The sequence below is a fragment of the Acinetobacter sp. P1(2025) genome, assembly GCF_051390655.1.
Taxonomy (GTDB): Bacteria; Pseudomonadota; Gammaproteobacteria; order Pseudomonadales; family Moraxellaceae; genus Acinetobacter; species Acinetobacter junii.
This window is the reverse complement of record NZ_JBPKBJ010000027.1, coordinates 1-46,283: the sequence shown is the minus strand read 5'-3', so window position 1 is coordinate 46,283 and position 46,283 is coordinate 1. Positions and strand designations below refer to the sequence as shown.

Genomic DNA, 46,283 nt, shown 5'->3' with positions numbered 1-46,283 from the left:
AAGCAAATAAATCGGGAAATTAGTAAACGTCGTATTCGAATTGAACACGTCAATGGAAAATTAAAGACCTTTAGAATTCTGGCTACACGTTATCGAAATAGGCGTAAACGCATGGGTTTACGTCTGAATTTAATTGCTGCAATTTACAACATGGAGTTGGTTGAAAAATGATTTTTGCAAGAGGTCTATTATTTACGGTTGCTTGAATAAAGTGTTTAACACCAAATTGATCTTTTACGCTGATACTTTGCTTTAACATCTATTCACCTTTATAAAATTTTTAGAAATAATCAAAAAACAATGTTTTAATTTTATTCAAATAACCTTTTGATTAAATTTAAATAATTGATTTAAAGAAGTATAAAAGGTACGACCATCTAAGTTTAAATCAACTTCAATACCTGATTGTAAAAGGACTTTTTTCCCAACTTCAATTTTTTTTAAACCTTGACGCGTACTTTGCATTTTATTTATAGGAATTAATGAAACTATAATTTCAGTACCATTTGGAGATTTTGCAATCAAATCATGTGTTTCTAACAATTGATATCCTTTTTTTAATTTTGATCTAAAAAAACAAGTTTTAAATTATAAAAAGTACGAGTTGGTACTTTTTATAATTTTTTATTCATTAGAGGGCTGTAATATTTACAGCATTTGGTCCTTTTTGACCTTGAGCTATACTGAATTCAACCATTTGACCTTCAAATAAGGTTTTAAATCCTGAATTCGATATCTCGCTGAAATGAGCAAAAACATCTGGACCTGATTCTTGTTGAATAAAACCAAAGCCTTTAGTTTCATTGAACCACTTTACAGTACCTTTAACCGTATTTGAGTTTGACATAATATATCCTATTGATTTTTAATGGTTTATTTAAAATATTGTAACTTTGAAAATAATAAATAATGAAACTTAAAATCTAAAAAACGAAGGATTATTACTAAAACTACGATACTGCAAGAAGATTTACCGAGACAAAACTTTTTTCTAGTTAAGCTGAGTATACACTAAAAAATAAGATTAACTTATATATATATTTATTATTCTTATTAATATGTATAAATAATTGAATTTATTATAATAATGATGATCTGTGAATGGGTTATTTAGATCCATAATCATAGAATTGTATTTTAATTTATTGAGTGCTGTTTTTAAATATATAAAAACCATAGGGTTATACAAAGTTGGTCTTAAAGTAATGATAGAGTTTGGCTGTGATTAATTCTGATTAAGAAAAATATTTGTTGTAAAGCTTAATGTGGTTCATATCTCGACATTTAACGTAGTCGGCGTTACACAAATCTCAGTTCATCACACTTCTTACATTCCAACATCACCCCTAACTTTTCCTTACGCCCTTGCTCCGTCAACACCCAAGGGCGATTTTGCCACGGTGGATCATGGCGCACATGCTGCGTATGACCACAAGCGAGATCAGCTACAAAATATCCTTCGTCATCGAGATGAAAACCAACAATGGCTTGTTGCATTTATTCACTCAAACTTTCGAGTTTAGAATCCTCTAAACCCTTTAAAAAACGATGGCATAGATTATGAATTGCCACCAAATCATTCGGATCAACACCTAAAGAGCAGGCGAGTTTAAAAGGAATTAAGGTAATTTCATCTTTTGCAGCAATTGCTTTTTCCAGCAAGATTACCTTCTTCATACGCTCATCTTCTTTTACCGCAATGCGCTTTAAAAATTGCTTTTCTTCAAGTTTTTTAATAATTGGCGTCAGCGTGCCTGAATCAAAAAAGGTCTTTTGTCCAATTTCAGACAACGTCACATTGTCCTTTTCATACAAAGCCAACAGTACGATAAATTGAGGATAGGTTAGGTCGTATTCCTGAAGTAAGGGACGATATTGACGAATCATTGCATTGGTCGCGGAATACATTGCAAAACACACTTGATTATCCAAGTAAGAAAATTCAGTCATGCTTTACTCCTCAAGGTCACCTTTGCGAGCTCACAGTATAGTTTGGTTAACAGGAAAAGTATATTGTGCGTAATTAACTTGCATGCAAGATAATTGTATGCAATATTAATTCACATGGCTGAACAAATAGACAAAGCTATTAAGCAAATAAGATTGATTGAATCAGAGCGAGATGTTGTATGACCACAATTTATGATTTTCAGGCTGAACTTTTAGAAGGCGAGCAAAAGAACCTTGCAGACTATCAAGGCAAAGTTTTATTGGTAGTGAACACTGCAAGTCAATGTGGCTTAACCCCACAATTTGAAGGACTTGAGAAGCTATATCAAGACTATCAACAACAAGGTTTGGTGATTTTAGGCTTTCCATGTAATCAGTTTGCTAACCAAGACCCATCAAGCAATGAAGAAATTGGCAGCTTCTGTCAACGCAACTATGGTGTGTCATTTCCTATGTTTGCCAAAGTCGATGTGAATGGTTCAAATGCACATCCGATTTATAAATACCTCACCTCAGAAGCCAAAGGTATTTTAGGTAGTGAAAGCATCAAATGGAATTTCACCAAGTTTTTGATTAATCAAAATGGCGAAGTGATTAAACGTTATTCTCCAACGACCAAACCTGAAAAAATTGGCAAAGATATTCAAAAACTTTTGGCTTAATTCGACGCTGAAAGCGAATGTTGCACGAATTACTGGCGATGAAATCATTTGCCAGTAATTTTATAATTTTTATCACTCAGAAAACCGTCTATTAAAATAAATAGAATCTAGTGATCTGAATAAATTAGAATTTTTTAGATTTAAGAATTACATAACTTGTTTAAACATCATCACTAAACTTCGCTATACTTTTTGCCAAGATTAAAAATACGAGCGTCAAATTATGCGTGTACTTGTAGTGATGGACCCAATCGAAACGGTAAATCTTAAGAAAGATTCCACGATGGCAATGTTATGGGCGGCAAGTCGTCGCGGGCATGAATTGGGTTATGCATTACAACACGATTTATATATTGATCAAGGTAAAGCATTTGGTCTGATTGCACCGCTTAAAGTCTTTGAAGATTATGATCATTATTATGAGTTGGGTGACAAGCGCAAAGAGTCATTGGCTGACTACGATGTGGTGTTGATGCGCAAAGACCCGCCATTTGACATGAATTTTGTCTATACCACTTATATTTTGGAACAAGCAGAACGTGAAGGCGCGTGGATTATTAACAAACCCCAATCCCTACGCGACTGCAATGAAAAATTATTTGCAACTCAATTCTCAGAACTTCAAGTGCCCACTTTAGTGACTTCACAACAAAGCCTGATTCGTGAATTTATTAAAGAACATGGCGATGTGATCGTAAAACCACTCGATGGAATGGGTGGAATGGGGATTTTCCGTTTATATCAAGATGGCGTAAATATCGGTTCAACTCTAGAAATGCTCACCGAAATGGGCACACGTCCAATCATGGCGCAACGTTATATTCCTGAAATCGTCGAAGGAGATAAGCGTATTTTGATGGTGAACGGTGAACCTGTACCGTATTGTTTGGCGCGTATTCCGCAAAATGGCGAAGTGCGTGGTAACTTGGCTGCGGGTGGTCTAGGTCAGGCGCGTCCACTCACTGAAAATGATAAAATGATCGCAGCAAAAGTGGGTCCTTTCCTGCGTGAAAAAGGCTTAGTTTTTGTCGGTCTTGATGTGATTGGTAATTATGTGACAGAGATTAATGTCACGAGCCCAACCTGTATCCGTGAGATTGATGCACAATTTGGGACGTCGATTGCAGACGATCTATTCAATGTCTTAGAAGCAGGTCGTTCAAATTAATCGAGCTGTTATATTTTGACCCAAATGCCCATTTGTTTTTTGCGAAAATTAACATGCGAATGGGCATTTAGATGTCGACAGAACCATGTTTTTGGCAAACAATTGAAAAAAGCTACGCTTTCTGTTGTAAACAGGTGAAATTCGCTTTTCGTGAATGAAGCTTTAGGATTAAAATAACTCCCGAAAACAATAGACGATAACCTTCTTTTTTGAGTTGAAGAATTAGACCGTGACCAATTCGCCACAGAACAAACCCAAACATGTCATGATGATGGCCGCTGGTACAGGTGGACATGTCTTTCCAGCACTTGCAGTTGCGAAACAACTTCAACAAGAAGGTTGCCAAGTCTCATGGTTAGCGACACCATCGGGTATGGAAAATCGCTTACTCAAAGATCAAAACATTCCAATCTATCAAATTGATATTCAAGGTGTACGCGGTAATGGTTTAGTCCGTAAACTCAGCGCACCTTTTAAAATATTAAAAGCGACCTTAAGCGCTATGCGCTACATGAAACAGTTGAAAGTTGATGCAGTTGCAGGCTTTGGTGGTTATGTCGCAGGGCCAGGTGGTTTAGCTGCACGTTTACTAGGTATTCCTGTATTAATTCATGAGCAAAATGCGATTGCAGGATTTACCAACACCCAATTGGCTCGTATTGCCAAAACCGTGTGTCAGGCATTTCCAAATACTTTCCCAAACAGTGATAAAGTCGTCACCACAGGTAATCCTGTACGTGCGGAAATTAGTTCGATTTTGAATCCTTCTTGGCGTTATCAGACCCGAGAGCAGGAGCATCAACCGATTAGCATCTTGATTGTGGGAGGGTCATTGGGGGCACAAGCGTTGAATGAACGCCTACCCGCAGCATTGAAAAAAATAAATGCGCCTCTCAATGTATTCCATCAATGTGGTCAGAACCAACAGGATGTCACGCTTGAGCGTTATCAAGATGCGCCAGCGACACTAAAAGTTGATGTTCAGCCATTCATTCATGATATGGCAAAGGCGTATAGTGAAGCAGATTTGATTATCTGTCGTGCGGGTGCGTTAACCGTCACAGAGGTTGCGACAGCAGGGGTTGCTGCTGTTTTTGTTCCACTACCGATCGCTGTAGATGATCACCAAACTGCAAATGCGAAGTTTTTAGCAAATGTTGGTGCGGCTAAGATTTGTCAGCAAGCAGAAATGACACCTGATGTGTTAGATAAACTGCTAAGTAGCTTGATCAATCGTCAGTTACTTTCTGAAATGGCAGTTAAAGCACGTCAACAAGCACAACCAAATGCTACACAGCATGTGGTTGATCTGATTAAAAAATTGTAATTCGAGTCCATCTATGTCACCTACAAATCCAAACCAAGCCAAAAAGCTAATCAAAGTGCCTGAAATGCGCCGTATTAAAAACATCCACTTTGTTGGTATTGGTGGTGCGGGGATGTGCGGTATCGCTGAGGTATTAGCCAACCAAGGTTATAAAATTTCAGGTTCAGACATTAAAGCCTCAAAAACCACAGCGCAACTCGAAGCGAATGGCGTTAAAGTCTTTATTGGACATAGCGCTGACAATATTAAAAATGCCAACGTTCTTGTTGTTTCAACAGCGATTGATCCTGAAAATCCAGAGATTAAGGCCGCTATTGAACAACGTACACCGATTGTACGTCGTGCTGAAATGCTTGGTGAGTTGATGCGTTATCGTCATGGTATTGCAGTCGCAGGTACACATGGTAAAACCACAACGACTAGCTTATTAACAACGATGTTGGCGGAAGAAAATCTTGACCCGACATACGTGATTGGTGGATTGCTGAATAGTACAGGGGTAAATGCGGCACTGGGTGAAAGCCGTTTTATCGTGGCAGAAGCGGATGAGTCAGATGCTTCATTCTTATATTTGCAGCCAATGGCCGCGATTGTGACCAACATCGATGCCGATCATATGGACACTTATGAAGGTAGTTTCGATAAATTAAAAGATACCTTTATTCAATTCCTACATAACTTGCCGTTCTATGGCTTGGCTGTGGTATGTGGTGATGATGCCAATATTCGCGAAATTTTACCGCGTGTTGGGCGTCCAGTACTGACCTATGGTTTTAATGAAGATAATGATGTACGTGCCGTTGACGTTGAACAAGATGGTATGCGCTCACATTTCACTGTATTGCGTAAAGATCGTGAGCCATTACGTGTCACGATTAACCAACCAGGTTTACACAATGTCCTAAATGCACTTGCGGCGATTGGTGTTGCGACAGATGAAGGTGTTTCTGATGGTGCGATTTGTCGTGCTTTAGAAGGCTTTAGCGGTGTTGGTCGTCGTTTCCAAGTTCAAGGTGAATTTGAGGTTGGTGAAGGCACTGTTAAACTCGTTGATGATTATGGGCATCATCCAAAAGAAGTTGAAGCAACGATTAAAGCAGCGCGTGCCAGTCATCCAGATCGCCGTTTAGTCATGATGTTCCAACCACATCGTTTTAGTCGTACTCGTGATTGCTTTGATGACTTCGTGGATGTTCTTTCGCAAGTTGATCAACTTTTATTGTTAGAAGTTTATCCAGCGGGTGAAAAGCCGATTGTGGGTGCAGACAGCCGTGCTCTTGCGCGTAGTATTCGTTTGCGCGGTCAGGTTGAGCCGATTTTAGTTGATCCTGTTGAAGGAAATTTACCAAACGTTTTGCAAAAAGTGTTACAAGCGAATGACCTGTTATTAACACAAGGTGCGGGTAACGTCGGTGCAATTTCGGTAGAATTGGCTCAGCATCGCTTGTATGCCCAATAGTTTTAGAAAATTCCTCCCAACCTTCTTTTAATAAAGGGCGGAGTTTCCCTCTTTCATAAAGATGGGGCGGGAAGATTTAGAGAATTTAGAAAAGTTTTAAGGATATAAACGTGTCAAATGCTGCAAAATTCGGCAAAGTTGCTGTGTTATTTGGTGGGAAGTCGGCTGAGCGTGCTGTGTCATTAGACAGTGGTCAAGCTGTATTAGAGGCTTTATTGCGTTCAGGTGTACAAGCAGAAGCATTTGATCCACAAGAAAAAAGCGTAACTGAGCTTGTTGCCTATGATCGTGCATTTATTGTATTGCACGGTCGTGGTGGTGAAGACGGACAAATTCAAGGTGTGCTTGAGTGGTTAAATATTCCATATACAGGAACGGGCGTTCAAGGCTCTGCGATTGGTATGGATAAAGTAAAAACTAAGCAAATTTGGCAAGGAAGTGATTTGCCAACAGCTCCATACCGCATTATTACAAAAGATTCTGATTTGAACTCAGTTATAGCAGATCTAGGTTTGCCTGTGATCATCAAGCCTGTACATGAAGGTTCGAGTGTCGGGATGAGTAAAGTTGAAAAAGCTGAAGATTTTGCTGCGGCAATCGAGAAAGCGACTCAACACGATGCAGTGGTCATGGCTGAAAAATGGATTACGGGTCGTGAATTTACGATTTCTTTCCTGAATGGTCAACCGTTGCCAGTTATTCGTTTGCAACCTCCAGCTGATGTCGCATTTTATGACTATGAAGCGAAATACCAACGCGATGATGTGCAATATGGTATTCCATGTGGTTTGAGTGAAACTGAAGAAAAGTCTTTGCAAGCGCTATGCTTACGTGCATTTCAAGCAGTAGGTGCAGAAGGTTGGGGACGTATTGATGCGATGCAAGATCAGCAAGGCAATTTCTGGTTGTTAGAGGTAAATACTGTACCTGGTATGACCAGCCACTCGCTTGTACCTAAAGCTGCACAAGCGGTCGGTTATAGTTTTGATGAGCTTTGCCTAGCAATTTTAGAGCAAACTTTAGCAAAGTCGGCTTAATTATTCATGGCTCAACTTCCTGCATCAATGCGTCGTAAAACACGACCTGCCATCAGCTCTATTCATGAGAAACCGCCTTCGCCTAAACAAAAAATGGTGAACGCGGGTGGTTGGCTGCTTCTTGTTGTTGCATTTGCCGTGCTTGCAGTTGGTCTTTATGGCTTATATAAAGTCATGACAGATGCAACTGTTGCACAATTGCAGGTGGTGGGTACTCAATCAGAAGTTGAGAACCAACAGTTGGTTCAACATCTCAATCCTATAATTAAAGATAATTATTTCACTTCAGATTTAGAATTAATTCGTGATCAGGCGTTACAAGTCTCATGGGTTGATCGGGTGGTAGTTTCACGAGCTTGGCCAAATGCAATTCGTGTGCGGGTGATGCCGCGACATGCGATTGCACGTTGGGGAACAGGGCGCTTGCTTAGTGATAATGGCGATGTCTTTAGCGAAGCTGTGCCAAAGGTACATCCAAACTTGCCGCTTTTGCATGGTCCAGTCAGCCAATCCAAAATGATGATGCGTCGCTATAATGAAATTAATCAGTTGTTTTATCCTGCAAATTTGCGGTTAAAAGAGCTTTATTTAACAGAGCGTATGACATGGTTCATGCAGTTTGATTCAGGTTTACGTATTATTGTTGACCAAGATCAAACCATGAATAAGTTACAACGCTTGAGCCAATTGGCACAAACGGATTTAAAACCTGTATGGTCAAAAATCTCGGCGATTGATTTACGTTACCGAAATGGCTTGGCCATTCAGTGGAAAAATGCAATGCCGCCAAAGATTGTCAATGGTCAATTAGTTGTAACGATTGATGACACAAACCTTGCGGGTGCAATTCAGGCAAAGCCATAATACGTGGCTTGAAAATAACAGGCAGTTTTGCCCGTATAAACAACAAAAGATATGGTATTGAAGTAATGAGTGAAGCTGTTCCCTCAGTTGTTGCGATTGATATTGGGACTCATAAAGTCTCAGTTTTGATTGGTAAGATCCATGCACCGGATAAAATCCAAGTGATTGGCATGGCAACTGCTCGCAACCGAGGTATGGTTAAAGGCAAGATTGTCAGCTTAGACAAGGTGATTGCTGCCATTAAAAATGCAGTATCCGAAGCAGAAGATATGGCGGAATGTCGTATTCATAGCGCGTGGGTGTCGATACCAAGTACTGAATTACAAAGTTTTTATGCTTCAGGTCGTACTCCTGTCGCAAATCATGATCATATTATTACGACAAATGAAGTAGTTAGAGCGTTAGAGTTGGCTAAAGCGAGCCATGTGACCCCTGATTATTATTTGGCAAGTGCTGTGCCTTTAGGCTTTGAGTTAGGTGACTCTGCTGAATGGGTACAAAATCCTGTGAATATGTCAGCACATAGCATGACAGGACACTATCAGCTGATGATGATGCCGATCAGCACTATGCAAAACCTTGATCGCGCGATGAAAGGTGCGAACATTGGTGTTGAGAAAATGGTGGTATCTTGTCTTGCAACAGCCGAGTCGAGCTTGCTGAAAGATGAAAAAGAATATGGTGTTTGTTTAGTTGATATTGGTGCAGGTATTACCAATATTGCGGTTTATTTGGATGGACGTTTGGCATTAGCACGTACTTTACCGCGTGGTGGTGAAAATGTGACACGTGATATTGCAGCAGTTTTACAGACTACAACTGAAGAAGCCGAACGCATCAAAATTTTACATGGTTGTGTCGATATCAGTGTGGTCAAACCAGACCATATGATTCAAGTTCAAGGTATTGATGGTACGCAAACCATCAGTCGTATTGAGCTTGCAGAAATTGTAATTGCACGTTATGAAGAAATCTTTACATCTATCCGTGAAGAGTTAGAACATAGTGGTGCAATACATGGTTTATATCATGGTGTTGTACTCACAGGTGATGCTTGTCAAATTGAAGGAATGGTGAATTTGGCACGTCGTATGCTTGGTGTATCTGCACACTTGGGTAATCCGCCTTTGCAAGTTTATGCTGAAGATCAGCACTTACCTGCATTGCGTCGTTCAATGTATGCGACAGCGGCAGGGTTGTTGATGTTTAGCCAAAGTGACTTACAAGATGCTGTTGAAGAACCTGAAGAAGCGAATGATCGGAGTTTTATGGATCGTGTCGCAAATGGTTGGAATGCACTCAATAGCAAGCTTAAGGCGATTTTCTAACTTGTAGGTATTTTGGGGAAAAATTGTTAGGAAGTTGTAATAGTAAGTCACTGGACTTGACAAGCTGAGTAATATTGAACAGCATCCTAGGCATCAGTAGTTTTAAAAATCAAGGCAGTAACGGGCTGAAGTAACTGCCATTTATATATTAGGAAATCTAAAGGTCATGGCCTCATTTGAATTTATAGAAGATGAACTAGACGATGGCAACGGTCAAGCCCGTTTCACAGTATTTGGCGTGGGTGGTGGTGGCGGTAACGCTGTTCAACACATGGTGCAGTCAGACATCAAAGGCGTAAAGTTTGTTTGTGCAAACACAGATAAGCAAGCCCTAGATAGCATGAATGCTCCATTCAAGATCCAGCTGGGTGAGCAAAGTACTCGTGGTTTAGGTGCAGGTGCAAATCCAGAGGTTGGTCAGATTGCTGCTGAAGAAAGCCGTGAAGTGATTCGTCAACATCTCGAAGGCACGGACATGGTTTTTGTCACCGCAGGTATGGGTGGTGGTACAGGTACAGGTGCAGCACCTGTAGTTGCCGAAGTAGCTAAGGAAATGGGTATTTTGACCGTTGGTGTTGTGACAACCCCTTTTAATTTTGAAGGTCGTCGTCGTCAAAAATCAGCTGAAAAAGGTATCGATGCACTTGAAGCACATGTAGATTCGTTGATTATTATCCCAAATCAACGCTTACTCAGCGTGTATGGTGACATCTCAATGAAAGATGCCTATAAAAAGGCAGATGATGTATTGTTAAATGCTGTTCGCAGTATTTTTGACTTAGTGGTAAATCGTGGTCACATTAACCTAGACTTTGCTGACTTAAAAACTGCGATGAGCACACGTGGTTATGCAATGATGGGTGCAGGTTTGGGACGTGGTGAAGACCGTGCTCGCCAAGCAGCTGAACAAGCAATCCGTAGCCCATTACTCGATAACGTGAATATTATTAACGCCAAAGGTGTATTGATCAATATTACTGGTGGTGATGATATTACGTTACGTGAAACAGAAATTATTACCGATGTGGTCAATCAAATTGTTGATTTGGACGAAGGTGAAATCTTCTACGGTACGGTATTTGATCCTGATGCACGTGATGAACTTCGTGTGACTGTAATTGCAACTGGTCTGACTCGTAATGCGAGTGAAGTTGAGGCGAAGAAGCGCGTTACGACAACACATCATGCCACTGCACATACAGCCCAACAATCAGTTGATGAAGATGATGTACCTGCAATTAGCAAGCGTACTAATGCTGAATCACCAGTAGCGAACGCACCAAGTTCAACCCCGCGTTCTTCGCCGATGAGCATTCAGGACTACCTGAAAAATCAACAGCGTAAATAACAAAATCATATGTTTAGCTAAAAGGGGACAGTAATTGTCCCCTTTTTTATTTTTTTAAAATGGCAAAATATGCTAAGTTATATCGGTTTTTGCAAATGAAGTTGGCGTGGCATGGTGAAACAACGTACTTTGAAACGTGTGGTGAAAGCGAGCGGTATTGGTCTGCACAGTGGTCAAAAGGTGCTGATTAATTTTGTTCCACACCATATTGATGGAGGTATTGTCTTTCGCCGTATTGATTTAAATCCGCCAGTTGATATTCCAGCAAATGCTTTACTTATCCAAGAAGCCTTTATGTGCTCCAATCTCGTTCGAGAAGACATTAAAGTCGGAACGATTGAGCATGTGATGAGTGCGATTGCAGGATTGGGGATTGATAACCTCATCGTTGAAGTGTCTGCATCCGAAGTGCCAATCATGGATGGTAGTGCTGGTCCATTTATCTATCTTCTTATGCAAGGTGAGCTCGCAGAGCAAAATGCACCGAAGAAATTTATCCGAATTTTAAAACCTGTAGAAGCGCTGCTTGAGGATAAGCGTGCTATTTTTACCCCTCATTCAGGTTTTCAACTTAATTTTACGATCGATTTTGATCATCCCGCCTTCGCAAAAGAATATCAATCTGTCAGTATCGACTTCTCTACAGAAACCTTTGTCTATGAAGTTAGCGAAGCCCGAACTTTTGGTTTCATGAAAGATTTGGATTATTTAAAAGCCAACAATCTTGCATTAGGTGCAAGTTTGGACAATGCGATTGGTGTTGATGATACAGGCGTAGTCAATGAAGAAGGGCTGCGCTTCGCCGATGAGTTTGTTCGCCATAAGATTTTAGACGCAGTAGGTGATTTATATCTATTAGGGCATCAAATTATTGCGAAATTTGATGGCTATAAGTCAGGACACGCTCTGAATAATCAGCTTCTTCGCAATGTTCAAAACGATCCAAGCAGCTATGAAATTGTAACATTTATTAACGAGAATGAATGTCCGATTCCTTATGTAAGTGTGACATAAGTCATTGTCTTATATTGTGTATGTTATATTATAACAATTAAAATTGTGATGTGGTTCTCATTATTTGATTGAGTGTTTCGATCGTCAATATCGGTACTTTACTTTTTATTGCTTGCCAAACGTAGTAAAGCTTGGCTAAGCTTAGGGTCGCTCACATATTCAGCGGCACTGCGTAATAGCTCCTTTGTCTCTGAAGAAAGTGCTTGAGGCGGGGGAGAGACTTGTTGAGAAACCACGGTCTTATTTCTTAAACGGACTTGGATTTTTCTTAAATCTCTGAGACCTTCAAGCTGAGCTAACTGCGCAACATAGTGACTTTGTAAATAACTGAGCTGACTAATCATTGCTTGATTTTCACCTGTTATGGTCAAAACGCCATGTTGATAACAAACAACCTGCCATTGTTCTGGTTGGGGCAATAATGGTTGAATAATTTTCGTAAGTTGTTTCCATTGTGTGACTTGCGTAGTCAGAAACGTTAAGTTTCCTGTTTTTATGTGTTGTCCTTTCTGTTGAAAGACGTTTGTAGGTTCAGACATTTTAACTTTCCACGAGGTTAGATGTTCATCTTAAGCGTTCACTTCAGCTGATTTCAAGGAAGAGATGATAAAGGAACTTTAGTAAGGACGGTTTCAAGAGGTTTTTTATGCATCATACGCGTCGTATTTTACTCGCATTTTCATTAGCTGCTTCTGCAGCATCGGTTGCCTTTGCAGATTATCAAAATATCACTCAAACTACGGGTGATGACCGTTTAGAAGAATTATCAAAAACACTTGCTCAAGGTTCTTATAATCATCCAGATGATATAGATCTACCAGCAGTTTCAAATGTATCTGTTCAGTTGCGTGAAAAGACGATTGAACTAAACAATGCAATGATTGAAAAGAAATATGGCCGTTCGGCAATTTCTACTCCAAAAGAAAAATCTACATCATCATTTTCATCAAATACGGGTTATTCTTGGTTAGTGAGCCATCCTTTGGAAGAAGGGCGTGTAAGTTCATCTTGGGGAACTCGTACTTTACTCGGTTCTACTCGTCACCATTCAGGTATTGATCTTTCAGCACCATCTGGAACTCCGATTTATGCAACCGGTCCTGGCGTTGTAACAAAATCTGGTTGGGGTTCAGGTTATGGTCAATACGTTGAAATTGATCATGGCAATGGATATATCACACGCTACGCTCATGCTTCGCGTTTAATCGTAAATGCTGGTGATCGAGTGAGTGCAGGTGAACACATTGCAAATGTAGGTTGTACTGGTCGTTGTACTGGTCCACATTTACATTTTGAAGTTGTGAAAGATGGTCAGCGTAAAAACCCATCAACATACTTAGCGATGTTGCCTTAAGTCATTTGTATAACATTTGTATATTAATTCTGAGAAAATCGCCATTATTGGCGATTTTTTATGTCTTTTGTTTTATTTAGGTCAATGACTATTTAGTGAGAAAATATTAAGGCATTTTGTATTCATTTGGGGCGATACCTTTATGAAGCCAAAACATGATAAAAATAGAACGTCAAAATAACTTAAGGGAAAAGGTGAATTGTATGGCGTTTTATGGCGACTCTGACGCGCAAGAAACCCAGGAATGGCAAGAAGCATTTGATTCAGTATTACAACACATGGGCACAGAACGTGCTGCTTTCTTACTAGAAAAACTATATCAACGTGCGATTGCAAAACATGTGCCGATCCAACGCTTAAATACACCTTATCTCAACACGATCTCAGTTGAAGAACAACCAGCAATGCCAGGCGATCAAGACATGGAGCGACGTATTCGTGCCTTGATTCGTTGGAATGCACTTGCAATGGTTTTACGTGCAAACAAAACAGGTGATGACTTAGGTGGTCACCTTGCAAGTTTCGCATCTTCTGCGACGTTATATGATGTTGGTTTTAACCATTTCTTCCGCGCTGCCTCTGATAATTTTGGTGGCGACATGATTTACTACCAAGGTCACTGTGCACCTGGTATTTATGCGCGTTCTTTCTTGGAAGGACGTTTGAATGAAGAGCAACTTAATAATTTCCGTCGTGAAGTGGGTGGTAATGGTCTCCCAAGTTACCCTCATCCATATTTGATGCCTGACTATTGGCAATTCCCTACCGTATCGATGGGTCTTGGTCCAATCATGTCAATTTATCAAGCTCATATTCAAAAGTACTTGATGAATCGTGGTTTGATCAAAGAAGAAAATCGTAAAGTCTGGGCATATCTTGGCGATGGTGAGATGGATGAGCCAGAAAGTACTGGTGCAATTTCACTTGCGGGGCGTGAAAAGCTTGATAACCTGATTTGGGTCGTGAATTGTAATTTACAGCGCCTCGATGGTCCTGTGCGTGGTAACGGTAAAATTATTCAAGAATTAGAATCTTTATTCCGTGGTGCAGGCTGGCGTGTCATTAAAGTAGTTTGGGGTCGTCATTGGGATCCACTACTTGCTCAAGATACTTCAGGCGCTTTAAAAGCGGTCATGGAAGAAACAGTTGATGGTGAGTACCAACGCTATCAAGTGAAAGGTGGTGCGTATACGCGTGAGAAATTCTTTGGCAAGTACCCAGAAGCTGCGGAATTGGTAAAAGATTTAAGCGATGAAGATATCGATAATCTGAACCGTGGTGGTCATGACCCGTACAAGGTTTTTGCTGCTTATGCAGAAGCAATGAAAGCCAAAGGTCAACCGACCGTTATTCTTGCGAAAACAGTTAAAGGTTACGGATTGTCTGAAGAAATTGAAGCGGTGAACAAAACGCACCAAATCAAAAAAATGCAGATCGACTCTTTGAAATATGTACGTGACCGTTTTAATCTGCCATTTACAGATGACAAGTTAGAAGAGCTTCCGTTCTATCGCCCAAGTGAAAACTCTCCAGAAATGAAGTACATGAAAGCACGTCGTGAAGCGTTAGGTGGTTACCTACCTGCACGTCGTAAGGAAAGTACTTCTTTGCCAATACCTGAACTGTCAGTTTTTGATGCCGTATTAAAAGGCAGCGGTGGAAAAGAGCAATCAACGACGATGTTGATGGTACGTTTGATCTCAGCTTTGTTAAAAGAAAAAGCTATCAAAGATCATGTTGTCCCAATCGTTCCAGATGAAGCTCGTACATTCGGCTTGGAAGGTATGTTCCGCCAACTCGGGATTTATGCCGCACACGGACAAAAATATACCCCTGAAGACAATGAACAGCTCATGAATTATCGTGAAGCGAAAGATGGTCATATGTTGCAAGAAGGGATTAACGAAGCTGGTGCGATGAGTGCTTGGGCTGCGTTAGGGACTAGTTATTCAACCAATAACTTACCAATGATTCCGATGTACATGTATTACTCAATGTTTGGTTTCCAACGTATTGGGGATATCGCATGGGCGGCAGGTGATGCACAAGCGCAAGGCTTCTTGTTAGGTGCAACTGCTGGACGTACCACCTTAAATGGTGAAGGTCTACAACACCAAGATGGTCATTCTCATATCTTGGCAGGTACGATTCCAAACTGTGTTTCTTATGATCCTTGTTTTGGTTATGAACTTGCGGTGATTGTGCATGATGGCTTGAAACGCATGTATCAAGATCAAGAGCGTGTGTTCTATTATTTAACAGTGATGAACGAAAACTACGAACATCCTGAAATGCCTGAAGGTGCAGAAGAAGGCATTAAGCGTGGTATGTATTTGTTGCAGAAAGATGAGCAAGCAACGGTTCAACTATTAGGCTCGGGTGTCATTTTACGTGAAGTGATCAAAGCAGCAAAAATACTTCGTGATGAATATCAGATTCATTCAAATGTCTGGAGTGTGACGAGTTTCAACGAGCTAGCACGTGATGGTATGGCATGTGACGAATATAATCGTTTACATCCTTTGACTGAGACAGCAAAAGAATCTTGGGTATCTCAACAATTACGTGACACTGACGGTATTGTAGTTTCAGCTACGGATCACATGCGCGTTTATAGTGAGCAAATCCGAGCATATTTACCAGACAATCGTCCATATGTCACTTTGGGGACAGATGGTTATGGTCGCTCAGATACTCGTGCTAATTTGCGTAGCTATTTCGGAGTTGATGCGGCACATATCGTGGTTGCGACTTTGAAAAAATTAGCCGACGAAGGTGAAGTGGAAAACCGTTTAGTAAAAGACGCAATCTCATCATTTGAGTTAGATACAGATCGTCCAGTTGCATGGGCACCACAGGCGCACCCACAAGTGCAAGCTGTGGCTGAATATCACGAAAACCAAACAGGTGAGGGGAACTAATCATGCAAATCCAAGCACCTGATATTGGCGTTGATAAAGCGTTAGTCGCCGAAATTTTGGTAAAAGTAGGTGATCGAGTCGCTGTAGAAGATAGCCTTCTAGTTCTAGAGTCTGATAAAGCGACAGTAGAAGTTCCAAGTACTGCTGCAGGGATCGTGAAAAGTATTTTGGTTAAACAAGGCGATGAAGTTACTGAAGGTGTTGCTTTAGTTGAACTGGAAGCAGAATCTCAAGCAACGGAAAGTCGTGTTGTCGAAACAGCTCAAGTTGAAACTCCGAAGGTAGAAACTCAATCTGAACAGATTGAAACCCCATCTGCACTTGTCGTTAACCAATCTGCGACTTCGACGCAAGTTGTGGATGTAAAAGTTCCAGATATTGGTGTTGAAAAAGCTTTGGTTGCCGAAGTTCTTGTAAAAGTTGGCGATGAAATTGAAGCTGAACAAAGTATTGTCGTTGTTGAGTCAGATAAGGCAACGGTCGAAGTTCCGAGTTCAGTTGCAGGCGTAGTTGAAGCGATTCAAATCAAAGAGGGCGACAGCATTAAGGAAGGAGTGGTATTGATTCAGGTCAAGACCGCAAGTGCTGTAGTACCATCTGAACCGCAAGCAGCTCCAGCTCAAACAGTAGCAACTACAGAAGCCTCAGCTGCAACTAATAGCTCAACAGGTAATGTTGAAATTGAAGTACCTGATCTAGGTGTAGAAAAAGCATTGGTTTCAGAAATTTTGGTCAATGTTGGTGATCGCGTTGAAGCTCAACAAAGCTTATGCGTGGTTGAGTCAGATAAGGCATCTGTTGAAGTTCCAAGCTCGGTTGCAGGGATTGTGAGAGCAATCCATGTTTCAGCCAATCAAGAAGTTCGTCAAGGCATGGCTTTGGCAACGATAGAGGTGAGTGGTCAGGCTGCTGCTCAAGTAGCACCAAAAACTCAACCAGCTGCAAAGCAACCAACAGCTACTGAAGCTGCACCAACAAAACCACAGGCGGTAGCGACAGCAGCAACGAGTGCGCCAGCGCAAGCTGAGAAGCTGACCAAAGAGCAAGAAGCTGACAATGCCAAAGTTTATGCGGGTCCAGCGGTACGTAAATTGGCGCGTGAACTCGGAGTAGTCCTTGGTCAAGTGAAAGCCTCTGGCGAACACGGTCGTGTGATGAAAGACGATGTTTTTGCTTATGTAAAAACGCGTTTAACTGCACCACAAGCTGCTCCTAGTACACAGGCTGCACCTGTCGCTTCAGGCTTGCCATCATTACCTGATTTCACTGCCTTCGGTGGTGGCGAAGTAAAAGCAATGACACGTTTGCAACAGGTCTCTGTTCCGCAATTGTCATTGAATAACTTCATACCACAAGTAACGCAGTTTGACTTGGCTGATATTACAGAGCTTGAAGCATGGCGTGGCGAACTGAAAGATGGGTTCAAAAAACAAGGAATTAGCTTAACTATTTTAGCGTTTATCGCGAAAGCGGTTGCTCACTTGTTAAAAGAAGAACCTTATTTCGCGGGTCATTTGGCAGATGATCAAAAGTCAGTGTTGTTGCGTAACGAAATTCATATGGGTATCGCAGTCGCTACACCTGATGGCTTAACAGTTCCTGTACTGCGTAATCCTGACCAAAAATCCATTAAGCAAATCGCGATGGAACTGGCTGAACTCAGTCAAAAAGCGCGTGATCGTAAGTTATCACCGAAAGATTTGCAAGGTGCCAACTTTACCATTACGAGCTTAGGAAGTATCGGAGGAACTGCATTTACGCCTTTAGTGAACTGGCCTCAAGTCGCAATTTTGGGTATCTCTCCAGCAACCATGCAACCTGTATGGAATGGTAAAGATTTTGATCCACGTTTAATGTTGCCATTATCGTTGTCATATGATCATCGAGTTATTAATGGGGCTGATGCGGCACGCTTTACCAATAAATTGACCAAGCTATTAAAAGATATTCGTAGTTTATTGCTCTAACGAATAATTGATTTAAGAATACCTCGCTCAGGCGGGGTTTTCTTTTTATTGAATATAGAAAAAAGCTACTTTATTTGCTATCAATTTGAAAATGAGCAATGAGGGAATCAAGCACTGAATTTGAGGTGGAGAAATGTTTGCGATTTATAGAGTCATGTTGCCATTATTGCTGGTAGTTTCTGTGCTTATGGGATTATGGGTGAGCTTTCTGCATTTTCCATCAGAGTGGGTGCTTTATATTGTGATGGGGATTGAATTATTAGTCGCAACCATTGTGATGGCGATGGAATATCAGGCACAAAATTTAAATACGAGCAGTGGCTGGGGTGGATTTAGTTTTGTTGGTATAAGTGTTTATTTAGCTCTGCTATTAGGTCTGGTTCGATTGTTAATGTGGAGTTACCAAAAATTTTGGACTTAAAGATTCAAAACAATAAAGTTCTTTGATAGAATTAAAACACTTCATTGGGGAGTAGCCGCTCTTTACGCAAAGTAAAGAGGTGATGATCAACATAATTGTTCAACAGAACATGGTCATCATAGCAAAGAACCAAGAACAGCTATTTAGCTGTGCTTTTGTTGGCAAGACCTTTGATTTATCACTCTGCATCAATCTAATTGATTTTGGCTAGCAGGAGGGGTAGATCATCGGTATATATTGCTAGCCAGAGCATTCAATTATGTATGAATTTCTCATCTCTACTTCGATCGTTGCCCTTGCTGAAATGGGTGATAAGACACAATTACTCGCTTTATTGTTAGCAGCACGTTTCCGAAAACCTGTTCCAATCCTCATCGCAATTTTATTAGCAACCACGATTAACCACGGTATTTCTGCTGTTTTTGGTCAATGGATTACGACTGTTCTCAGTCCTGAAATTTTGATTTGGATACTTGCACTTGGTTTTATCGGGATGGCGATCTGGATGTTGATCCCTGATGAACTTGGTGATGAAACAGAAAGCATCAATAAATGGCAGAGATTTGGAGTATTTGGTGCGACCTTTATTCTATTTTTCTTGGCCGAAATCGGTGATAAAACCCAAATTGCAACTGTTGCCTTAGCTGCACGATTTGACAGTGTATTTTGGGTCATGTGTGGTACTACTGTTGGAATGATGCTTGCAAATGCCCCAGCAGTATTTATTGGTAATAAGTTGGCTGATAAATTACCAATCTCTTTGATCCATAAAATTGGTGCAGCGATTTTCTTGGTGGTAGGTATTTCAACTTTAGTTCAACATTATTATTTTGCTTAATCTTATTCAAACATGCACCTGTTGTTGAGCAGGTGCATTTTTTATGTCGAGAGAAAATTAATAATTAAACTTCACTGTAAAATTAATTTGGCGTGGATTGCCTAAAGTAACCAAGTTCTCGTTGAGCGCACCAGCATAATAATCTTTATCAAACATATTGCGGATTGCCAGTTGAGCACCCCAGTGTTCGGCATCATAACCTGCCTCAGTATCAAACAAGGTATAGCTTGGAAGATAGACCGTTAAACCATTAACACTTTTTTTGCTTTCACCGCGAACGCCAGCGCCTACATACCAACCTAAATTTGAATTGGGTTCAAAACGATAGCGTGTAGATAAGCTATAACTGTGCTCTGGAACATTATCTATCGTCAATCCGATATTTTCAGCTTGAGTATCTTTACTTATTTCTGCATCAGGCGTGTAGGTATAAGCAGCAGTAATTTTGAGTTGATCAAATAAACGAGCTGCAAGCTCTGTTTCGATTCCACGTGTCAGCTGTTCGCCACGTTGTACTTTAAAACCTGTGTTGATTGGATCAGTCACGGAAACATTTTGGCGACGTAAATCAAACCAAGCGATACTGCCTTGAATGCGTTGATCTGGTCTTTGTAGTTTTAGACCTACTTCAATTTGTTTGCCTTTCTCGGGTTTAAAGGCATTGTCATGGAAATCTGTACCAATTACAGGTAAGAATGAAGTTGCATAACTCACATAAGGTGCAGCGATTTCATTGATGCTGTAAAGCAAAGAGGCATTACCTGTAAATGCATTCTCAGATTGGGTTGTTTCGGTATTTTTAACTAGATTTTGAGTGGTTGTTTCAGTCCAGTCATGTCGCCCTGCGAGATTCAAAACCAGCTGATCATTCAATTCGATTCGATCTCGAAGATATAAACCTGTATATCTGAGACGATTGATATTATGAACATTTTCAGTAAGTATTGTTTCTTGTCCATAAATAGGATCGTAAATATTTATTCCACCAATATCATATTTATTGTTTGTGTAGTCACTTTTTTCTTGCAAGGCATCTAAACCAACTGTTAGATAGTGTTTTACGCCATAAAGCATAAACTCTTTTTTTAATTGGTTGTCAATCGAGTAGCTAAGATTATCAGCAATTTGGTGTCGACTGTTTTTTGATCTGTTTATTGTTGTAAAGGTTTCGTCAACCCAAAATTTCTTCGTTTGTGCAAAAACAGCTTTACCATCCATTTCAGTTTTTTGCACTGCAAAATTCTGATTAAAGTTCCAGCCATTACCAAATTCATGTTTAAACGTATAACCTGTTCGATAAACATCAGCTTTATATTGTCCGAAATTAGGATCTCCGATATATAAACTTCGGTCTATAGCTCCGTTAGGATTATCTATTAAAGTACCTAAGACTGGTAAACCTTGTTGTCGTAGATATTCGCGATGTTGATAGCTGGCAATCACTGATAAATCGGTTTTTTCGCCTAAATCAAAATTATAAGAAGGTGAGATATAGTAGTTTTTAAAATAAACAAAGTCAGTCGGATCATTTTGATCAGAGATGCGACCATTTAAGCGAAAAGCACCTTTCTCACTTTCATTCGGACTGTAGTTGATATCGAATGTTGCTTGCTTGAGTTGATGAGAGCCGTAGGTGAGAGCGCTGCGGTAAAAGCTCTCGGCTTGTGGGCGTTTGGTGACCATGTTCACCATGCCACCAGGTTGAACTAAACCAAAGTTAACTGATGCAGGTCCTTTTAAAATATGAACTTGATCCATACCTGAAATTTCAGTAGCCACAAAGGTACTTTGACCTTGACGTAACCCATCAATAAAGACCTGATCAGACGAAGTTTGCCCACGAATAATAAAATCATCCCAACCCCGTCTTCCGAGTTGCCCTGAGACGACCCCTGCAACACCATTTAGGGCTTCAGCCAAAGTTTGAGCTTGTTTTTGTTGTAATTGTTCTTGGGTAATCACCGTAACAGACTGTGCTGTTTTAAATAATGGCGCATTTGATTTCAAAGTGGATGTTGCTTGTGTCGCCACATAATCATTGTTTTTATCTTGTTGAGCTTTGATGGAAATTGTTGGAAGGATATTGCTTTGATCTTCAGTTGCATAAGCAGCGCTTGTTATATGGCTCAAAATAAAGGTTGCAAGTAAAGTGGGGCGCGTAAAGAGCATAGAAATTTCCAAGAAAGGGTAAATCAATAAAGATGCTAATGAGAATTATTATATTTTAAAGCTTGGGCGTGCTAAATCCAATAAATATATCGAAAAATAATTTTTTAAAAATTACGATAAATATCCAACATTCGATTGAAACATGAAGTCAATCCCATTATTTTATTATGGAATTAAAATAATTCATATTTAAAGAATTTTTATGGGGTTGCTATGAGCTTTGAAAGGACAACATCACAGATATTATTCGATAATGGTAAGCATAAATGTATTAGTTTTACCAGTTTGGTAAAAGGTGAGGGAATTCAAGCCAACCAGTTTTTAATTATTGATCATGATCGTGCAGCCGTCTTAGATCCAGGTGGTGATTTGACTTATGTCCCACTCACAATGGAACTTAATCGCTATACCAAATTGAAGAATCTAGATTATGTGATGGCTTCGCATCAAGATCCTGACATTATCACTTCGATGCCACGTTGGTTGGTCTATACCGATGCTAAAGTCGTTGCATCTAAGCTATGGGCACGTTTCTTACCCCACCTCAATTCTGCTTTTATGAGTGATCGAATGAAAGGCAATTGGGAAGAGCGTTTGATTGAACTCCCTGATACAGGTCAAGTTATTCCTTTGGGAGAGTCGGCGATTATTGCAGTTCCTGCGCATTTCTTACATTCCGTCGGGAATTTTCAGTTTTATGACCCAACTGCAAAGATTCTTTTCTCAGGTGATATGGGCGCATCAATTGTTGAAGATGCTAGTTTGCCGATTGTCGACTTTGAAGCGCATATTAAAAAAATGAAAGGCTTTCACCAACGCTATATGTGTTCCAACAAAGTGATACGTTTATGGGTCAATATGGTTCGTCAAATGGATATTGATATGATCGTTCCACAGCATGGTACGGCATTTGTCGGTAAAGAAATGATCAATCAATTTCTTGATTGGATTGAAACACTTGAATGCGGTGTTGATCTGATGAACGAATACGTATTTAGCTGCCCAACAACCTAATTTGGATGCAGGTGATTTAGCAAAATCGACGCATGATTGCATAAAAAATTTATAGGCAATATTGTTTTTCAGAATGACTTTTTTTAGGATTCTCGTTGCAAAGGAATTGGTTTTGATAACGAGAATTTTAAAAAAATGTTGTCTCAAATTGCAACGCCAGATGCATGTATGACTTGTGGTGCATGCTGCGCGAATTATCGAGTTTCATTTTATTGGGCTGAAGCTGAATATATCCCTGACACTATGGTTGAGCCACTCACGGCTATTTATTCTTGTATGAAGGGAACCAACCAATCACAGCCTAAATGCATAGCTCTTGAAGGTGAGGTTGGAACGCGTGTGAGTTGTTCGATATATCATGCACGAAGCACAACTTGTAAAGAAGTGAAAATTGCGGATGAACAATGCAATAAAGCACGGCTGAAATACAATCTGATCCCGTTGATAGATATTGAACAACAAGACTCAGAAAATAATGAAGATTATGATCAAGTCTGTTGATTGCGATAGCTTAAATTGAGTTTTTGAAGCAGTTGATATATCGATCAACTGCTTTTCTCAAATAATTTTCATCATAGAAAATGAAAATCACCCTGAAATTTGTTTATAATAGCTCACGGAATTTACCAGTGAGATTGTTATGCTGACCATCGTTCAAGAAGCGTTAACCTTCGATGATGTCTTATTACTTCCTGCCTACTCAACTGTTCTCCCAAAAGATGTCTCCTTAAAGACACGTTTAACTCGCGGAATTCAACTTAATATCCCTCTTGTTTCTGCTGCAATGGATACCGTGACTGAATCACGTATGGCGATTGCGATGGCGCAAAATGGCGGTATCGGTATTTTGCATAAAAACATGGATATCGCCGCACAAGCTGCGGAAGTACGCCGTGTAAAAAAATTCGAAGCTGGAATGGTGAAAGACCCAATCACAGTAACTCCTGAAACGACAGTTCGTGAACTTATTGCAATTACTCAAGCCAATAATATTAGCGGTGTACCTGTTGTAAAAGATGGCAAAGTTGTGGGTATCGTCACAGGTCGTGATACTCGTTTTGAAACCAATCTTGAACAACCAGTGAGCAACATTATGACGGGTCAAGACCGTCTAGTGACTGTTCGTGAAGGTGAGTCGAAAGAAAATATTCAAGCTTTGCTGCAAAAGCACCGTATTGAAAAAGTCTTAGTTGTTGGTGAAAACAATGAACTCAAAGGCTTAATTACGGTGACTGACTTCCGTAAAGCGGAAAGCTATCCAAACAGTTGTAAAGATGACCTTGGTCGTTTACGCGTTGGTGCAGCAGTTGGTACAGGTGCTGAAACACCTAGCCGTGTTGAAGCCTTAGTTGATGCGGGTGTTGATGCGATCGTCGTTGATACTGCACATGGTCACTCAGCTGGTGTGATTGAGCGTGTACGTTGGGTTAAAGCAAACTATCCACAAGTTCAAGTGATTGGTGGAAATATTGCAACGGGTGATGCTGCATTGGCGTTACTTGATGCGGGTGCTGATGCTGTTAAAGTTGGTATTGGTCCTGGTTCGATCTGTACAACACGTATTGTTGCAGGTATTGGTATGCCGCAGATCTCTGCAATTGACAGTGTTGCAAGTGCATTGAAAGACCAAATTCCGTTAATTGCGGATGGTGGTATTCGTTTCTCTGGCGATATGGCAAAAGCAATTGGTGCAGGCGCAAGCACAATTATGGTGGGTTCACTACTTGCAGGTACTGAAGAAGCACCTGGTGAAGTTGAATTCTTCCAAGGTCGTTACTACAAAGCTTATCGCGGTATGGGTTCATTGGGTGCAATGGCTGGAGCAACTGGCTCTGCTGACCGTTATTTCCAAGACTCTAAAGCGGGTGCTGAAAAATTAGTACCAGAAGGTATTGAAGGTCGTGTTCCTTATAAAGGTCCTATGGGTAACATCGTACACCAAATGATGGGCGGTTTACGTTCTTCTATGGGTTATACAGGTTCATCTATAATTGAAGATCTTCGCCAAAATGCAAAATTTGTGAAAATTACTTCAGCAGGTATGTCTGAATCACATGTGCATGACGTTACGATTACAAAAGAAGCGCCGAACTATCGTGTTGGTTGATTTTTCGTAATTTTACCGATAGAAAAACCGTCAGTTCGCTGACGGTTTTTTCGTTTTGGTGTAAAGTGAAACGGGTAAAAAAGCTATGACCAAAGGTCATATAAAAGATAAGAAAGTGAGTAGAAGATGAGCTATTTTGGAACTGATGGAATTCGTGGCAAGTTTGGACAAATGCCCATTACTCCTGAGTTTGCATTAAAATTAGGTTTTGCTGCGGGCAAGGTGTTGAAACGAAACAGTCCCAAAAATAAACCGATTGTTGTTTTGGGGAAAGATACACGATTATCGGGCTATATTTTGGAAGCTGCTTTGCAAGCAGGTTTGAATGCAGCAGGAGTGTATGTTCACTTACTAGGTCCACTGCCGACACCTGCGATTGCGCATTTAACACGTGCCCTCCATGCCCATGCGGGTATTGTGATTTCTGCTTCACATAATCCTTATTTTGATAATGGAATTAAATTCTTTTCAAGTGAGGGCAAAAAGCTACCAGATTCTTTGCAAGAAGAAATCAATCAAGAATTAGAAAAAGATTTGATCATTGAAGATACGGCTAATTTAGGTAAAAGCGTTCGTGTCAAAGATGCCAATGGTCGTTATATCGAGTTCTGTAAATCAACTTTCCCATATCATTTCGACTTACGAAATCTAAAAATTGTTGTCGATTGTGCAAATGGTGCAGCCTACAGCGTTGTACCTTCTGTATTCCGTGAGTTGGGTGCGAAGGTGATTCCATTATTTAATGAGCCAGATGGTTTAAACATCAATGAAAACTGTGGCTCAACGCATCCTGAACTATTGCAGAAAGCCGTTGTAGAGCAACAAGCAGATCTAGGTATTGCTTTTGATGGTGATGCAGATCGTGTCGTGATGGTTGATAAACACGGTCAATTGGTTGATGGTGACCATATCCTGTATATTCTGGCGACTCAAGCAAGTCATAAACCTGCGGGTATTGTGGGTACAGTGATGAGTAATATGGCACTTGAGTTGGCTTTAGCAAAAGCAAATGTCAATTTTGTACGAGCTAAAGTCGGTGACCGTTATGTATTACAGGCACTTGAAGAAAATAATTGGGTGATTGGTGGTGAGCCATCTGGTCATATCTTGACCCTTGATAAGAGTACGACAGGCGATGCCATTATTGCTGCATTGCAAGTGCTCACTGTCATGGTAGAGCAAAGTAAAGCTTTGCATGAATTGGTTGAAGATTTTGTTTTATTCCCTCAAGTGTTGGTGAATGTTCGTTTGCAGCAAATGCTCGACCCATATTCTATCCCAGCCTTAGTCGCTGAATTTGATAAAGCCGAAAAACAACTTGAAGGTCGTGGACGTATTTTGATTCGTAAATCAGGTACTGAGCCTGTGATTCGTGTCATGGTGGAAGGCGATCAATTGGAAGAAGTTGAAGCCTTGGCAAATCACTTAGCAGAAGCGGTCCGAGCTCAAGCACAAGCTGCTTAAAAGGTGACAAGAATGAACGATGTTATTAAAGATTTGAGTGAACTACGTTTAAGCTATGAGCAAGGTGAGTTGCATGAGTCTCAAATCAGTCATGATCCTCATCTTCAATTTTTAAACTGGTTTAATCATGCCTTAGCTGCAAATTTGCATGAACCGTACGCAATGTCGTTGGCAACAGCTAATCGACTAGGTCGACCACATGTTCGTACGGTTTTACTCCGTGGAGCGACTGAAAACGGATACGATTTCTACACCAATTACGATAGTCAAAAAGGTTTGGATCTCGCGGAAAATCCATACGCTGAGTTATTGTTTTATTGGCCGAGTTTGGAACGACAAGTGCGGATTAGTGGAAAGGTGACTAAGATTTCTGAACAGGAATCAACCGACTATTACCATAAACGCCCACGTGACAGTCAGATTGCAGCACATATCAGTACACCTCAAAGTGGTGTGATTGCTGATCGTGAAGCATTACAGTCTCGTTTTGAGGACTTGCAGCAGCAAGTGGGCGATCAAGAAGAGCTTGCTAAACCTGTATTTTGGGGCGGTTATCGTTTAGAAGCAGATTATTATGAGTTTTGGCAAGGTCGACCAAATCGTTTACATGATCGTTTGAGTTATGAAAGAACTGATCAGGTTTGGGTAGTCCAACGTTTGATGCCATAAATGACAAAAATTCAAATTTTAGAAAGACCATTACTCACACGCCCTGAACAGTTTCAGGGCGTGCCAACGTTTATTGCTGAGATTTTGGCACGACGTGGTGTTGCCTCAGAGCAAGAACTAGAACTGAAGCTTAAACATCTGCTTGCACCTAATCTAAAAGATTTGGATCGAGCTGTAGAAATCATTGATCAAGCAATTGATCGTCAATTACAAATCGTGATTGTGGGAGATTATGATGCTGATGGTGCAACCAGTACGGCTTTGATGGTTCTCGTACTTCGAGAAATGGGAGCAAGAGTTGAGTATCTTGTTCCTGATCGATTTAAATATGGTTATGGTTTAACACCTAAGATTGCAGAGTTAGCAGCCCAGACTTATCGCCCAGATTTATTGATTACCGTTGATAATGGAATTTCAAGCCATGCAGGTGTTGAGGTCGCTCAAGCACTTGGGATGCAGGTGATCATTACAGATCATCACCTGACCACTAAGCCAACACCTAGTGCGGAAGCTGTGGTTAATCCTAATCAGTTGGATTGTGACTTTTCGAGTAAGTCACTGGCGGGGGTTGGCGTTGCTTTCTATGTCTTAGCAAAATTGGCAAGTCACCGTAGTCAGCAAAATAAAAGTACTAGCAAAGTGTCTCAATACTTGGATTTGGTTGCTTTAGGTACTTATGCGGATGTTGCAGGTTTGGATTATAACAATCGTATTTTGATTGATGCAGGTCTAAAACGTGTTCAGCAAAACCAATGTCGGGCAGGTATTCTCGCGCTACTTGACGTCGCAGGTCGAGATGCTTCAACTTTGCGAGCACAAGATTTGGGTTTCGTCTTAGGACCGAGAATCAATGCTGCTGGTCGTATGGAAAGTATGCGAATAGGTATCGAATGCTTACTCGCGGAGGATATGGCAACAGCTTATCCACTGGCACAGCAACTCAATCAGTTAAATGTTGAGCGACGCCAAGTTGAAACTGAAATGAAGCAACAAGCATTAATTGCTTTGCAAAACGTTCAACTTGAAACAGATCAAATTCCGCCCGCTATCGTGATGTATGACGAACAGTGGCATCAAGGTGTAATTGGGATTGTCGCTGGACGTTTAAAGGAGCAGTTTCATCGTCCGAGTTTAGTTTTTGCCCCCGATGAAGATGGTATTCATATAAAGGGATCTGCACGTTCTATTGATGGGATTCATATCCGCGATATGATTGAACATGTCGCAGAGCAATATCCGCATCTTGTGACTCATTTTGGTGGGCATGCAGCGGCAGCGGGTTTGACGCTCAAAAAAGCACATTTTAATGAGTTCAAACAGCTATTTATTCAGACAATTGCTGAAATGGATGCTGAATTGTTTCATGCAACGATTTGGACAGATGGTGAATTGCCTGAGAACGCTTTAGATCTATCTACAGTGGATTGGATTGAACAAATGGGCCCATGGGGACAAAAATTTCCATTTCCACAATTTCAAGGAACATTCAAAGTCATTGATTATCGCTGGTTGAAAGATCAGCATCTCAAGTTAAAACTTTCACTTGGTACACAGTCGATTGATGCAATTGCATTTAATGCGGTTGACCGTTTTGAGTTTAATCCAATGCAGGGTTTTGTTGATTTGGTCTATACCTTGGAGCGTAATGTTTTTAATGGAAATGTCAGTCTACAATTACAGGTTGTGCATTTAAAACAATAAAAAACCGCTCAAATTTGAGCGGTTTTTAGAAAGATTAGTAGCGGAATGTGCCGTTAATTCCATACGAGTTGGCGCCGTCGATCCCTGTATAACCAACACCCACAGCAAATGTTGGAGTAAAGAATTTTTGCGCACGAATGCTGAAAATGGTATCTGCATCTTCAGCGGTTGAATCTGCGAATGCAATTCCGACACTGAGTGTTGGGTCTAGATAGAGATCAGCAGCTAAACGATATGTTGTCTCATCACCTATATAGCTCTGAGCTTCAAAATTGGTGTAATAACCTGCAATAGGTGAAACATACTTAGCACGAAGTGTAATCGCGGTGTCTTCATCTTCTTCGCCTGTGATAGCGACTGCATTTGAATAAGTTGTGATAAAGCCATATTGAGCAGCTTGAATAGGATCAAAACTTTTCGATAAATCTGCGACACCTACGGCAAGTAGCATCCCATGTGTTGGAAGAAAGCCTAATTCAGCCGAATAACCATTGCCATCATCACTCGCAAATTTGTAAGACTCATTATAGCTCTTTGCAATCGCTTCTATGTCGGTTCTATGCAGACTTCCTGAGATATAGAATTGCGTGTTGGGAATATAAAATTCACCATTAAGACCGATAGAGTTGAACTCTTGTTTGAAATCTACGTTTATTTGCGGTATTCCGCCAAAATTCACAAAAGAATAAATACCTGATTCTTCTGCATAGGTATAACCTAAGCCAATGTTTGATGTTTTATCTAAGAATGCCGCTTCCGCTAGAGGAGCATTACGTGTTTGAACTGGGTTAAAATAATATTTACCGTTTACACTTGCGGTGTTAACGCGATGGCTATCCATTTCGCTGTCTTTAATATATGTATATTCATAAGCACCCATGAGCTGAGTTTGGTATGCATTTGCATTTACACCGATGCAAGATGTTAATAGTGCAGTAATAAGACTTAATTTTTTCATAAAAACCTGACCCCTTGTTAAAATAATACGTGCTATTAATAAGTTATTGCGCGATGTAGTGTAGTGATATTTGAAAACACGTCAATAATGCTTAAATGAACAGTAAAATTTTATTGATATTTTTTTCGACCCATTGGTTTGAGACTTAATTCTTTTTCTATGTACTTTTATTTAAGAAATTAAAAAAAGCCCTGATCTTAAAGAGCAGGGCTTTTGTCTTTTCGTATGAAGTGATGTTTAGTCACTTTCTTATTTAGAAGCGGTATGCACCACGGATACCATAGGTATTGTAGTCATCACCAAAACCAACACGACCTTCTAAACTTACTTGTTGATTTAGGAATTTCTTCGCAGAAATACCCCATTCATCACGTTTTGTGAGGTCATTGTTGTAATAATCTGCACCTACACTTAAGGTTTTGTCGAGATAGAAGTCACCTTTAACACCGTACTCATCTAAATCACCAAATGCACCATAAGCTTCTAGGTTAACGTCATTCGCTCCAACCTGAGTGACGTATTTAGCACGAACTGTTGGGTCAGCGCCATCTTTACCATCTTTCTCATCGTATCCTTTAACACCAAGTGCAAGTAATAAACCTGGTGCTGGTAAATAACCTACCTCAGCACTATAAGTTGTTACTTTTTGATCGATTGGCAGGTTGTCTACTTCAAGTTCGTCACGACCTAAATTACCGCTTAAGTAAAAGTCACTGTTCGGAACGAAGTATTCAACACCAACACCGTATTGCGAGTTCTTCACACCGTCATTGTCGGCATAATTCACTTTTGCATTTACATTACTAGAGCGGTTCAAGAACGCTGCTTCAGCAAGGGGTGCATTACGTGTTTGGACTGGATTAAAGTAATAAGTCCCATCTACACCAAAACTATGTGTACTATCGAACTGATCCCAATCTGTATAAGTATATGAACCACCGACTTCAGCTTGATACGCATGTGCAGTACCTGTTACTGCCAAAGCAGATAAAAGTGCTGATGCAATTGCTAATTTTTTCATGGCTACTCCCCTTTGAGATAATGAACCAATTGAATGTTAATTACATGTTTTGTTACAACTCTCAGTCTAGTTAAAAACTTTAGCGGGTCAATCAAAGGAAAGTAATCAAACTGTACGAATGTAATTTTTGTGTAAAATTTAAAATATAAGATATTGATTTATATTTAATATTTAATAATGTTTTGATTTATTAAAACTTAGGAGAGATTGTGTGTTTAGGTAATTTTCGTGTATTTAAGCGACAATCTTGTCGCTAGATGTTTCAAAGTACGATGATTCTGTTTCAATATTTCTGATAAATAAGTAGTAAATCTATAAGAAAAACACTTTAAACGGTTATGGCTGTGTCGCATAAAGCACTTATGTTAAAATATTAGGTTAGGTGAAAATTTGTGAGAACAGACGCGTGGAAATCAATCCGTATTTAATCCAATTGAAAGATTTATCTGATCGTAGCCAAACACTACGGGGGTATCTTTGACTACGATCTAAAAGCAGAGCGTTTAGAAGAAGTTTTAAGAGAATTAGAAGACCCCGCGATTTGGAATGACCAAAGTCGTGCGCAAGCAATTGCAAAAGAAAAGGGCAGTTTAGAAAATACTTTAGGTGTATTTGATCGTCTTGCAGAACAGCTAGATGATGCAAAAGCAATGCTTGATCTGGCTGTTGAAGCTGATGATGAAAGCTTACTTGAAGATGTGCAAGCAGAATTAGATAGCGCTGAACAAGCTCTTGGGAACCTCGAATTCCGTCGTATGTTTAGTAATCCGATGGATCCAAACCCATGCTTCCTTGAAATCCAATCTGGTTCGGGCGGTACGGAGGCACAAGACTGGGCATCGATGTTATTACGTATGTATATGCGTTGGATCGAGCGTCATGGTTTCAAAGCAGAACTGATGGAAGTTTCTGATGGTGACGTGGCGGGTATTAAATCAGCGACGATTCGAGTTGATGGTGAATTTGCTTATGGGTGGTTACGTACCGAAAGTGGTGTACACCGTTTAGTTCGTAAATCTCCATTCGATAGTAATAATAACCGTCACACTTCATTCTCTGCCGTATTCGTTTCACCAGAGATTGATGACAATATCGAAATTGATATCAATCCATCAGATGTCCGTACGGATACCTATCGTGCATCAGGCGCGGGTGGTCAGCATATTAACAAAACTGACTCAGCTGTTCGTCTGACTCACGCGCCAACAGGTATTGTAGTTGCATGTCAGAACCAACGCTCACAACATGCCAACCGTGACCATGCGTGGAAACAACTACGTGCCAAACTCTATGAATTAGAAATGAGTAAGCGCAACGAAGCAGCTCAGGCGCTAGAAGATTCTAAATCGGATATTGGCTGGGGAAGTCAGATTCGCTCTTATGTACTTGATGATTCACGTATTAAAGACTTGCGTACAGGTGTCGAAAACTCCAATACAAAAGCTGTGCTTGATGGGGATTTAGACAAGTTTATTGAAGCGAGTTTAAAACAAGGTCTGTAAGTTTTATCCAATAAAAACGGCAATCTCGTTCAGCTCTCAACCCTTGATCGAAAAAATATGATATTAATATCGAAAAAAATAGATATTAATATTTATAAAATTCGATATACTGGGTTGAGATGCTGAACAAAGCTTTGCCTGTTGAGAAACGTGGTGAGTCTATGGATATTGATGTTATAAGCAAAGCCTTAGCCAATCCGTTGCGTCGACAGATTTTGCAATGGCTAAAAGAGCCTGAGCAATTTTTACCTGTACAAGAATGTGGTGGCAGTTTCGAACGCGGCGTATGTGCAGGACACATCGAACGTTTAGGAAAGGTTGCTCAATCAACCATGTCAAATCATCTGTCTGTATTACAGCAAGCAGGTTTGATTAAGGTTGAGAAATATGGGCAATGGTCATATTTTACGCGTAATGAAGCTTTGATTCAGCAATACATCGAACATTTAAAACAAACACTTTAAAGTAACAAGTGTAAGTTGAGGCGATTATGGCTGAGTTAAATTCTGCATTGCAAGTCGGTGACTTTACAATCAAGAACCGTTTGGTTTTAGCACCGTTAACAAGAGCACGTAGCGGTGAACAACGTATCCCAAATGATCTGATGGTTGAGTATTACCAACAACGTGCTAATGCAGGTCTGATTATTACTGAAGCGACTGTGATTAGCCCGAAAGCGGTAGGATATGCCAATACCCCAGGTTTATGGTCACAAGAACAAGCGCAAGCTTGGAACAAAATTGTAAAAGCCGTGCATGCGCAAGGTTCAAAAATTGTTGTTCAGTTATGGCATGTAGGACGTATTTCACATCCAGACTTATTAGATGGTGATACACCTGTCGCACCAAGTGCAATCCAGCCAGCAGGGGAAGTGAGTTTACTTCGTCCGAAACGCCCGTTTGTGACACCTAGAGCTTTATCGCACGAAGAAATTCAAGAAATTGTAGTTGAGTATAAACACGCTGCTGAACTTGCAAAGGCTGCAGGTTTTGATGGTGTTGAGCTGCATGCTGCCAATGGATATCTAATCGATCAATTCTTGCAAAGTAAAACCAATACTCGCGAAGATGAATACGGTGGTTCAATTGAAAACCGTGCACGTTTGTTGTTGCAAGTCGTTGATGCATTTATTGAAGTATGGGGTGCAGGTCGTGTCGGTGTACATTTAGCGCCACGTGCTGATTCTCATGATATGGGTGATGATAATCCATTAGCAACTTTTGGTTATGTCGTTGAGCAATTGGATCAGCGTAATGTTGCGTTTATCTTTACTCGCGAGTATGAAGCTGAAGATAGTTTACAACCAAAGTTGCGTCCTAAATTCAAAGGTGCTTGGATTGCCAACGAAAAATTAACGCCAGATTCAGCCAAGCGTATTTTAGCGACTGAACAAGCGGATGCAGTTGCATTTGGTTTAGCATATATCGCAAATCCTGATTTATTCGAGCGTTTGGAAAATGATCTACCGCTTAATCAGGTTCAATTCGATACCTTGTATGGTCCGAGTGCCGAAGGTTATACGGATTATCCTGTTTTTGAACAACTCGAAGCTTAAGTTGTTTTTAGAATTACTCATGTCATTTACCAAAATGGCATGAGTTTTTTTTTGAAATTCCGCATAATGTGCTGAAATCAAATCGAAATATATGGTCTAGGATGGCGCAGGAAATCGCAGCACAACAAACACCATTTTGGTATAACATTTTATTGGCTTGTCTCAAGCCTTTATACCGCTGGAAAATAAAACAACGTGCTGAAAGCGAAGAGCTCTTTCAACAAGAATGCCTTGAGCGTTTTGGACCATTTCAAACGCCAAAAAACCTGCATACGATCTGGTTCCATGTGGTTTCTGTAGGTGAAACCAATGCTGCACAACCTCTTATCGAGCATTATTTAAAATTAGGTCATCCTGTCTTAGTGACCAATACCACAAAAACAGGGCAAGCCCGTGCCAAATCACTTTTTCTTAAAGCACCCTACTTAGCGTTATTTCAAGCTGTATATTTGCCTGTTGATCAAAAACCATTACTCAAGCAATTTTTTGATTTGTATCAGCCGAAGCTACTCGCTTTAGTTGAAACTGAGATTTGGCCAAATTTAATTGCCCAAGCCAAACAGCAACAGATTCCATGTATTTTGCTTAATGCACGTCTTTCAGAAAAATCCGCCAAGGGCTATGCCAAGGTGAGTCGACTTACCCAAGTTATGTTGCAACAATTAACGTGGATGTTGGCGCAAGATCAAGCGACACAGCAACGCTATGTGGATTTAGGCTTAGAGAAAGCCAAAAGTCAGGTTGTTGGAAATATTAAATTTGATATTAGTGCTCCGACTTCCTTTATTGAGCAAGCTGAACAGTTAAAACAAGAATGGCAGTTAGAGAAACGCCAAATTATTACTTTAGCCAGCACACATGCACCTGAAGAAGAACAGTTACTTAAGCAATTACAGCCACATTTAAATTCAAACTCTCATTTGTTATGTATCGTTGTACCACGTCATCCAGAGCGTTTTGATGAGGTACATAAGATCTGCCAAAACCTGAATTTAAATACGCAGCGGCGTAGTCTCAAACAAGAGATTACAGTGGATACGCAGGTATATCTTGCAGATAGTATGGGTGAGATGTGGTTATGGTATGCATTAAGTCAGGCATGTTTTGTCGGTGGTTCACTCAATGAACCAGGCGGTGGGCACAATATCTTAGAACCAATGGTTTTAGATGTGCCCACTGTGATTGGTCCTCGCTATTTTAATTTTCAAACGATTGTCGATGAGTTTGTGACGGAACAAGGGATCTTTGTTGCTGAAAATGCTGAACTAGTTATACAAAATCTGATGAGTTGCCTAAATCATCCAGAGCAAAGCCAGCGATTGATTCATCAAGCTGAATTGGTGTTACAACGCAATAAAGGCTCATTGCAAAAACATATTCAATTAATTGACCATTATTTAGCGCAACGAACTGCTTCATGAATATCGTTTTACTGAACGCTAACCAAGATTGCTCAAGGGATATTTGGTCAATCGAGGATCAACGTCAAATCAAGCACTTGAATCAACACCTTCAATTAACGGCTGGAGATACTTTAAAGGTAGGCGTTCGTGATGGTCAGCGTTATCTCACTGAGGTGCAGAGTATTACAGCACAGCAGATTATGCTAAGACCCATTCAAGCAGAAAATGTGCCGAACAAAGTTCCTGTGCATTTGATCTTGGCTTTACCTCGCCCCAAAGTGTTGCGACGTATGATTATGGATGCGGTGACGCTAGGTGTGGAACGCATAAGTTTAATTCATAGCTATCGGGTTGATAAAAGTTATTGGCAAAGTCCTTTTCTGCAACAACTCGATGATTATGTGACACTCGGCTTAGAGCAAGCTGGCGATACGATTGTTCCTGAAATTCAACTCTACAAAAGGTTTAAACCTTTTGTTGAAGATGCCTTACCGACTTTGATCTCAGAGCAAAGACCTGCTTATGTCGCACATCCTTATGCAGAACAATCGATGCCACATGCGATAGCTCATGGCTGTAATTTAATTGTAGGACCAGAAGGTGGGTTTATACCGTACGAAATTGAGTTACTCAAAAAAAATGGTTGCCAAGCAATGAGTCTAGGCAACCGAATTTTGCGAACTGAAACAGCGGTGTCGAATATCTTAGGTCGTTTGTTTGTCTAAATTTTCGGTGTTATCTGATTGATCACCGCGATAGACTTTGACTTCTTGCACAGGGTAAGGAATCGAAATCCCTTTCTCATCAAAAGCCGTAACAACCAATTCTTGAATTTCACTGATCGATGCAGAGGTCGATGTCTCGGTGGTGTTGACCCACCAACGCACGGTTAAATTAATTGAGAAATCCGCCAAAGCAGTGACATTTACTGAAAAAGCAGGCTGACTGAGTACAGTCATATTATTATTCAGGATATCCAGAATAATTTTCTTAGCCTTTTGCATGTCATCTTCATACCCAATGCCTACAACAAACTCGCAGCGGCGACGTTGATACGCACTATTCACAATAACAGCGCTGGTATATACCGTTGCGTTTGGAATCACGATGCGACGACCATCGGGAGAGCGTAAAAATGTTGCACGAATTTGGATATCTTCAACATTTCCTTCCAAACCATTGACTACGATATCGTCACCGATACGGAAAGGCTCACTGAGCAAGATTAAGATTCCTGACAGTAAGTTTTGGAAAATATCTTTAAAGGCAAAACCAATTGCTACCGAACCAATTCCAAGAGCACCAATCAATTGACTCGGTGTAAAACCTGGAATTGCGATCACAAGTGCGATTAGAAAACCAAAGAAAATAATAAAGGTACTTCCGACACGGTTTAATACCAACACCAAATTTTGACGCGTGTAAGTTCGATTTTCCAAGGTTTTACGAATAAACAATTTAAATAGTTTGGTCAGTAACCAGAAAATGATAAAAACGACCAAGGCAATACAAATATAAGGAACACGTTCCCAGAAACTGTCCATGATCTTATCGATGGTCGTATATGCATCTTGATACTTTTCAGTGTGTGCCAATACAGTTTGCGTTGTTTTGGCACCTGCTTGGTGAATCAATTCGCCAGTATCTTTTGCGACATCAGTCAATGTCGGTTGTTCATTTGCCACAAGAAAATCTCTATTTCGCAAAGTTGGGTGTGATGAGGAACGCAATCATAATAAATTTATCGTCAGCACGCATGAAAAATTCGTTAACAGTTGCGATTGATGTCGATTTAGAAATATTCGGTTGTGTTTTGAATCATCTGTGTCGGTGCATCCCAAAAATCAGGACTTGCGAAATAATAAGCAAAAATAAACATGCCGAAAATCATAAATAGACTGAGGAGAATCATGATCCAAGCGAGTAATTTTTCCCAAGTTCTTGATGGGCGAACATCCCCATAATCGTTGCGGTGAGGTGTTCCTGCTGCAAGTAATACATAGAGAGTGAAAACTAATTGGATAAATGGCACCAGTAATAGCAAGCTTAGCCAACCTGTTTTATTCAAATCATGTAAACGTCGAATAAGAAAAACGATTTGAAAATAAAAAGCGAGAAACCATGAAATCACTAGGACGAGTACCGCAATGCCTGAAAATGCAGGCATGATAGGATCATTTACATTGACACTGTTGATGCTCAATTGACCCGCAAAGACAATAATACACATGAAGGTAGCGAGATAAACGATGGTCAGTAACCCATACCAACCCAAATAACTTAGACGATTAAAACGTCCTTTAGGTGACAGTGGATTATCTTTTACTAAAGCATTACGACCAGTGGATGAAGAGTCAAACATTACAGATACCTATTTTTTTGATTATTTAATCTTTAAATCTATGCATAATGATCAAAATATTCACTTATTTTAAAAAGAAAAAGCATAGACAAGCTGTTAAATTTTAAATTATTTTGAGTAAATTTTTGAAATGAAATTGGTTGTAAAACAATAACAGTCCTACGACCAAAGCCGAATTGTTTGCTCTTGTTAATGGTGACCATACTGCAAGAGAAAACAAAACATACCAATGCTAGATGAGTATATCTAAGGTATGAAATAAAAAACCAAGGAAGTGAGCTATGAAAGAAATCTACCCAGTGCCAGAGAAATTTAAAGAAACGGCAAGAATCTCGGAAACAGACTATTTCAAACGTTATCAGTACTCTATCGAGCAGCCAGATGCATTCTGGGCTGAAGAAGCGAAAAAGGTCGATTGGATCAAGCCTTTTACCCAAGTGAAAAATACTAGTTTTCAACAGGACAATTTCAAGATCGAATGGTTTGCAGATGGGGAGTTGAACGTCTCCGCAAACTGTTTGGATCGTCATCTAAAAACCAACCCGTTAAAGCCTGCCATTATTTGGGAAGGTGATCATCCATCACGTCATAAAATTATTTCTTTTGCTGAGTTACATGACGAAGTATGCCGCTTCGCAAATGTATTGAAAAAGCAGGGCATCGTGAAGGGTGATCGTGTCGTTTTATATATGCCAATGGTGCCTGAAGCAGCAATTGCGATGTTGGCTTGTGCACGCATTGGGGCAGTCCATTGTGTAGTGTTTGGTGGTTTCTCACCCGACTCATTGGCGAGTCGTATTGAAGATAGCCAAGCAAAATTAGTGATTACTGCGGATGCTGGCATGCGCGGTGGCAAGCTTATTCCATTGAAAGAGAATGTAGATGCTGCTTTGGAAATCAAAGGGACAGAAAGTGTTGAACATGTAATCGTGGTTCATCGTACTGGAAACCCAATTCAATTCAATGATGATCGTGACGTTTGGTACCACCTTGCCATCATGGAAGTAGATGAGCATTGTCCACCTGAACCGATGAAAGCGGAAGATCCTCTATTCATTCTCTATACCTCTGGTTCTACAGGTAAACCAAAAGGGGTATTACATACCACAGGTGGTTATTTAGTTTATGTGAATACCACATTCAGAGAAGTCTTTGATCTAAAAGAAGATGATGTGTACTGGTGTACTGCTGATGTAGGTTGGATTACAGGACATAGCTATTTGTTGTATGGTCCATTAAGCAATGCAACCACCACATTGATGTTTGAAGGGATTCCTCAATACCCAACGTGGGCACGTATCGGGCATGTAATTGATAAGCATAACGTTACCATTTTATATACTGCACCAACTGCGATTCGTGCGATGATGCGTGAAGGTGATGCATATGTCCGTGAAAGTGATCGTAGCAGTTTACGTTTGCTTGGTTCAGTGGGTGAACCCATTAACCCTGAAGCATGGAACTGGTATCACGAAGTGGTCGGTGAAGGTCGTTGCCCAATTGTCGATACATGGTGGCAAACTGAAACAGGTGGTATTTTAATTTCACCATTACCAGGTGCAACTGCACTCAAACCAGGCTCTGCTACACGTCCATTGTTTGGTGTGCAACCTGCTTTAGTTGATGGTGAAGGCAACGAGTTAGAGGGTGCAGCAGAAGGGAATCTTGTGATTAAAGATTCTTGGCCAGGTCAAATGCGTACGATTTGGGGTGACCCGCAGCGTTTTATCGAAGCTTATTTCTCAACTTTTAAAAACTGCTATTTCACAGGAGATGGTGCACGCCGTGATGCTGATGGCTATTACTGGATTACTGGACGTGTAGATGATGTGCTGAATGTTTCAGGACACCGTTTGGGAACAGCTGAAATAGAAAGTGCGCTAGTTGCGCATGAGGCAGTCGCTGAAGCGGCGGTCGTTGGTATGCCACATGATATTAAAGGACAAGGAATTTGTACTTTTGTCACTTTGCAGGCTGATGTTGCAGAATCTGAAGAACTTCGTAAAGAGCTCGTGGATTGGGTACGTAAAGTACTTGGTCCTGTGGCAACACCAGATGCTTTGCATTGGGCGCCTGCTTTACCCAAAACACGCTCAGGTAAGATCATGCGTCGTATCTTGCGTAAGATCGCGGCAAATGAGTTAGATAGCTTAGGAGATACTTCAACATTGGCTGAGCCAGCAGTGGTGGAAAACCTGATTGCAACGGTTTATCCAAATCGTTGAATTTAAAATATCTGGAAAGAGCGTTCATCTGAACGCTCTTTTTTTATTTTCGCGCTTACTGATTGTTCAGGAAGTCAGAGGTATTTTGTACTTTCGCAAAAACATTTAGAGCTGATAAAAACGCTGACTGTACATCCGATGCTTTGACGATGGACTCTTTATATTCTAGATCACGAGTTGCTGTTGCATCGGCAATTAATATGGGTTGATAGCCAAGCTCGCATGCGGCACGTGTACCTGAATCTATACACATATGCGTCATCATGCCTGTAATCACCAGTTGTTCGATCTGAAGCTTTTGAAGCACTGATTGAAGATTTGTTTCCAAGAAACTATTCGGAAAATGCTTTTGCACAACGAGTGATGAGTCGCTAAGTAGGAGTTTAGGATGTAATTCAACACCCAGCGTATTTTCAAGGAAAAAGCCCGCAGATGCAGTGTTGATATGTTGAATATAAATAATCGGTAAATTGTTTTGATTAAAGTAATGTTCTAATTGATTAATTTTTTCTAAAGCATGCTCTGGATTCACTAATTCCATTTTGCCATCTTTAAAATAATCATTTTGAACGTCGATAATGAGGAGTGCTTGTTTCATTTTAAATGTCCCAATAGGAGATAAAACAAGCTTAGGGAGATGATGAAAAATCAGCTATAGTCTGATGAAAGCTTTGAATCCTATTTTCTTTCGTAATGAAAAATGAATATTGAACTTGATCCAATTGATTTAAAAATTATTGCGTTACTCAAACAAGATTCACGTCTGACTCATAAGCAGATCGGGCAACACGTGCATCGTACAGGGCAAGCTGTAGGTGCTCGAATCGCACAACTGATGGATGCGGGTATTATTAGGAATTACACCATCACGATAGGTTATGAATATAAACAATTCATTCAACTGTTCTTAAATGAACAACAGGCTTTTACAGAGATTGAGCAACTGGTCAAGCAATATCCGCAGATTGATGAATGTTTTAAAACCTTAGGAAATGGCTGCTACATGATTGTGAGTCATTTTAATCCATCCCAATTAAATCAGTTTATAGAGAAATTATCGCAGTGGAGTCGCTATTCAGTTGAAACTGTGATGCGAGAAATAGAGCTTCACTAAAATAAAAATCCCCAAGCCGAGTCTTGAGGAAAAGGTTTTTTACTCTTTCTTTTTCTTCTTATATCACAGTGTGTCAAGCTGATTTGGCAGGTACTTGCAAGTGTTGTAATTGCTGCTGTTCGATTTGTCGAACCAAAGGTAGAACGTTTTCACCGAAATACTCAACCTCTTCAATGAAATGCAGAAAGCCTGACAGGATGAGATCGACGCCTACGTTTTTTAAATCCACGATTCGTTCAGCTATCTGCTGTGGTGTACCGATCAAGTTAGTTTTAAAACCATCGTTGTATTGCACGAGATCATCAAAGGTTGATTTAGCCCAATTTCCTTCTTGTTCTGGTGCTGCTGCACCTGCTTCACGCGTTGCATCACCAAATGCATTGACTGCTTCGACATTTGCCTTAGCGATGATTTCATTCAGCACGGCTTGAGCTTCTTGCTCCGTATCACGTGCAATAATAAAAGCATTCACTCCGATTTTCACATGGCGATTTTCGAGTTTTGCTTTGGCACGGACATCATCAATCTGTTTCTTAATCTCTGCAACGCTATTCCCATTGGTAAAATACCAATCAGAAACACGAGCTGCCATGTCTCGTGCGGCGCGTGAACTACCACCTTGAAAGACTTCGATATAGGGTTTCTGTGCTGGCTTTGGTTTTAGCGTATAGTTTTGAAATTGGTAATATTTACCTTCAAAACTATAATTATCTGTAGTCCAAATGCCTTTAAGGGTACGAATAAACTCTTCAGAACGAACATATCGTTCATCATGCTCAGGCCAAGGCTCACCGATTGCATCAAATTCTCCACGGAACCATCCACTGACCACATTAATGGCAATACGACCTTGAGTTAAATAATCAATCGTTGCCAATTGCTTTGCTGCAAGGGCTGGCTTCCACGGCCCTGGCAAAATCGCCGCAATCACTTTGAGCTTCTCAGTTTTTGCCAACAAAGCGTGACTAAAGCTCACCGATTCATGCTGATTTTCTGCACCATAGCCCGCAGTAAAACGGATTTGAGTGAGTGCATATTCGAAACCATTTTTTTCTGCTGTTTGCGCCAAAAGAATGTTGTAGTCATAGCTCCAGTCAGTACGTTGTTCAATTGTACTGACCACTAAGCCACCACTCACATTTGGAACCCAATATGCAAACTTAATTTCTGATGATTGCAAGGACATAGATTTTCCTCCCTCAGGTCGCTTATGCAACCTGAGTTAAATTTTTATTAGATTTCTGATGTAAACGTGATTCCGCAGCATCCAAATCTGGGACAGCGGCTGAAGGGAGAACTTCGGCTTGTTCAATTTGTTTATTAATGCCGAGATTCTGATTGGCCTGTTCAGTTTTTGCTTTGATAACTTCGGCACGTTTGCCTTTGGCGGGTGCCCATTCCAAAATAGGCAGAGCTCGTGCTACAGCCAAGGTGACTCGATCCGCCAATTGTTCACTTTTAACAGTATATTCTGGGGTAAAGTCGCGATCAGTTGCATAAACTCCGATAGGTAAGGTTTGTGCTTGGAAAAAGCTAAATAACGGGCGTAATTGATGTTCTAGTACCAAAGCATGGCGGTCGCTTCCTCCTGATGCAGCTAACAAAACAGGTACATCAACTAAAGCGGTTTGCTCTACGAAATCAAAAAAGTGTTTAAACAAACCTGTAAATGAAGCACGGTAAACAGGTGTTCCCACGATCAATGCATCGGCAGCTTCAACCGCAGCTAAATCATCTTGGACACGTTGTGGTAACTGATTACGATAGATGGCACCTCCTAATAAAGGACCAATCTCACTGAGTTTAATAAAATGCACATTGATCTGAGTTGCCTCCGCAAGTTCATCCAAAATTGCTTGTACCAAGCTTTCTGTTTTTGATGGGCTATTTAAGCCACCTGAGACCGCAACAATATTTAAGGGAGTAGAAAGGTTATTTTGATGTGACATGGATAAACGCCTAAATCAGCAATAAGGAATTGCTATTTATTTATCTATAGCTCGTGTCGACTGTAAAATAAGGAAATGCTGCAAGCTTATCTGTTTTAAATATAAGTTGAAAAATCACGTTTTGAAGCAAATTAAATGAATTTAATGCTCTGTTTCTATTCGCTATTTCGGTATAGTAGTCTGGGAATGATCTAGGTTGTGTGAGTTATATCATTATCTGATTTATTTTTCATATTTGCGAAATAAATAAGTTTTGATGCTCTTACAACAGTTTATTTCAAAAATAAGCTAAGATAGATTTGAATAAACACCGTACAGTGACGTACTTGCAGATTGCGTAAAGCGCTTATGAATATTTTAATTGTAGACGACCATCCGTTATTTAGACACGCTTTGATTCAAGCGGTTCGTTATAGCATTCCGCAGGCACAAATTCAGGAAACTGCGGATGTTGATGAATTTTATGAACGCTTAGAACATGGTGCAGAGCCAGATTTAGTTTTGTTGGATTTAAATCTACCAGGTGCCTCTGGTTTTTCTGCGTTGGTATATGTGAGAGCGCAGTATCCTGCAATTCCTATCATTGTTGTTTCTGCACATGAAGAAACCTCTATCATTCAGCGAGCGATTGCACATGGTGCGATGGGTTATATTCCAAAATCATCTCATCCAAGTCATATTGGTGAAGCTATTAAACACGTTTTGGAAGGTGAGATTTGGTTACCACCAAATCTACCGACACATTCAGGTTTCGATCCTCGCGCTGCAGATGAAACGGCTTTGGCGGAACGTTTACAATCACTCACACCACAACAGTTCCGTGTGTTGATGATGGTTGCTGAAGGCTTGTTGAATAAACAAATTGCCTATGAGCTAGATGTATCAGAGGCGACGATTAAAGCGCATGTGACAGCAATTTTCCGAAAATTAGGCGTACAAAACCGTACGCAGGCAGTACTTGCGATTAGTGCATTAAATATCGAAGATAAAAAGATGTAATTAACAAGTTGAATAACTCATTCGGTTATTCAAATGTTTAAAGACAATAAAAAACCCAGTTCATATGAACTGGGTTTTTATGCATAGATGCTTAATTAGAACATCTATGACTGCATTAGAAGCGCACTTTAGCGTTTAAGCCAACAGTTTGCATATCTGCATCAGAACCAACAGCATTAGCATTTAAGTAGCTTGCACCAACAGCGATCGCTGGAGTGATGAAGTAATTTACGTTCACGCCCCAAGCTGAGTCTGGTGAACCAGCAAAGCTAGATTCAGCGTAAGAAACGCCAGCGCTAAGTTGAGAGTTTAAGTACAAATCAGTTTTTAACTCGTATGCAGTGTCTTCACCGTAAACGATACCTGTTTCGAAACCGATTGACATTGGAGTACCATCGATCGCACCAACGTATTTAGTACGAGCAGTGATTGCATCTTGGTCATCAGCGATAGTCGCTGTTTCACCAATTGCTTTAGCAAAACCACTATTCAGGATTTTGAAAGTATCCAAAGAAGTTTGTTCAACAACGTTTGTATAACCTACAGCAACAAGGAAGTTTGGAGCGATTACCGAACCAAATTCAACAGCCCAACGCTGACCACGGTCATCAGTCTCACCATATTTACCATCATTGTCAGTCGCGCTGTAGCTTAAGCTTGCATATGCTGGTGTATATGGAGTTGGTACATAAGCTTCAGCTTTAACACCTACGTTTTGAGATTTAACTTCGTCAAGATTAGCAAAGTTATAACCAAGAGATACGTTAGAAGCTTGGTTAACAAAAGCTGCTTCAGCTAAAGGACCTTTAGAAGCATCTACATTTTTGAAGTAGTAAGTTGCTTGTCCGCCAACAGTGTAATTATTAAAATCTCTGTTTTCATCGTTAGAATCTAGAGCTTCAGACTGACCTTGTATTTCGAATTGGTAAGCGTGAGCACCGGTCATGGCTAATACTAAAGCAGTGGCTAAACCGAGTTTTTTCATAATAATTTCCAGCTTTAACAGTAGTGAATAAAGTTGAGTCATTGTATTGTAACAAAATATGATGTCAATGTAATAAATCTGAGAACCCGATGAACGATCATAATGAACTCAAGTTGTGATCAAAATACATACAACTGTGTGTGGTGCTGTCAACCGAGATTGAAGTTTATATCTTACAAATAGATAGATTCAAAATAGTGAATAAAAGAACATATTATTTGGGGTTCATAATTTACTATTTTAATTGGTAAATACGATTGTATTAATCTAATTTATCAATTATTGGTTTCTTAAAACTGTCATAATTGGCTGGAAAAAGTGTGTTCAAAATCTATTTTTTTTACAAATTGGAATGATAAATCATATTTTTTAACAGTAGTTCGGGGCAAGGTTTGCTATTTAATAGAATATTTAATTGAACAGTGTTGTTTTGTGATTCTAAAAAACGATCAAAAAAAGAATCCTGATCTATTTAATCGACTTTACATTTAGAGACTTAGTTCACATAATTGCGACCAAGAGGTATTTGTTTAGCATTTTATCTCATAACATTTTCTTGAGTATTCGATGTTTAAAAGCATCTGATTTTACTAGCTCGGCTTTCCCCAAGGCTGAGCTTTTTTTTATCAATTTTTTAGTGTAGAAAATTTGATTTATAAGTTGTTCAAATAAAAAATTATTTATAAATCTATGAAATAGCTGTTCGATCGACTATTTTGATCAGCTTCAGACATCTTGTTGTAAGACAAAGTATGACAATATTAAAAAAACCACATGCAGTTAGTTTTTAAAAATAATATTAAAATAGAAAGATCTCAATGACTGATATTCAAGATGTTAAAAGCGCTTCGATTGCATTGGGTATAAATTTATATTGATGAATCACATATATCACATGGCTAATAATCAGATCATCTGGGATATATATTATTTTTTCGTGGTATTTATATTCTGCTTTAGTTTTGGGTTTTGATAGTATTTTAGTAAATTAATAATAAAAAAGACCCAACCCTATGAGATGGGTTGGGTATGAGAAGAAGGATGTTTGATCATTGGGAGAAACATCCTTGAGGAATTTGTATCAAATTGCTTAATTTCTTTTCTCAATTGATTGTGTCTCTTTTTACTTAATTAGGGAAATTGATAATATTTATCTTCAGAATTTGTTTTTTCGATTATTTGTTTTTTAATTAAATCAATAGCTTAAAATTTTATGCTCTATCGAATGATAAAGAGACTTTTCTTTTTTTATAAATACTTGTAAATACACCAGAGTATTGTTAAAACTAAACTAGTTTAATTATTTTAAAGTGTTATGAACCGTACCGGGTTTGTCGGAGACTTTTTTATTTAAGTTAGGCCACCTGACCTAACGGGTTAATCTTATCATAGTACATTGCTTCAAACTCAAAAGGTGATACATAACCC

The 46,283-nt window shown here is 40.0% G+C and carries 43 protein-coding genes, 1 pseudogene and 1 riboswitch; of the genes and pseudogenes, 29 read left to right on the top strand and 15 right to left on the bottom strand.

All coding sequences use genetic code 11. From position 1 onward, the window contains the following. On the top strand, nt 1–171 hold a 171-nt coding region (locus ACSC97_RS08725; protein WP_368572166.1), incomplete at its 5' end, for a transposase. 144 nt (nt 172–315) lie between these two features. On the opposite strand, the gene ACSC97_RS08720 is transcribed toward ACSC97_RS08725, so the two are convergent. The 4 genes from ACSC97_RS08720 to ACSC97_RS08705 form a co-directional block, all read right to left on the bottom strand. Beyond that, nucleotides 316–543 (bottom strand): hypothetical protein, encoded by a 228-nt coding sequence (locus ACSC97_RS08720; protein ID WP_436660460.1) that lies wholly within the window; start codon nt 541–543, stop codon nt 316–318. Nucleotides 544–631: 88 nt separating this feature from the next. After that, nucleotides 632–847, bottom strand: coding sequence for a cold-shock protein (locus ACSC97_RS08715; RefSeq protein ID WP_004951274.1), 216 nt, complete (start codon nt 845–847; stop codon nt 632–634). Between the two features lie 452 nt (nt 848–1,299). Next, nucleotides 1,300–1,497 carry a DUF3565 domain-containing protein gene (locus ACSC97_RS08710; RefSeq protein WP_168154617.1) on the bottom strand — a complete coding sequence of 66 codons (198 nt, stop codon included), beginning with the start codon at nt 1,495–1,497 and terminating at the stop codon, nt 1,300–1,302. Further along, nucleotides 1,498–1,950 carry a MarR family winged helix-turn-helix transcriptional regulator gene (locus tag ACSC97_RS08705; protein ID WP_168154616.1) on the bottom strand — a complete coding sequence of 151 codons (453 nt, stop codon included), beginning with the start codon at nt 1,948–1,950 and terminating at the stop codon, nt 1,498–1,500. A 179-nt stretch (nt 1,951–2,129) separates the two neighbouring features. Between ACSC97_RS08705 and ACSC97_RS08700 the strand changes: the two genes are divergently transcribed. The 9 genes from ACSC97_RS08700 to lpxC all read left to right on the top strand — a co-directional run bounded on the left by ACSC97_RS08700 (nt 2,130) and on the right by lpxC (nt 12,157). After that, the gene (locus ACSC97_RS08700) at nt 2,130–2,612 is read left to right on the top strand and encodes a glutathione peroxidase (protein WP_004951282.1); all 483 of its coding nucleotides are present in this window, start codon (nt 2,130–2,132) and stop codon (nt 2,610–2,612) included. A 223-nt stretch (nt 2,613–2,835) separates the two neighbouring features. Further along, complete coding sequence (gshB, locus tag ACSC97_RS08695; RefSeq protein WP_436660457.1) at nt 2,836–3,780, top strand: glutathione synthase; 945 nt, start codon at nt 2,836–2,838, stop codon at nt 3,778–3,780. 229 nt (nt 3,781–4,009) lie between these two features. Continuing rightward, the gene (gene murG / locus ACSC97_RS08690) at nt 4,010–5,107 is read left to right on the top strand and encodes an undecaprenyldiphospho-muramoylpentapeptide beta-N-acetylglucosaminyltransferase (RefSeq protein WP_005403409.1); all 1,098 of its coding nucleotides are present in this window, start codon (nt 4,010–4,012) and stop codon (nt 5,105–5,107) included. A gap of 13 nt (nt 5,108–5,120) precedes the next feature. Beyond that, the gene (gene murC / locus ACSC97_RS08685) at nt 5,121–6,566 is read left to right on the top strand and encodes a UDP-N-acetylmuramate--L-alanine ligase (RefSeq protein WP_004951289.1); all 1,446 of its coding nucleotides are present in this window, start codon (nt 5,121–5,123) and stop codon (nt 6,564–6,566) included. 110 nt (nt 6,567–6,676) lie between these two features. Continuing rightward, nucleotides 6,677–7,603, top strand: coding sequence for a D-alanine--D-alanine ligase (locus ACSC97_RS08680; protein ID WP_436660454.1), 927 nt, complete (start codon nt 6,677–6,679; stop codon nt 7,601–7,603). 6 nt (nt 7,604–7,609) lie between these two features. Next, nucleotides 7,610–8,467 carry a cell division protein FtsQ/DivIB gene (locus ACSC97_RS08675; protein ID WP_004951291.1) on the top strand — a complete coding sequence of 286 codons (858 nt, stop codon included), beginning with the start codon at nt 7,610–7,612 and terminating at the stop codon, nt 8,465–8,467. 65 nt (nt 8,468–8,532) lie between these two features. Further along, the gene (ftsA, locus tag ACSC97_RS08670; protein ID WP_004909921.1) at nt 8,533–9,795 is read left to right on the top strand and encodes a cell division protein FtsA; all 1,263 of its coding nucleotides are present in this window, start codon (nt 8,533–8,535) and stop codon (nt 9,793–9,795) included. A 166-nt stretch (nt 9,796–9,961) separates the two neighbouring features. Next, entirely contained in the window at nt 9,962–11,143 is a 1,182-nt protein-coding gene (ftsZ, locus tag ACSC97_RS08665) for a cell division protein FtsZ (RefSeq protein ID WP_004909919.1), read from the top strand. 111 nt (nt 11,144–11,254) lie between these two features. Beyond that, nucleotides 11,255–12,157, top strand: a complete 903-nt coding sequence (gene lpxC / locus ACSC97_RS08660) for a UDP-3-O-acyl-N-acetylglucosamine deacetylase (protein ID WP_436660451.1) — start codon at nt 11,255–11,257, stop codon at nt 12,155–12,157. Between the two features lie 98 nt (nt 12,158–12,255). On the opposite strand, the gene ACSC97_RS08655 is transcribed toward lpxC, so the two are convergent. Then, entirely contained in the window at nt 12,256–12,696 is a 441-nt protein-coding gene (locus ACSC97_RS08655; protein WP_004951302.1) for a hypothetical protein, read from the bottom strand. Nucleotides 12,697–12,803: 107 nt separating this feature from the next. On the opposite strand from ACSC97_RS08655, the gene ACSC97_RS08650 reads away from it, so the two are divergent. From ACSC97_RS08650 to ACSC97_RS08630, 5 genes are all read left to right on the top strand, one after another. Further along, complete coding sequence (locus tag ACSC97_RS08650) at nt 12,804–13,511, top strand: M23 family metallopeptidase (RefSeq protein WP_004909910.1); 708 nt, start codon at nt 12,804–12,806, stop codon at nt 13,509–13,511. Between the two features lie 203 nt (nt 13,512–13,714). Beyond that, nucleotides 13,715–16,432 (top strand): pyruvate dehydrogenase (acetyl-transferring), homodimeric type, encoded by a 2,718-nt coding sequence (aceE, locus tag ACSC97_RS08645; protein ID WP_004964934.1) that lies wholly within the window; start codon nt 13,715–13,717, stop codon nt 16,430–16,432. 2 nt (nt 16,433–16,434) lie between these two features. Further along, nucleotides 16,435–18,399: a 2-oxo acid dehydrogenase subunit E2 gene (locus tag ACSC97_RS08640; protein WP_436660448.1), complete on the top strand. Its 1,965-nt coding sequence runs from the start codon at nt 16,435–16,437 to the stop codon at nt 18,397–18,399. A 133-nt stretch (nt 18,400–18,532) separates the two neighbouring features. Beyond that, on the top strand, nt 18,533–18,820 hold the full coding sequence (locus ACSC97_RS08635; protein ID WP_004951312.1) for a hypothetical protein: 288 nt from the start codon (nt 18,533–18,535) through the stop codon (nt 18,818–18,820). Nucleotides 18,821–18,854: 34 nt separating this feature from the next. Next, a riboswitch (yybP-ykoY riboswitch) is annotated at nt 18,855–18,996 on the top strand. Between the two features lie 83 nt (nt 18,997–19,079). Then, nucleotides 19,080–19,658 carry a TMEM165/GDT1 family protein gene (locus ACSC97_RS08630; RefSeq protein ID WP_004951316.1) on the top strand — a complete coding sequence of 193 codons (579 nt, stop codon included), beginning with the start codon at nt 19,080–19,082 and terminating at the stop codon, nt 19,656–19,658. A 57-nt stretch (nt 19,659–19,715) separates the two neighbouring features. On the opposite strand, the gene ACSC97_RS08625 is transcribed toward ACSC97_RS08630, so the two are convergent. Continuing rightward, entirely contained in the window at nt 19,716–21,827 is a 2,112-nt protein-coding gene (locus tag ACSC97_RS08625; RefSeq protein ID WP_436660445.1) for a TonB-dependent siderophore receptor, read from the bottom strand. A 213-nt stretch (nt 21,828–22,040) separates the two neighbouring features. Here ACSC97_RS08625 and ACSC97_RS08620 point away from each other — a divergent pair, with 213 nt between their 5' ends. The 6 genes from ACSC97_RS08620 (at nt 22,041) to recJ (ending at nt 28,782) form a co-directional block, all read left to right on the top strand. Continuing rightward, the gene (locus ACSC97_RS08620) at nt 22,041–22,841 is read left to right on the top strand and encodes an MBL fold metallo-hydrolase (RefSeq protein ID WP_004909897.1); all 801 of its coding nucleotides are present in this window, start codon (nt 22,041–22,043) and stop codon (nt 22,839–22,841) included. A gap of 135 nt (nt 22,842–22,976) precedes the next feature. Continuing rightward, the gene (locus ACSC97_RS08615; protein ID WP_436660443.1) at nt 22,977–23,342 is read left to right on the top strand and encodes a YkgJ family cysteine cluster protein; all 366 of its coding nucleotides are present in this window, start codon (nt 22,977–22,979) and stop codon (nt 23,340–23,342) included. A gap of 139 nt (nt 23,343–23,481) precedes the next feature. After that, nucleotides 23,482–24,948 carry an IMP dehydrogenase gene (gene guaB / locus ACSC97_RS08610; RefSeq protein ID WP_125299045.1) on the top strand — a complete coding sequence of 489 codons (1,467 nt, stop codon included), beginning with the start codon at nt 23,482–23,484 and terminating at the stop codon, nt 24,946–24,948. 126 nt (nt 24,949–25,074) lie between these two features. Next, nucleotides 25,075–26,412, top strand: coding sequence for a phosphoglucosamine mutase (gene glmM / locus ACSC97_RS08605; RefSeq protein ID WP_436660440.1), 1,338 nt, complete (start codon nt 25,075–25,077; stop codon nt 26,410–26,412). 12 nt (nt 26,413–26,424) lie between these two features. Further along, nucleotides 26,425–27,081, top strand: coding sequence for a pyridoxamine 5'-phosphate oxidase (pdxH, locus tag ACSC97_RS08600; RefSeq protein WP_004909891.1), 657 nt, complete (start codon nt 26,425–26,427; stop codon nt 27,079–27,081). Then, nucleotides 27,082–28,782 (top strand): single-stranded-DNA-specific exonuclease RecJ, encoded by a 1,701-nt coding sequence (gene recJ, locus ACSC97_RS08595; RefSeq protein ID WP_436660438.1) that lies wholly within the window; start codon nt 27,082–27,084, stop codon nt 28,780–28,782. Nucleotides 28,783–28,816: 34 nt separating this feature from the next. Here recJ and ACSC97_RS08590 read toward each other — a convergent pair whose 3' ends face one another. Both ACSC97_RS08590 and ACSC97_RS08585 read right to left on the bottom strand, forming a co-directional pair. Beyond that, complete coding sequence (locus tag ACSC97_RS08590) at nt 28,817–29,740, bottom strand: putative porin (RefSeq protein WP_436660436.1); 924 nt, start codon at nt 29,738–29,740, stop codon at nt 28,817–28,819. A 253-nt stretch (nt 29,741–29,993) separates the two neighbouring features. Continuing rightward, nucleotides 29,994–30,761 carry a putative porin gene (locus tag ACSC97_RS08585; protein WP_004951331.1) on the bottom strand — a complete coding sequence of 256 codons (768 nt, stop codon included), beginning with the start codon at nt 30,759–30,761 and terminating at the stop codon, nt 29,994–29,996. A 406-nt stretch (nt 30,762–31,167) separates the two neighbouring features. On the opposite strand from ACSC97_RS08585, the gene prfB reads away from it, so the two are divergent. The 5 genes from prfB (at nt 31,168) to ACSC97_RS08560 (ending at nt 35,946) form a co-directional block, all read left to right on the top strand. After that, a protein-coding gene (gene prfB, locus ACSC97_RS08580; RefSeq protein ID WP_099947891.1) for a peptide chain release factor 2 occupies nt 31,168–32,263 on the top strand; the annotation gives its coding sequence in 2 pieces (ribosomal slippage) (nt 31,168–31,239 and nt 31,241–32,263; 1,095 coding nt in all). Nucleotides 32,264–32,424: 161 nt separating this feature from the next. Then, nucleotides 32,425–32,727, top strand: a complete 303-nt coding sequence (locus ACSC97_RS08575; RefSeq protein ID WP_005403396.1) for an ArsR/SmtB family transcription factor — start codon at nt 32,425–32,427, stop codon at nt 32,725–32,727. Between the two features lie 26 nt (nt 32,728–32,753). Continuing rightward, nucleotides 32,754–33,818, top strand: a complete 1,065-nt coding sequence (locus ACSC97_RS08570; RefSeq protein ID WP_004909880.1) for an alkene reductase — start codon at nt 32,754–32,756, stop codon at nt 33,816–33,818. Nucleotides 33,819–33,919: 101 nt separating this feature from the next. After that, the gene (locus ACSC97_RS08565) at nt 33,920–35,239 is read left to right on the top strand and encodes a 3-deoxy-D-manno-octulosonic acid transferase (RefSeq protein ID WP_436660433.1); all 1,320 of its coding nucleotides are present in this window, start codon (nt 33,920–33,922) and stop codon (nt 35,237–35,239) included. Next, on the top strand, nt 35,236–35,946 hold the full coding sequence (locus tag ACSC97_RS08560) for a 16S rRNA (uracil(1498)-N(3))-methyltransferase (RefSeq protein ID WP_436660431.1): 711 nt from the start codon (nt 35,236–35,238) through the stop codon (nt 35,944–35,946). The genes ACSC97_RS08565 and ACSC97_RS08560 overlap by 4 nt, the downstream gene beginning before the upstream one ends. On the opposite strand, the gene ACSC97_RS08555 is transcribed toward ACSC97_RS08560, so the two are convergent. Together ACSC97_RS08555 and ACSC97_RS08550 are read right to left on the bottom strand one after the other, a co-directional pair. Then, nucleotides 35,926–36,906: a mechanosensitive ion channel family protein gene (locus ACSC97_RS08555; RefSeq protein WP_004909876.1), complete on the bottom strand. Its 981-nt coding sequence runs from the start codon at nt 36,904–36,906 to the stop codon at nt 35,926–35,928. The two genes, ACSC97_RS08560 and ACSC97_RS08555, sit on opposite strands and share 21 nt — an antisense overlap. Nucleotides 36,907–37,013: 107 nt before the next feature. Further along, entirely contained in the window at nt 37,014–37,583 is a 570-nt protein-coding gene (locus tag ACSC97_RS08550; RefSeq protein WP_436660428.1) for a DUF805 domain-containing protein, read from the bottom strand. 281 nt (nt 37,584–37,864) lie between these two features. Here ACSC97_RS08550 and acs point away from each other — a divergent pair, with 281 nt between their 5' ends. Continuing rightward, nucleotides 37,865–39,808: an acetate--CoA ligase gene (gene acs / locus ACSC97_RS08545; protein WP_436660426.1), complete on the top strand. Its 1,944-nt coding sequence runs from the start codon at nt 37,865–37,867 to the stop codon at nt 39,806–39,808. A 55-nt stretch (nt 39,809–39,863) separates the two neighbouring features. Here acs and ACSC97_RS08540 read toward each other — a convergent pair whose 3' ends face one another. After that, entirely contained in the window at nt 39,864–40,406 is a 543-nt protein-coding gene (locus ACSC97_RS08540) for a cysteine hydrolase family protein (RefSeq protein ID WP_234856602.1), read from the bottom strand. 102 nt (nt 40,407–40,508) lie between these two features. On the opposite strand from ACSC97_RS08540, the gene ACSC97_RS08535 reads away from it, so the two are divergent. Next, nucleotides 40,509–40,922, top strand: coding sequence for an Lrp/AsnC family transcriptional regulator (locus ACSC97_RS08535; protein WP_212638957.1), 414 nt, complete (start codon nt 40,509–40,511; stop codon nt 40,920–40,922). 73 nt (nt 40,923–40,995) lie between these two features. Here ACSC97_RS08535 and sfnG read toward each other — a convergent pair whose 3' ends face one another. Together sfnG and msuE are read right to left on the bottom strand one after the other, a co-directional pair. After that, nucleotides 40,996–42,108 (bottom strand): dimethylsulfone monooxygenase SfnG, encoded by a 1,113-nt coding sequence (gene sfnG, locus ACSC97_RS08530; RefSeq protein WP_436660424.1) that lies wholly within the window; start codon nt 42,106–42,108, stop codon nt 40,996–40,998. Between the two features lie 22 nt (nt 42,109–42,130). Further along, nucleotides 42,131–42,871 carry an FMN reductase gene (gene msuE / locus ACSC97_RS08525; RefSeq protein ID WP_004909862.1) on the bottom strand — a complete coding sequence of 247 codons (741 nt, stop codon included), beginning with the start codon at nt 42,869–42,871 and terminating at the stop codon, nt 42,131–42,133. Between the two features lie 348 nt (nt 42,872–43,219). Here msuE and ACSC97_RS08520 point away from each other — a divergent pair, with 348 nt between their 5' ends. Then, nucleotides 43,220–43,870, top strand: coding sequence for a response regulator (locus ACSC97_RS08520; protein WP_004909861.1), 651 nt, complete (start codon nt 43,220–43,222; stop codon nt 43,868–43,870). A 115-nt stretch (nt 43,871–43,985) separates the two neighbouring features. Here ACSC97_RS08520 and omp33-36 read toward each other — a convergent pair whose 3' ends face one another. Both omp33-36 and ACSC97_RS08510 read right to left on the bottom strand, forming a co-directional pair. Beyond that, nucleotides 43,986–44,855, bottom strand: a complete 870-nt coding sequence (omp33-36, locus tag ACSC97_RS08515) for a porin Omp33-36 (protein WP_346801689.1) — start codon at nt 44,853–44,855, stop codon at nt 43,986–43,988. 1,355 nt (nt 44,856–46,210) lie between these two features. After that, a pseudogene (locus tag ACSC97_RS08510) lies at nt 46,211–46,283 on the bottom strand (type II toxin-antitoxin system HipA family toxin); the annotation flags it as partial.

Excerpts from the sequence above, each read along its gene's own strand:
- ACSC97_RS08715 (WP_004951274.1), bottom strand. The coding sequence starts at position 847 with ATGTCAAACTCAAATACGGTTAAAGGTACTGTAAAGTGGTTCAATGAA.
- ACSC97_RS08710 (WP_168154617.1), bottom strand. The coding sequence starts at position 1,497 with ATGCAACAAGCCATTGTTGGTTTTCATCTCGATGACGAAGGATATTTT.
- ACSC97_RS08705 (WP_168154616.1), bottom strand. The coding sequence starts at position 1,950 with ATGACTGAATTTTCTTACTTGGATAATCAAGTGTGTTTTGCAATGTAT.
- ACSC97_RS08700 (WP_004951282.1), top strand. The coding sequence starts at position 2,130 with ATGACCACAATTTATGATTTTCAGGCTGAACTTTTAGAAGGCGAGCAA.
- gshB (WP_436660457.1), top strand. The coding sequence starts at position 2,836 with ATGCGTGTACTTGTAGTGATGGACCCAATCGAAACGGTAAATCTTAAG.
- murC (WP_004951289.1), top strand. The coding sequence starts at position 5,121 with ATGTCACCTACAAATCCAAACCAAGCCAAAAAGCTAATCAAAGTGCCT.
- ACSC97_RS08675 (WP_004951291.1), top strand. The coding sequence starts at position 7,610 with ATGGCTCAACTTCCTGCATCAATGCGTCGTAAAACACGACCTGCCATC.
- ftsA (WP_004909921.1), top strand. The coding sequence starts at position 8,533 with ATGAGTGAAGCTGTTCCCTCAGTTGTTGCGATTGATATTGGGACTCAT.
- ftsZ (WP_004909919.1), top strand. The coding sequence starts at position 9,962 with ATGGCCTCATTTGAATTTATAGAAGATGAACTAGACGATGGCAACGGT.
- lpxC (WP_436660451.1), top strand. The coding sequence starts at position 11,255 with ATGGTGAAACAACGTACTTTGAAACGTGTGGTGAAAGCGAGCGGTATT.
- ACSC97_RS08655 (WP_004951302.1), bottom strand. The coding sequence starts at position 12,696 with ATGTCTGAACCTACAAACGTCTTTCAACAGAAAGGACAACACATAAAA.
- ACSC97_RS08650 (WP_004909910.1), top strand. The coding sequence starts at position 12,804 with ATGCATCATACGCGTCGTATTTTACTCGCATTTTCATTAGCTGCTTCT.
- aceE (WP_004964934.1), top strand. The coding sequence starts at position 13,715 with ATGGCGTTTTATGGCGACTCTGACGCGCAAGAAACCCAGGAATGGCAA.
- ACSC97_RS08640 (WP_436660448.1), top strand. The coding sequence starts at position 16,435 with ATGCAAATCCAAGCACCTGATATTGGCGTTGATAAAGCGTTAGTCGCC.
- ACSC97_RS08635 (WP_004951312.1), top strand. The coding sequence starts at position 18,533 with ATGTTTGCGATTTATAGAGTCATGTTGCCATTATTGCTGGTAGTTTCT.
- ACSC97_RS08630 (WP_004951316.1), top strand. The coding sequence starts at position 19,080 with ATGTATGAATTTCTCATCTCTACTTCGATCGTTGCCCTTGCTGAAATG.
- ACSC97_RS08625 (WP_436660445.1), bottom strand. The coding sequence starts at position 21,827 with ATGCTCTTTACGCGCCCCACTTTACTTGCAACCTTTATTTTGAGCCAT.
- ACSC97_RS08620 (WP_004909897.1), top strand. The coding sequence starts at position 22,041 with ATGAGCTTTGAAAGGACAACATCACAGATATTATTCGATAATGGTAAG.
- ACSC97_RS08615 (WP_436660443.1), top strand. The coding sequence starts at position 22,977 with ATGTTGTCTCAAATTGCAACGCCAGATGCATGTATGACTTGTGGTGCA.
- guaB (WP_125299045.1), top strand. The coding sequence starts at position 23,482 with ATGCTGACCATCGTTCAAGAAGCGTTAACCTTCGATGATGTCTTATTA.
- glmM (WP_436660440.1), top strand. The coding sequence starts at position 25,075 with ATGAGCTATTTTGGAACTGATGGAATTCGTGGCAAGTTTGGACAAATG.
- pdxH (WP_004909891.1), top strand. The coding sequence starts at position 26,425 with ATGAACGATGTTATTAAAGATTTGAGTGAACTACGTTTAAGCTATGAG.
- recJ (WP_436660438.1), top strand. The coding sequence starts at position 27,082 with ATGACAAAAATTCAAATTTTAGAAAGACCATTACTCACACGCCCTGAA.
- ACSC97_RS08590 (WP_436660436.1), bottom strand. The coding sequence starts at position 29,740 with ATGAAAAAATTAAGTCTTATTACTGCACTATTAACATCTTGCATCGGT.
- ACSC97_RS08585 (WP_004951331.1), bottom strand. The coding sequence starts at position 30,761 with ATGAAAAAATTAGCAATTGCATCAGCACTTTTATCTGCTTTGGCAGTA.
- ACSC97_RS08575 (WP_005403396.1), top strand. The coding sequence starts at position 32,425 with ATGGATATTGATGTTATAAGCAAAGCCTTAGCCAATCCGTTGCGTCGA.
- ACSC97_RS08570 (WP_004909880.1), top strand. The coding sequence starts at position 32,754 with ATGGCTGAGTTAAATTCTGCATTGCAAGTCGGTGACTTTACAATCAAG.
- ACSC97_RS08565 (WP_436660433.1), top strand. The coding sequence starts at position 33,920 with ATGGCGCAGGAAATCGCAGCACAACAAACACCATTTTGGTATAACATT.
- ACSC97_RS08560 (WP_436660431.1), top strand. The coding sequence starts at position 35,236 with ATGAATATCGTTTTACTGAACGCTAACCAAGATTGCTCAAGGGATATT.
- ACSC97_RS08550 (WP_436660428.1), bottom strand. The coding sequence starts at position 37,583 with ATGTTTGACTCTTCATCCACTGGTCGTAATGCTTTAGTAAAAGATAAT.
- acs (WP_436660426.1), top strand. The coding sequence starts at position 37,865 with ATGAAAGAAATCTACCCAGTGCCAGAGAAATTTAAAGAAACGGCAAGA.
- ACSC97_RS08540 (WP_234856602.1), bottom strand. The coding sequence starts at position 40,406 with ATGAAACAAGCACTCCTCATTATCGACGTTCAAAATGATTATTTTAAA.
- ACSC97_RS08535 (WP_212638957.1), top strand. The coding sequence starts at position 40,509 with ATGAATATTGAACTTGATCCAATTGATTTAAAAATTATTGCGTTACTC.
- sfnG (WP_436660424.1), bottom strand. The coding sequence starts at position 42,108 with ATGTCCTTGCAATCATCAGAAATTAAGTTTGCATATTGGGTTCCAAAT.
- msuE (WP_004909862.1), bottom strand. The coding sequence starts at position 42,871 with ATGTCACATCAAAATAACCTTTCTACTCCCTTAAATATTGTTGCGGTC.
- ACSC97_RS08520 (WP_004909861.1), top strand. The coding sequence starts at position 43,220 with ATGAATATTTTAATTGTAGACGACCATCCGTTATTTAGACACGCTTTG.
- omp33-36 (WP_346801689.1), bottom strand. The coding sequence starts at position 44,855 with ATGAAAAAACTCGGTTTAGCCACTGCTTTAGTATTAGCCATGACCGGT.